At 72.2% G+C, this 56,753-nt stretch carries 56 protein-coding genes and 1 riboswitch (2 of these 57 cut by a window edge); of the genes, 46 read left to right on the plus strand and 10 right to left on the minus strand.

Annotation, left to right across the window (positions count from 1 at the left end; translation table 11 throughout):
* Both efp and nusB read left to right on the plus strand, forming a co-directional pair.
* Positions 1 to 188: the 3' end of an elongation factor P gene (gene efp, locus ABZU25_RS15910; protein ID WP_355030068.1), read on the plus strand. It extends 370 nt beyond the left edge of the window; the window shows 188 of its 558 coding nt (coding positions 371–558); the start codon falls outside the window, past its left edge; its stop codon occupies positions 186 to 188.
* Positions 189 to 211: 23 nt separating this feature from the next.
* On the plus strand, positions 212 to 622 hold the full coding sequence (nusB, locus tag ABZU25_RS15915; RefSeq protein WP_355030127.1) for a transcription antitermination factor NusB: 411 nt from the start codon (positions 212 to 214) through the stop codon (positions 620 to 622).
* A gap of 75 nt (positions 623 to 697) precedes the next feature.
* On the opposite strand, the gene ABZU25_RS15920 is transcribed toward nusB, so the two are convergent.
* On the minus strand, positions 698 to 1,186 hold the full coding sequence (locus ABZU25_RS15920) for a transcriptional regulator (RefSeq protein ID WP_007458348.1): 489 nt from the start codon (positions 1,184 to 1,186) through the stop codon (positions 698 to 700).
* A 288-nt stretch (positions 1,187 to 1,474) separates the two neighbouring features.
* On the opposite strand from ABZU25_RS15920, the gene pyrR reads away from it, so the two are divergent.
* From pyrR to ABZU25_RS15995, 15 genes are all read left to right on the plus strand, one after another.
* Positions 1,475 to 2,059 (plus strand): bifunctional pyr operon transcriptional regulator/uracil phosphoribosyltransferase PyrR, encoded by a 585-nt coding sequence (gene pyrR, locus ABZU25_RS15925; RefSeq protein ID WP_355030069.1) that lies wholly within the window; start codon positions 1,475 to 1,477, stop codon positions 2,057 to 2,059.
* Positions 2,056 to 2,982 carry an aspartate carbamoyltransferase catalytic subunit gene (locus tag ABZU25_RS15930; protein ID WP_204944570.1) on the plus strand — a complete coding sequence of 309 codons (927 nt, stop codon included), beginning with the start codon at positions 2,056 to 2,058 and terminating at the stop codon, positions 2,980 to 2,982. The genes pyrR and ABZU25_RS15930 overlap by 4 nt, the downstream gene beginning before the upstream one ends.
* Positions 2,979 to 4,256: a dihydroorotase gene (locus ABZU25_RS15935; RefSeq protein ID WP_355030070.1), complete on the plus strand. Its 1,278-nt coding sequence runs from the start codon at positions 2,979 to 2,981 to the stop codon at positions 4,254 to 4,256. The genes ABZU25_RS15930 and ABZU25_RS15935 overlap by 4 nt, the downstream gene beginning before the upstream one ends.
* Positions 4,253 to 5,416: a glutamine-hydrolyzing carbamoyl-phosphate synthase small subunit gene (gene carA, locus ABZU25_RS15940; RefSeq protein WP_355030071.1), complete on the plus strand. Its 1,164-nt coding sequence runs from the start codon at positions 4,253 to 4,255 to the stop codon at positions 5,414 to 5,416. The genes ABZU25_RS15935 and carA overlap by 4 nt, the downstream gene beginning before the upstream one ends.
* Positions 5,409 to 8,756: a carbamoyl-phosphate synthase large subunit gene (gene carB / locus ABZU25_RS15945; protein WP_355030072.1), complete on the plus strand. Its 3,348-nt coding sequence runs from the start codon at positions 5,409 to 5,411 to the stop codon at positions 8,754 to 8,756. Before carA ends, carB begins: the two co-directional genes overlap by 8 nt.
* Positions 8,753 to 9,799 carry a quinone-dependent dihydroorotate dehydrogenase gene (locus ABZU25_RS15950; RefSeq protein ID WP_355030073.1) on the plus strand — a complete coding sequence of 349 codons (1,047 nt, stop codon included), beginning with the start codon at positions 8,753 to 8,755 and terminating at the stop codon, positions 9,797 to 9,799. Before carB ends, ABZU25_RS15950 begins: the two co-directional genes overlap by 4 nt.
* Positions 9,800 to 10,078: 279 nt before the next feature.
* Complete coding sequence (locus ABZU25_RS15955; RefSeq protein ID WP_355030074.1) at positions 10,079 to 11,353, plus strand: adenosylmethionine--8-amino-7-oxononanoate transaminase; 1,275 nt, start codon at positions 10,079 to 10,081, stop codon at positions 11,351 to 11,353.
* A 64-nt stretch (positions 11,354 to 11,417) separates the two neighbouring features.
* The gene (gene pyrF, locus ABZU25_RS15960; RefSeq protein ID WP_355030075.1) at positions 11,418 to 12,254 is read left to right on the plus strand and encodes an orotidine-5'-phosphate decarboxylase; all 837 of its coding nucleotides are present in this window, start codon (positions 11,418 to 11,420) and stop codon (positions 12,252 to 12,254) included.
* Between the two features lie 178 nt (positions 12,255 to 12,432).
* Entirely contained in the window at positions 12,433 to 12,750 is a 318-nt protein-coding gene (mihF, locus tag ABZU25_RS15965) for an integration host factor, actinobacterial type (RefSeq protein ID WP_030335662.1), read from the plus strand.
* Between the two features lie 25 nt (positions 12,751 to 12,775).
* Complete coding sequence (locus tag ABZU25_RS15970; RefSeq protein WP_355030076.1) at positions 12,776 to 13,309, plus strand: guanylate kinase; 534 nt, start codon at positions 12,776 to 12,778, stop codon at positions 13,307 to 13,309.
* Between the two features lie 64 nt (positions 13,310 to 13,373).
* Positions 13,374 to 13,637, plus strand: coding sequence for a DNA-directed RNA polymerase subunit omega (rpoZ, locus tag ABZU25_RS15975; protein ID WP_030335666.1), 264 nt, complete (start codon positions 13,374 to 13,376; stop codon positions 13,635 to 13,637).
* Between the two features lie 14 nt (positions 13,638 to 13,651).
* A complete protein-coding gene (coaBC, locus tag ABZU25_RS15980) occupies positions 13,652 to 14,860 on the plus strand; it encodes a bifunctional phosphopantothenoylcysteine decarboxylase/phosphopantothenate--cysteine ligase CoaBC (protein ID WP_355030077.1) in 1,209 nt (402 codons plus the stop codon).
* Positions 14,861 to 14,947: 87 nt separating this feature from the next.
* Entirely contained in the window at positions 14,948 to 16,141 is a 1,194-nt protein-coding gene (gene metK / locus ABZU25_RS15985) for a methionine adenosyltransferase (RefSeq protein WP_355030078.1), read from the plus strand.
* A gap of 59 nt (positions 16,142 to 16,200) precedes the next feature.
* Entirely contained in the window at positions 16,201 to 18,144 is a 1,944-nt protein-coding gene (locus tag ABZU25_RS15990; RefSeq protein ID WP_355030079.1) for a primosomal protein N', read from the plus strand.
* Positions 18,145 to 18,400: 256 nt separating this feature from the next.
* Positions 18,401 to 19,384, plus strand: coding sequence for an AAA family ATPase (locus ABZU25_RS15995; RefSeq protein ID WP_355030080.1), 984 nt, complete (start codon positions 18,401 to 18,403; stop codon positions 19,382 to 19,384).
* Between the two features lie 79 nt (positions 19,385 to 19,463).
* On the opposite strand, the gene ABZU25_RS16000 is transcribed toward ABZU25_RS15995, so the two are convergent.
* Entirely contained in the window at positions 19,464 to 20,744 is a 1,281-nt protein-coding gene (locus ABZU25_RS16000) for a hypothetical protein (protein WP_355030081.1), read from the minus strand.
* A 240-nt stretch (positions 20,745 to 20,984) separates the two neighbouring features.
* Between ABZU25_RS16000 and ABZU25_RS16005 the strand changes: the two genes are divergently transcribed.
* From ABZU25_RS16005 to ABZU25_RS16020, 4 genes are all read left to right on the plus strand, one after another.
* The gene (locus ABZU25_RS16005) at positions 20,985 to 23,474 is read left to right on the plus strand and encodes a tetratricopeptide repeat protein (protein ID WP_355030082.1); all 2,490 of its coding nucleotides are present in this window, start codon (positions 20,985 to 20,987) and stop codon (positions 23,472 to 23,474) included.
* A gap of 191 nt (positions 23,475 to 23,665) precedes the next feature.
* Positions 23,666 to 24,223: a peptide deformylase gene (def, locus tag ABZU25_RS16010; RefSeq protein WP_355030083.1), complete on the plus strand. Its 558-nt coding sequence runs from the start codon at positions 23,666 to 23,668 to the stop codon at positions 24,221 to 24,223.
* Positions 24,224 to 24,227: 4 nt separating this feature from the next.
* The gene (gene fmt, locus ABZU25_RS16015) at positions 24,228 to 25,154 is read left to right on the plus strand and encodes a methionyl-tRNA formyltransferase (RefSeq protein ID WP_355030084.1); all 927 of its coding nucleotides are present in this window, start codon (positions 24,228 to 24,230) and stop codon (positions 25,152 to 25,154) included.
* Complete coding sequence (locus ABZU25_RS16020; protein ID WP_355030128.1) at positions 25,109 to 26,596, plus strand: transcription antitermination factor NusB; 1,488 nt, start codon at positions 25,109 to 25,111, stop codon at positions 26,594 to 26,596. The genes fmt and ABZU25_RS16020 overlap by 46 nt, the downstream gene beginning before the upstream one ends.
* A gap of 46 nt (positions 26,597 to 26,642) precedes the next feature.
* On the opposite strand, the gene ABZU25_RS16025 is transcribed toward ABZU25_RS16020, so the two are convergent.
* Positions 26,643 to 27,533 carry a septum formation family protein gene (locus ABZU25_RS16025; protein WP_355030085.1) on the minus strand — a complete coding sequence of 297 codons (891 nt, stop codon included), beginning with the start codon at positions 27,531 to 27,533 and terminating at the stop codon, positions 26,643 to 26,645.
* Positions 27,534 to 27,615: 82 nt separating this feature from the next.
* Entirely contained in the window at positions 27,616 to 28,506 is an 891-nt protein-coding gene (locus ABZU25_RS16030; RefSeq protein WP_355030086.1) for a septum formation family protein, read from the minus strand.
* Positions 28,507 to 28,760: 254 nt separating this feature from the next.
* Here ABZU25_RS16030 and rpe point away from each other — a divergent pair, with 254 nt between their 5' ends.
* From rpe to ribH, 7 genes are all read left to right on the plus strand, one after another.
* Entirely contained in the window at positions 28,761 to 29,441 is a 681-nt protein-coding gene (gene rpe / locus ABZU25_RS16035; protein WP_355030087.1) for a ribulose-phosphate 3-epimerase, read from the plus strand.
* Between the two features lies 1 nt (position 29,442).
* On the plus strand, positions 29,443 to 30,399 hold the full coding sequence (locus ABZU25_RS16040) for a response regulator (RefSeq protein ID WP_355030088.1): 957 nt from the start codon (positions 29,443 to 29,445) through the stop codon (positions 30,397 to 30,399).
* Positions 30,400 to 30,477: 78 nt separating this feature from the next.
* Positions 30,478 to 30,648, plus strand: a riboswitch (FMN riboswitch).
* Positions 30,649 to 30,812: 164 nt separating this feature from the next.
* Complete coding sequence (ribD, locus tag ABZU25_RS16045; RefSeq protein WP_355030089.1) at positions 30,813 to 31,874, plus strand: bifunctional diaminohydroxyphosphoribosylaminopyrimidine deaminase/5-amino-6-(5-phosphoribosylamino)uracil reductase RibD; 1,062 nt, start codon at positions 30,813 to 30,815, stop codon at positions 31,872 to 31,874.
* 1 nt (position 31,875) lies between these two features.
* Positions 31,876 to 32,520, plus strand: a complete 645-nt coding sequence (locus tag ABZU25_RS16050) for a riboflavin synthase (protein WP_355030090.1) — start codon at positions 31,876 to 31,878, stop codon at positions 32,518 to 32,520.
* Positions 32,520 to 33,206 carry a nicotinamide riboside transporter PnuC gene (gene pnuC, locus ABZU25_RS16055; RefSeq protein ID WP_355030091.1) on the plus strand — a complete coding sequence of 229 codons (687 nt, stop codon included), beginning with the start codon at positions 32,520 to 32,522 and terminating at the stop codon, positions 33,204 to 33,206. Before ABZU25_RS16050 ends, pnuC begins: the two co-directional genes overlap by 1 nt.
* Positions 33,203 to 34,468 carry a bifunctional 3,4-dihydroxy-2-butanone-4-phosphate synthase/GTP cyclohydrolase II gene (locus ABZU25_RS16060; protein WP_355030092.1) on the plus strand — a complete coding sequence of 422 codons (1,266 nt, stop codon included), beginning with the start codon at positions 33,203 to 33,205 and terminating at the stop codon, positions 34,466 to 34,468. Before pnuC ends, ABZU25_RS16060 begins: the two co-directional genes overlap by 4 nt.
* A 2-nt stretch (positions 34,469 to 34,470) precedes the next feature.
* The gene (ribH, locus tag ABZU25_RS16065; protein WP_238648758.1) at positions 34,471 to 34,971 is read left to right on the plus strand and encodes a 6,7-dimethyl-8-ribityllumazine synthase; all 501 of its coding nucleotides are present in this window, start codon (positions 34,471 to 34,473) and stop codon (positions 34,969 to 34,971) included.
* Between the two features lie 55 nt (positions 34,972 to 35,026).
* Here ribH and ABZU25_RS16070 read toward each other — a convergent pair whose 3' ends face one another.
* From ABZU25_RS16070 to ABZU25_RS16080, 3 genes are read right to left on the minus strand one after another with little or no spacing between them, the layout of a single operon-like run.
* The gene (locus tag ABZU25_RS16070) at positions 35,027 to 35,770 is read right to left on the minus strand and encodes an amino acid ABC transporter ATP-binding protein (RefSeq protein WP_355030093.1); all 744 of its coding nucleotides are present in this window, start codon (positions 35,768 to 35,770) and stop codon (positions 35,027 to 35,029) included.
* Between the two features lie 2 nt (positions 35,771 to 35,772).
* Positions 35,773 to 36,618, minus strand: a complete 846-nt coding sequence (locus ABZU25_RS16075; protein WP_355030094.1) for an amino acid ABC transporter permease — start codon at positions 36,616 to 36,618, stop codon at positions 35,773 to 35,775.
* Positions 36,615 to 37,475 carry an ABC transporter substrate-binding protein gene (locus tag ABZU25_RS16080; RefSeq protein WP_355030095.1) on the minus strand — a complete coding sequence of 287 codons (861 nt, stop codon included), beginning with the start codon at positions 37,473 to 37,475 and terminating at the stop codon, positions 36,615 to 36,617. Before ABZU25_RS16080 ends, ABZU25_RS16075 begins: the two co-directional genes overlap by 4 nt.
* 115 nt (positions 37,476 to 37,590) lie before the next feature.
* Between ABZU25_RS16080 and ABZU25_RS16085 the strand changes: the two genes are divergently transcribed.
* The 9 genes from ABZU25_RS16085 to pheT all read left to right on the plus strand — a co-directional run bounded on the left by ABZU25_RS16085 (position 37,591) and on the right by pheT (position 46,176).
* Positions 37,591 to 37,872: a phosphoribosyl-ATP diphosphatase gene (locus tag ABZU25_RS16085; protein ID WP_355030129.1), complete on the plus strand. Its 282-nt coding sequence runs from the start codon at positions 37,591 to 37,593 to the stop codon at positions 37,870 to 37,872.
* Between the two features lie 48 nt (positions 37,873 to 37,920).
* Positions 37,921 to 38,766 (plus strand): ATP phosphoribosyltransferase, encoded by an 846-nt coding sequence (gene hisG / locus ABZU25_RS16090; protein ID WP_355030096.1) that lies wholly within the window; start codon positions 37,921 to 37,923, stop codon positions 38,764 to 38,766.
* A 287-nt stretch (positions 38,767 to 39,053) separates the two neighbouring features.
* Positions 39,054 to 39,527 (plus strand): PH domain-containing protein, encoded by a 474-nt coding sequence (locus tag ABZU25_RS16095; RefSeq protein ID WP_355030097.1) that lies wholly within the window; start codon positions 39,054 to 39,056, stop codon positions 39,525 to 39,527.
* Positions 39,528 to 40,094: 567 nt separating this feature from the next.
* The gene (gene infC / locus ABZU25_RS16100) at positions 40,095 to 40,781 is read left to right on the plus strand and encodes a translation initiation factor IF-3 (RefSeq protein WP_355030098.1); all 687 of its coding nucleotides are present in this window, start codon (positions 40,095 to 40,097) and stop codon (positions 40,779 to 40,781) included.
* A 20-nt stretch (positions 40,782 to 40,801) separates the two neighbouring features.
* The gene (gene rpmI, locus ABZU25_RS16105; protein WP_110566082.1) at positions 40,802 to 40,996 is read left to right on the plus strand and encodes a 50S ribosomal protein L35; all 195 of its coding nucleotides are present in this window, start codon (positions 40,802 to 40,804) and stop codon (positions 40,994 to 40,996) included.
* Between the two features lie 32 nt (positions 40,997 to 41,028).
* Entirely contained in the window at positions 41,029 to 41,421 is a 393-nt protein-coding gene (gene rplT, locus ABZU25_RS16110) for a 50S ribosomal protein L20 (RefSeq protein WP_355030099.1), read from the plus strand.
* 29 nt (positions 41,422 to 41,450) lie between these two features.
* On the plus strand, positions 41,451 to 42,302 hold the full coding sequence (locus tag ABZU25_RS16115) for an RNA methyltransferase (RefSeq protein WP_355030100.1): 852 nt from the start codon (positions 41,451 to 41,453) through the stop codon (positions 42,300 to 42,302).
* A 219-nt stretch (positions 42,303 to 42,521) separates the two neighbouring features.
* Entirely contained in the window at positions 42,522 to 43,589 is a 1,068-nt protein-coding gene (gene pheS / locus ABZU25_RS16120; RefSeq protein WP_355030101.1) for a phenylalanine--tRNA ligase subunit alpha, read from the plus strand.
* 40 nt (positions 43,590 to 43,629) lie between these two features.
* A complete protein-coding gene (gene pheT, locus ABZU25_RS16125) occupies positions 43,630 to 46,176 on the plus strand; it encodes a phenylalanine--tRNA ligase subunit beta (protein ID WP_355030102.1) in 2,547 nt (848 codons plus the stop codon).
* Between the two features lie 179 nt (positions 46,177 to 46,355).
* Here pheT and ABZU25_RS16130 read toward each other — a convergent pair whose 3' ends face one another.
* Genes ABZU25_RS16130 through ABZU25_RS16140 form a run of 3 tightly spaced genes read right to left on the minus strand, consistent with a single transcriptional unit; the run spans position 46,356 to position 48,248 of the window.
* A complete protein-coding gene (locus ABZU25_RS16130) occupies positions 46,356 to 47,066 on the minus strand; it encodes a 5-formyltetrahydrofolate cyclo-ligase (RefSeq protein WP_355030103.1) in 711 nt (236 codons plus the stop codon).
* Positions 47,067 to 47,076: 10 nt separating this feature from the next.
* On the minus strand, positions 47,077 to 47,778 hold the full coding sequence (locus ABZU25_RS16135) for a hypothetical protein (RefSeq protein WP_355030104.1): 702 nt from the start codon (positions 47,776 to 47,778) through the stop codon (positions 47,077 to 47,079).
* Positions 47,778 to 48,248 (minus strand): helix-turn-helix transcriptional regulator, encoded by a 471-nt coding sequence (locus ABZU25_RS16140; protein WP_355030105.1) that lies wholly within the window; start codon positions 48,246 to 48,248, stop codon positions 47,778 to 47,780. Before ABZU25_RS16140 ends, ABZU25_RS16135 begins: the two co-directional genes overlap by 1 nt.
* A 312-nt stretch (positions 48,249 to 48,560) precedes the next feature.
* Between ABZU25_RS16140 and ABZU25_RS16145 the strand changes: the two genes are divergently transcribed.
* The 9 genes from ABZU25_RS16145 to argH form a co-directional block, all read left to right on the plus strand.
* The gene (locus ABZU25_RS16145; protein ID WP_355030130.1) at positions 48,561 to 48,842 is read left to right on the plus strand and encodes a hypothetical protein; all 282 of its coding nucleotides are present in this window, start codon (positions 48,561 to 48,563) and stop codon (positions 48,840 to 48,842) included.
* A gap of 137 nt (positions 48,843 to 48,979) precedes the next feature.
* Complete coding sequence (gene argC, locus ABZU25_RS16150) at positions 48,980 to 49,981, plus strand: N-acetyl-gamma-glutamyl-phosphate reductase (protein WP_355030106.1); 1,002 nt, start codon at positions 48,980 to 48,982, stop codon at positions 49,979 to 49,981.
* A complete protein-coding gene (gene argJ / locus ABZU25_RS16155; RefSeq protein WP_355030107.1) occupies positions 49,978 to 51,150 on the plus strand; it encodes a bifunctional glutamate N-acetyltransferase/amino-acid acetyltransferase ArgJ in 1,173 nt (390 codons plus the stop codon). Before argC ends, argJ begins: the two co-directional genes overlap by 4 nt.
* Complete coding sequence (gene argB, locus ABZU25_RS16160) at positions 51,147 to 52,052, plus strand: acetylglutamate kinase (protein WP_355030108.1); 906 nt, start codon at positions 51,147 to 51,149, stop codon at positions 52,050 to 52,052. Before argJ ends, argB begins: the two co-directional genes overlap by 4 nt.
* Complete coding sequence (locus ABZU25_RS16165) at positions 52,049 to 53,305, plus strand: acetylornithine transaminase (RefSeq protein WP_355030109.1); 1,257 nt, start codon at positions 52,049 to 52,051, stop codon at positions 53,303 to 53,305. The genes argB and ABZU25_RS16165 overlap by 4 nt, the downstream gene beginning before the upstream one ends.
* Positions 53,302 to 54,237: an ornithine carbamoyltransferase gene (argF, locus tag ABZU25_RS16170; RefSeq protein ID WP_355030110.1), complete on the plus strand. Its 936-nt coding sequence runs from the start codon at positions 53,302 to 53,304 to the stop codon at positions 54,235 to 54,237. The genes ABZU25_RS16165 and argF overlap by 4 nt, the downstream gene beginning before the upstream one ends.
* Positions 54,234 to 54,749: an arginine repressor gene (locus ABZU25_RS16175; protein WP_355030111.1), complete on the plus strand. Its 516-nt coding sequence runs from the start codon at positions 54,234 to 54,236 to the stop codon at positions 54,747 to 54,749. The genes argF and ABZU25_RS16175 overlap by 4 nt, the downstream gene beginning before the upstream one ends.
* Entirely contained in the window at positions 54,746 to 55,957 is a 1,212-nt protein-coding gene (locus ABZU25_RS16180; protein ID WP_355030112.1) for an argininosuccinate synthase, read from the plus strand. Before ABZU25_RS16175 ends, ABZU25_RS16180 begins: the two co-directional genes overlap by 4 nt.
* Before the next feature lie 8 nt (positions 55,958 to 55,965).
* Positions 55,966 to 56,753, plus strand: partial view of an argininosuccinate lyase gene (argH, locus tag ABZU25_RS16185; protein WP_355030131.1) — the 5' portion only. It continues 676 nt past the right edge of the window; the window shows 788 of its 1,464 coding nt (coding positions 1–788); the start codon lies at positions 55,966 to 55,968; its stop codon lies beyond the right edge, outside the window.

Consider the following 56,753-nt stretch of genomic DNA (forward strand, 5'->3'; position numbering starts at 1 on the left):
AGCTGCCCACCAGCGTCGTGCTGGAGGTCACCTACACCGAGCCGGGCCTGCAGGGCGACCGCTCGACCGGCGGCACCAAGCCGGCGACCGTGGAGACCGGCGCCACCGTGCCGGTGCCGCTGTTCATCACCACCGGCGAGAAGATCAAGGTCGACACCCGCGACGGCCGTTACCTCGGCCGCGCCTGATGGCTGAGGGTTCCAAGCAGCAGATGCCGGCGCGCCGCAAGGCGCGCAAGCGGGCGCTGGATGTCCTCTACGAGGCCGACCTGCGGGACAAGCCTCCGGTGGAGGTGCTGGCCGGCTACGTGCAGCGGATCGAGCAGCCCCGACCGGAGCACCTGGGCTACGCGGTGAGCCTGGTCGAGGGCATTGCCGAGCACCTCAACCGGATCGACGAGCTGATCGCCAGCTACGCCGAGGGTTGGACGCTGGAGCGGATGCCGGTCGTCGACCGCAACCTGGCCCGGATCGCCGTCTACGAGTTGCTCTACGTCGACGAGATCGACGACGCGGTGGCGATCAGTGAGGCTGTGGAGCTGGCCCGGCAGATGTCGACAGACGATTCGCCGCGCTTCCTCAACGGGGTGCTCGGCCGGATCGCCGAGTACGCCACCCGCTGAGCGTCGCACCAACGAACGCCGTAACCGGAAAGGGCCCGTGCCAGATGGCACGGGCCCTTTCGGTACAGCGACAGCTCAGGAGGCGAAGAACGCCCGCGGGTCGGCCACCAGCACACCGTGCTCGGTGAGCCGCTCGATCAGACCCGACGGCGAGGCGTCATAGACGATCGCGAGCGCCCGCAGGTCGTCAGCGCGGATCGAGAGCACCCGGCCGTTGTAGTCACCACGCTGCTGCTGGATGGCGCGGGCGTAGCGGGCGACGTAGGCCAGGTCCTCGGAGGCCTCGTCGTAGAGCCGCTCCAGGTCCAGGACGATCTTGCTGGTGGGCTCGTGCCGGACACCACTGCCATCAGGCAGCAGCTCCGAGACGGGAACACGGTAGAACTCGGCCAACTCGGCCAGACGGGACACCGTCACGGCCCGGTCGCCGCGCTCGTACGAGCCGACCACCACGGCCTTCCACCGCCCATTCGACTTCTCCTCCACACCCTGCAGGGAAAGACCCTGCTGCTGGCGGATGGAGCGCAGGCGGGCGCCCAGAGACTTGGCGTATTCAGAGGGCATTCGGACACTCCCAGTGCTGCTCGGGGTTCTCCCGTCGATCGCTACGGAGCGTGACGGTACGGGGAATGCGACACCTGGTCAAGTGGTCGTGACCCGACCGTTGGGGAGCGTCCGGGAAGTTATCCCCATTTCCTGGTCCTGATTCGGTGGTCAGCAGCCGCCGTCCATCGGCCCGGTGACCACTGGTAACGTGGCGTGAAGCCCCGGTCAGGTCCGCTCCGCGGTCCGGCCGGAGGTGCCCGACATCCTTTAACGACCCGTCCCGTGAGGCGGGGAAGGAGGTCCGCCGTGGCATACCCACCGGCTGCCCGCCCGTCACCACCGCGACAACCCTCGGTGAAGGTGATCCTCGCCAGCGCCGACGTGCAACGCGTGGTCGACCGCATCGCCCACCAGATCCTGGAGAAGACCCAGGGCGCCGCCAACACGGTGCTACTGGGGATTCCGACCCGGGGGACGCCCCTCGCCCGGCGGCTCGCCGCCCGGATCAGCACCTTCGAGGACGTCGCCGTCGGAGTCGGTGTGCTCGACATCACTCTGTACCGCGACGACCTGCGGCGGCACGCCACTCGCGCGGTCGGCCCGACCGAGTTGCCGTCCGGCGGGATCGACGGCAAGCGCGTCATCCTCGTCGACGACGTGCTCTTCTCCGGCCGAACCGTCCGGGCCGCGCTCGACGCGCTCAACGACGTGGGCCGCCCGGCCTCGGTGCAACTAGCCGTCCTGGTCGACCGTGGCCACCGGGAGTTGCCGATCCGCGCCGACTACGTCGGCAAGAACATCCCGACCTCGCTCGCCGAGAGCGTGAAGGTGACGTTCGCCGAGACCGACGGGACGGACGAGGTCAAGCTGTACGGGGGGACCACCTCATGATCAAGCACCTGCTCTCCGGTGCGGACCTGGACGCCGACACGGCCACCGAGATCCTGGACACCGCCGCCGAGATGGCCACCGTCGCCGGCCGGGAGATCAAGAAACTGCCCGCGCTGCGCGGCCGGACCGTGGTGAACCTCTTCTACGAGGACTCCACCCGCACCCGGATCTCCTTCGAGGCGGCGGCGAAGCGGCTCAGCGCCGACGTGATCAACTTTTCCGCGAAGGGCTCCAGCGTCACCAAGGGCGAGAGCCTGAAGGACACCGCGTTGACCCTGCAGGCCATGGGCGCCGACGCCGTCGTCGTGCGACACCCCGCCTCGGGCGCGCCGCACCGGCTGGCCAACTGGGTGGACGGGTCGGTCGTCAACGCCGGCGACGGCACCCACGAGCACCCCACCCAGGCGCTGCTTGACGCGTACACCATGCGGGCCCGGCTGGGCCGGCTCGCCGGGCTGTCCGTCGCGGTGGTCGGGGACGTGCTGCACTCCCGGGTCGCCCGCTCCAACGTGCTGCTGCTCTCCACCCTCGGCGCCAAGGTCACCCTGGTCGGCCCACCGACCCTCATCCCGGTCGACATCGCGGGAGCCCTCGCCCCCGCCACCGACGTCTCCTACGACCTCGACTCCGTGCTGCCCAACGTCGACGTGGTGATGATGTTGCGGGTGCAGCGGGAGCGGATGAACGACTCCTACTTCCCCTCCGCGCGCGAGTACGCCCGCCGCTACGGGCTGGACGGCCCGCGGATGCGCCGGCTGCCCGAGCACGCCATCGTGATGCACCCCGGCCCGATGAACCGGGGGATGGAGATCACCCCCGAGGTCGCCGACTCACCCCGCTCCACCATCGTCGAACAGGTCACCAACGGGGTCTCCGTGCGGATGGCTGTTCTTTACCTGCTGCTCGGAGGGAACAACCGGTGAGCGCGTACCTGATCACCAGCGTGAGTGTCGTCGGCGGCCCGCCGACCGACCTGCTGATCCGCGACGGCCTGGTCGCCGAGGTCGGCCCCGGCCTGTCCGCGCCGGACGCCACAGTCGTCGACGGCACCGGGCTGGTCGCCCTGCCCGGCCTCGTCGACCTGCACACCCACCTGCGCGAGCCCGGTCGGGAGGACGCCGAGACCGTCGAGTCCGGGTCCCGCGCGGCGGCGATGGGTGGCTACACGGCGGTCTGCGCGATGGCGAACACCTCCCCGGTCGCCGACACCGCCGGCGTTGTCGAGCAGGTCTGGCGGCTCGGCCGGGAGGCCGGTCTGGTCGACGTGCAACCGATCGGCGCGGTCACCGTCGGGCTGGCCGGCGAGCGCCTGGCCGAGCTGGGCGCGATGGCCGACTCCGCGGCCCGGGTGCGGATCTTCTCCGACGACGGGCACTGCGTCGCGGACCCCAAGCTGATGCGCCGGGCCCTGGAGTACGTGAAGGCGTTCGACGGGATCATCGCCCAGCACGCCGAGGAGCCCCGGCTCACCGAGGGCGCGCAGATGCACGAGGGTGAGGTCTCCACCCGACTCGGTCTGATCGGCTGGCCGGCGGTCGCCGAGGAGGCGATCATCGCCCGGGACGTGCTGCTCACCGAGCACGTGGGCAGCCGCCTGCACGTCTGCCACGTCTCCACCGCCGGCAGCGTCGAGGTGCTGCGCCAGGCCAAGGCGCGCGGGGTACGCGTCACCGCCGAGGTCACCCCGCACCACCTGCTGCTCACCGACGAGCGGGCGGAGACGTACGACCCGGTCTTCAAGGTCAACCCGCCGTTGCGGACGACCGCGGACATCGCCGCGCTGCGCGCCGCGCTCGCCGACGGTGTGATCGACGTGATCGCCACCGACCACGCCCCGCACGCCGTGGAGGACAAGGAGTGCGAGTGGGCGTACGCCCGGCCGGGCATGCTCGGCCTGGAGACGGCCCTGTCCATCGCGCTCGACGTGCTCGGCCCCGAGTGGGACCTGATCGCCGAGCGGATGTCGCGTACCCCCGCCCGGATCGCGGGGCTGACCGGGCACGGCGTCGACCCGGCACCCGGCGCGCCGGCCAACCTGACAGTGGTCGACCCGGCCGCCCGCCGCACCATCGAGCCGGCGGAGCTGGCCAGTCGCAGTCGCAACACCCCGTACGCCCGCATGACGCTGCCGGGTCGCATCGTGGCGACCTTCCTGCGCGGCGAGCCGACGGTCCTGGACGGAAAGGCCATCAAGTGACCAAGCGCAGGCCCGCGATCCTCGTGCTCGAGGACGGGCGCACGTTCCCCGGAGAGGCGTACGGCAGCGTCGGGGAGACCGTCGGCGAGGCGGTCTTCAACACCGGCATGACCGGTTACCAGGAGACGCTCACCGACCCGTCGTACCACCGGCAGGTGGTGGTGCAGACCGCCCCGCACATCGGCAACACCGGCGTCAACGGCGAGGACGACGAGTCCGGCCGGATCTGGGTGGCTGGCTACGTCGTGCGCGACCCGGCCCGGATCGGCTCGAACTGGCGGGCCACCGGCTCCCTGGAGGACCGCCTCGCCACCGAGGGCGTGGTGGGCATCAGTGGGGTCGACACCCGGGCGCTGACCCGGCACCTGCGCGAGCGGGGCGCCATGCGGGTGGGCATCTCCAGCGTCGACAACGACCCGCAGAGCCTGCTGGCCCGGGTCCGCCAGGCGCCGCAGATGGTGGGCGCGGACCTGTCCGCCGAGGTGAGCACCGCCGAGCCGTACGTCGTCGAGGCCCTCGGCGAGCACCGGTTCACCGTGGCGGCACTGGACCTGGGCATCAAGCGCAACGTGCCGCGCCGGCTCGCCACCCGCGGGGTGACCACCCACGTGCTGCCGGCCTCGTCGAGCATCGACCAGCTGCTCGCCACCGGCGCCGACGCGATCTTCCTGTCGCCCGGCCCCGGCGACCCGGCCACTGCCGACGGTCCGGTGGCGCTGGCCCGGGAGGCGCTGCGGCGGCAGGTGCCGCTGTTCGGCATCTGCTTCGGCAGCCAGATCCTCGGTCGGGCGCTCGGCTTCGGCACCTACAAGCTGGGCTACGGCCACCGGGGCATCAACCAGCCGGTGCTCGACCGGTCCACCGGCAAGGTCGAGGTGACCAGCCACAACCACGGCTTCGCGGTGCAGGTGCCCGGTGTGGGTGGCGGCGCGGTGGTCCCCGACCAGGTGATCGACACCGACTTCGGCGGCGTCCGCGTGTCGCACGTCTGCCTCAATGACAACGTCGTCGAAGGGCTGCGGGCCGTGGACGTGCCCGCCTTCACCGTCCAGTACCACCCGGAGGCGGCGGCCGGCCCGCACGACGCGGACTACCTCTTCGACCGATTCGCTGATCTCATCGAGGGCCGGAACCACAGCAGGGGGCGCAGCAATGCCTAAGCGGACCGATCTCAAGCACATCCTGGTGATCGGCTCCGGGCCGATCGTCATCGGGCAGGCCTGCGAGTTCGACTACTCCGGCACCCAGGCGTGCCGGGTGCTGCGCAGCGAGGGGATCCGGGTCAGCCTGGTCAACTCCAACCCGGCGACGATCATGACGGACCCGGAGTTCGCCGACGCGACCTACGTCGAGCCGATCACCCCGGAGTTCGTGGAGCTGGTCATCGCCAAGGAACGCCCGGACGCGATCCTGGCGACCCTCGGCGGGCAGACCGCGTTGAACACGGCCGTCGCGCTGCACGGGGCCGGCGTCCTGGAGAAGTACGGCGTCGAGTTGATCGGCGCGAACATCGACGCGATCAACCGGGGCGAGGACCGGCAGCTGTTCAAGGAGATCGTGGCGAAGGCCGGCGTACGCCTGGGCGTCGACGACCCGACCGCGTTGGTGCCCCGCTCGCGGGTCTGCCACTCGATGGACGAGGTCGAGGCGACCGTCGCCGAGCTGGGTCTGCCGGTGGTGATCCGGCCGTCGTTCACAATGGGTGGGTTGGGCTCCGGCATGGCGCACACCCCGGAGGACCTGGCCCGCATCGCCGGTGACGGCCTGTCCGCCAGCCCGGTGCACGAGGTGCTCATCGAGGAGAGCGTGCTCGGCTGGAAGGAGTACGAGCTTGAGCTGATGCGCGACCGGCACGACAACGTGGTGGTGGTCTGCTCGATCGAGAACATCGACCCGATGGGCGTGCACACCGGCGACAGCGTGACAGTGGCCCCGGCCATGACGCTCACCGACCGGGAGTACCAGCGCCTGCGTGACCTGGGCATCGCCGTGCTGCGCGAGGTCGGGGTGGACACCGGCGGCTGCAACATCCAGTTCGCGGTCAACCCGGTCGACGGCCGGATCGTCGTGATCGAGATGAATCCCCGGGTGTCGCGCTCCTCGGCGCTGGCCTCCAAGGCGACCGGCTTCCCGATCGCGAAGATCGCCGCCAAGCTGGCCATCGGCTACACCCTCGACGAGATCCCCAACGACATCACGTTGAAGACCCCGGCGGCGTTCGAGCCGACCCTGGACTACGTGGTGGTGAAGATCCCCCGGTTCGCGTTCGAGAAGTTCCCCGGCGCCGACCCGGAGCTGACCACCACGATGAAGTCGGTGGGCGAGGCGATGAGCCTCGGGCGTAACTTCACCGAGGCGCTGAACAAGGCGATGCGCTCGATGGAAACCAAGTCAGCCGGTTTCTGGAGTGTGCCGGACCCGGCGGGCGTCACCCTGGCGGACACTCTCGCCGCGCTGCGGATCCCGCACGACGGCCGGCTCTACACCGTCGAGCGGGCGCTGCGCCTCGGCGCGTCGATCGCCGAGGTCAACGAGGCGTCTGGCGGGATCGACCCGTGGTTCCTGGACCAGATCGCCGCGCTGATCGAGTTGCGCGCGGAGATCGTCGACGCGCCGGTGCTCGACGCCGAGCTGCTGCGCCGGGCCAAGCGGGCCGGTTTGTCCGATCGGCAGCTCGCCGCGCTGCGCCCGGAACTGGCCGCCGAGGACGGCGTACGGACCCTGCGGCACCGCCTCGACGTGCGCCCGGTCTACAAGACCGTGGACACCTGCGCTGCCGAGTTCGAGGCGACCACGCCGTACCACTACTCGACCTACGACCTGGAGACCGAGGTCGTGCCGTCGGACCGGCCGAAGGTGCTGATCCTGGGCTCCGGCCCGAACCGGATCGGGCAGGGCATCGAGTTCGACTACTCCTGCGTGCACGCGGTGCAGGCGTTGCGGTCGGCCGGCTACGAGACCGTCATGGTCAACTGCAACCCGGAGACGGTCTCCACCGACTACGACACCGCCGATCGGCTCTACTTCGAGCCGCTGACCTTCGAGGACGTCCTGGAGGTCTGGCACGCGGAGGACACGTCCGGCCGGGCGGCCGGCGGGCCGGGCGTGGTTGGCGTGGTCGTCCAGCTCGGCGGGCAGACCCCGCTGGGGCTGGCGCAGCGGCTCAAGAACGCCGGCGTGCCGATCGTCGGCACCTCCCCGGAGTCGATCCACCTGGCCGAGGAGCGGGGCGCGTTCGGCGCGGTGCTGGCCCGCGCCGGGCTGCGCGCCCCGGCGCACGGCATGGCCACGTCCTACGACGAGGCCAAGACGATCGCCGACGAGATCGGCTACCCGGTGCTGGTCCGGCCGTCGTACGTGCTGGGCGGGCGGGGCATGGAGATCGTCTACGACGACCCGACGCTGCGCGACTACATCGGTCGGGCCACCGACATCTCCCCGGATCACCCGGTGCTGGTGGACCGGTTCCTGGACGACGCCATCGAGATCGACGTCGACGCCCTCTGCGACGCCGACGGCGAGGTCTACATCGGTGGGGTGATGGAGCACATCGAGGAGGCGGGCATCCACTCGGGCGACTCGTCCTGCGCGCTGCCGCCGATCACCCTCGCCGGCTCGCACCTGGTCGAGGTCCGCCGCTACACCGAGGCCATCGCCCGTGGCGTCGGCGTCCGCGGCCTGCTCAACGTGCAGTACGCCCTCAAGGACGACGTGCTCTACGTGCTGGAGGCCAACCCGCGGGCGTCGCGGACCGTCCCGTTCGTCTCCAAGGCCACGGCGGTGCCGCTGGCCAAGGCGGCGGCCCGGATCGCGCTCGGGGCGAGCATCGCGGAGCTGCGCGCCGAGGGTCTGTTGCCCGCGACGGGGGACGGGGGCACGATGCCCGCCGACGCGCCGGTCGCGGTCAAGGAGGCGGTGCTGCCGTTCAAGCGCTTCCGCACCCGTGCCGGCAAGGGGATCGACTCGCTGCTCGGCCCGGAGATGAAGTCCACCGGCGAGGTGATGGGCATCGACACCAACTTCGGGCACGCCTTCGCCAAGAGCCAGTCGGCCGCGTACGGGTCGCTGCCGACCGGCGGGAAGATCTTCGTGTCGGTGGCGAACCGGGACAAGCGCGGCATGATCTTCCCGATCAAGCGGCTGGCCGATCTCGGCTTCGAGATCGTGGCGACCACCGGCACCGCCGAGGTGCTGCGTCGGCACGGCATCGCCTGCGAGCAGATCCGCAAGCACTACCAGGCTGGCGAGGGCGATGACGCGGTGTCGCTGATCAGCGGCGGCCAGGTGGCGCTGGTGATCAACACGCCGCAGGGTTCGGGGGCCAGCGCCCGCTCCGACGGCTACGAGATCCGCAGCGCGGCCGTCACCGCCGACATCCCCTGCATCACCACGGTCCCGGGCGCCGCCGCGGCCGTGATGGGCATCGAGGCCCGCATCCGTGGCGACATGCAGGTACGCCCCCTCCAGGATCTGCACGCCATCCTCCGGGCCGCCCAGTGACAGTGTTCGAGCAGGCGGTACGGCCCTGGTTGTTCCGGCTCGGGGGTGGGGACGCCGAGAAGGCGCACGAGTGGACACTGCGGCGGTTGAGCGCTCTGTCGCGCCGGCCGGCGGCGATGGCGGCGTTGCGAGCCCGGTACGCGGTCAGCGCGCCGCGCACGGTGTTCGGGGTGCGCTTCCCCAACCCGGTCGGGTTGGCCGCGGGAATGGACAAGGACGGCGCGGCGCTGCCGGCCTGGCCGGCCCTCGGCTTCGGTTTCGTCGAGGTCGGCACGGTCACGGCGCACGCCCAGCCGGGCAACCCACGGCCACGGCTGTTCCGCCTGCCGGCCAGCGAGGCCGTGGTCAACCGGATGGGCTTCAACAACGCCGGGGCCGCGGCGCTGGCCGCCCGGCTGGCGGCGCTGCCCCGCCCGCTCGGGGTGCCGCTGGGCATCTCGTTGGGCAAGTCCAAGGTGACGCCGCTCGACGAGGCGGTCGAGGACTACCTCGCGTCGTACCGGGCGCTTCGTGGCCACGGCGACTACTTCGCGGTGAACGTGTCCTCACCGAACACTCCGGGGCTGCGCTCCCTGCAGGACCGTGCCCACCTGGATGCGCTGCTCGGCGCGCTGGTGGGGGAGAAGCCGGTGCTGGTCAAGATCGCACCCGATCTGAGCGAGGCGGCGATCGCCGAACTGCTGGAGGTCTGCCTGGCCCGTGGTGCCGCCGGGGTGATCGCCACCAACACCACACTGTCCCGGGATGGGCTGGCCGGCGTCGACGTCGAGCGGGGCGCGCAGGCCGGTGGCCTCTCCGGTCGGCCGCTCACCGGGCGGGCCCGTGACGTGGTCGCCTTCGTGCACCGGGAGACCGACGGCCGACTGCCGATCATCGGCGTCGGCGGGGTGCTGGACCCGGACGACGCGGTGCGGATGTTCGATGCCGGCGCCGCCCTGGTGCAGCTCTACACCGGCTTCATCTACCGGGGACCGGCCCTGGTCCGCGCCGCCGCCCGCGCGACGGCCGCACCTGTGGCGCCGGATCCGGTCGCCGGCCGGTGACCGACCCCGGCGCGTTGCTGGCCCGGCCCAACCGGCGCCGAGCCAGCAACGCGCCGGGGAGCCCACCGCCACCGCCACCACCACTGCTGCCGCCTTTGCTCTGCACCCCCGGGCGCGCCACCCGGGTGCCCGGGTGGCGGACGCGGGGTGGCGCATCCATGGGTGCAGAGCAAAGGCGGGCGGAGGAGTGATTCGACCTGGCCGCAGGACGTCCGGGTCCAGGCCGGTCCAGGCCGGTCCGGTCCGGTCCGGACCGTTCGTGGCTGGAATGGAGTACGCGTGACACCCGAGGAAATTCTGGCCGCGGACCGTGCCCACGTCTGGCACCCGTACGCCGCGCTGCCGCCAACGAACCCGCCGTACGTGGTGGACAGCGCCGAGGGGGTGCGGCTGCGGTTGGTTGACGGGCGGGAGCTGGTGGACGGGATGTCATCCTGGTGGGCGGCGATCCACGGGTACCGGCACCCGGTGCTGGACGCGGCGGTGACCGACCAGCTCGGCCGGATGAGCCACGTGATGTTTGGCGGGCTCACCCACGAGCCCGCCGTACGGCTCGCCCGGACCCTGGTCGAGCTGACCCCGGATGGTCTGGAGCACGTTTTCCTGGCCGACTCCGGCTCGGTCAGCGTCGAGGTGGCGGTGAAGATGTGCCTGCAGTACCAGCGGGCCGTCGGTCGCCCGCAGCGGCGCAGGTTGGCGACCTGGCGGGGCGGGTACCACGGCGACACGTTCCACCCGATGAGCGTCTGTGACCCGGAGGGCGGGATGCACCACCTCTGGGGTGACGTGCTGCCCCGGCAGGTGTTCGCACCGGTCCCGCCCGGCGGCTTCACCGACCCGCCCGACGACGCGTACGTGGCGGCGTTGGTGGAGACCGTCGAGCGGCACGCCGACGAGCTGGCCGCGGTGATCGTCGAGCCCGTCGTCCAGGGCGCCGGCGGGATGCGGTTCCACCATCCGGGCTACCTGCGGGTGCTGCGCGAGGTGACCCGGGCGCACGGGGTGCTGCTGATCTTCGACGAGATCGCCACCGGGTTCGGCCGTACCGGCGCGATGTTCGCCGCCGAGCACGCCGGGGTGACGCCGGACGTGCTGTGCCTGGGCAAGGCACTCACCGGTGGCTACCTGACGCTCGCGGCGACGCTCTGCACCCCGGAGGTCGCCCGGGGCATCTCCGCCGCCGGCGTGCTGGCGCACGGACCCACGTTCATGGGCAACCCGTTGGCCTGCGCGGTGGCCAACGCCTCCATCGGGCTGCTGCGGGCCGGGGACTGGTCGGCCCAGGTGGCCAGGGTCGGTGCCGGCCTGCGCGCCGGCCTGGAGCCCCTGCGCGGTGCGCCCGGCGTGGCCGACGTGCGGGTGCTCGGCGCGATCGGGGTGGTCCAGCTCGATCACGAGGTCGACCTCGGCGCGGCCACCGTGGCCGCGGCGGAGCAGGGGGTGTGGCTGCGCCCGTTCCGCGACCTGGTCTACACGATGCCGCCGTACGTCACCGACGACGCCGACCTGGCCCGGATCACGGCCGGGGTGGCGGCGGCGGTGGCGGCCGGCTGAACCGCCTTCGTCAACGGACACCCGGGAGGCGGTCCGCCGCCCGGCAGGAGAGAGGGAGTACCGGATGGAGAGCTTCGGAACCCGGCTGCACCGGGCGATCAGCGAGCGGGGGCCGCTCTGTGTGGGCATCGACCCGCATCCCGGTCTGCTGGCCCGTTGGGGCCTCCCGGACGACGTTCAGGGGCTGGGCCGGTTCGCGCGAACGGTCGCGGAGGCACTCGGTGACCGGGTTGCGGTGGTGAAGCCTCAGTCAGCCTTTTTCGAGCGATTCGGATCCCGCGGAGTGGGGATTCTTGAGTCAACTATCCGACAGTTACGGGATGCCGGCTCGCTCGTTCTCCTCGACGTCAAACGCGGCGACATCGGCTCGACGATGAGCGCGTACGCCTCCGCGTACCTCGATCCATCCAGCTCCATGTATGTCGACGCGGTCACCGCGAGCCCCTACCTCGGAGTAGGTTCGCTGGCGCCGATGTTCGAGTTGGCCGCCGAACACGGCGGCGGCGTCTTCGTGCTGGCCCTCACCTCCAACCCCGAGGGCGCGGCCGTGCAGCGGGCCCGCACGGCCGACGGTCGCACCGTGGCGCAAACCGTGATCGACGAGATTTCCCAGCTCAACAGGGGTGCGACTCCGCTCGGGAGCTTCGGCCTGGTGGTCGGTGCGACCATCGGCGACACCGGTCACGACCTCTCCGGCGTGGGGGGTCCGCTGCTCGCCCCAGGGCTCGGCGCGCAGGGTGCGGGTGCCGCCGATCTGCGTACCGTCTTCGGTTCGAGCCTCGCCTCGGTGCTCCCGTCGTACTCCCGCGAGGTGCTCTCGGCCGGTCCCGATGTCGACGCCCTGCGAGCCGCCGCGGACCGCGTGTTGGCCGACTGTCGGGCCGTATTGCCTGCCCGGTGACTGACTGACGGGTCGGTCACCTTACGGTGATCATGCGGCCCCCACGTTGCCGAAAGCTCCGTTGGCCGCTAGTTTTCCCCGCGCTGGGAACCATGGACCCCTTGGTTCACAGCGACACCACGTTTCACAGATGCGGCGGTGCGCCCCGCCCGCCGCGATAGGGACCTGAGGAGAACTGGTGCCGCTCCCGTCACTGACCCCCGAACAACGCGCTGCCGCGCTCGAGAAGGCCGCGGAGATCCGCAAGGCCCGTGCTCAGCTGAAGGAGCAGCTCAAGCAGGGCAAGACCACTCTTGGTGCCGTCCTCGAGCGCGCCGAGAGCGACGACGTCGTCGGTAAGCTCAAGGTTTCGGCCGTCCTGCAGGCCATGCCGGGTATCGGCAAGATCCGGGCTACCCAGATCATGGAGAAGCTCAAGATCGCCGACAGCCGTCGCCTGCGTGGCCTCGGCGAGCAGCAGCGCAAGGCACTGCTTGGAGAGTTCGCCGCCAACTGAACCTGGCAGCGTGTAGAAACAAGCAGTGAGCACGGATGACGAGGCGCGCCCGGCTGCTCGGCTCACTGTCCTGGCTGGACCTTCGGGTTCCGGCAGGGAGAGTGTCGTCGAGCTGGTCCGGGCGCGTTCTCCGTCCGTGTGGATCCCGGTGCCGGCAACCACCCGGCCGCGCCGGGAGTCGGAGATCGACGGGGACGACCGTGTTTTCCTCGCCCCCGCCGAGTTCGATCGCCGGCTCGCCGCGGGCGAGCTGCTCGAGTGGTCCCGGATCGGCAGCTACCGCCGGGGCACGCCGTACCCACCGCTGCGCGCCCGGCTCGACGCCGGGCAGCCGGTGCTGCTTTCGCTCGACCTGCCCGGCGCTTCGCTGGTGCGGGCGCGCCTGCCCGATGCGCGGCTGGTGCTGCTGAGCCCACCCGGGTACGAACCCGACCCCACCCTGACGGTCGCCTTCGCGCACACGCTGACCCACGACCGCACCGAGCGGGTGGTCGACGAGCTGGTAGGCTTACTCGGTTCTTCTTATCCGGCCCCGGCCCGGTCGCGCGTGCGCGGCTGAGCGCCGGCGCCGTTGAGACTCAGCACCGCGTGCGCGCGGCTCGAAAAGACGCAGAGGTTATTTCGTGGGATCCATCGCCAACCCCGAAGGCATCACCAACCCGCCGATCGACGAGCTCCTCGAGAAGACGACGTCGAAGTACGCGCTTGTCATCTTCGCCGCCAAGCGCGCGCGCCAGGTCAACGCCTACTACAGCCAGCTCGGCGAGGGCCTGCTGGAGTACGTCGGCCCGCTCGTCGAGACCACCCCGCAGGAGAAGCCCCTCTCCATCGCCATGCGCGAGATCAACTCGGGCCTGCTCACCGCCGAGCCGACCGACCAGCCGTAAGCTCCCGCCGGCCGATGTCCGCCTCGATCGTCCTCGGGGTCGGCGGTGGCATCGCCGCCTACAAGGCGTGCGAGCTGCTGCGACTCTTCACCGAATCGGGCCACCGGGTTCGGGTCGTGCCGACCGCGTCGGCGCTCCGGTTCGTCGGGGCGCCGACCTGGGCGGCGCTCTCCGGCCAGCCGGTCGCCGACGACGTCTGGACCGACGTCCACGAGGTGCCGCACGTCCGGCTCGGTCAGCAGGCCGACCTGGTGGTGGTCGCCCCGACCACCACCGACCTGCTCGCCAAGGCCGCGCACGGGCTCGCCGACGACCTGCTGACCAACACCCTGCTGACCGCCCGCTGTCCGGTGCTGCTGGCCCCGGCCATGCACACCGAGATGTGGGAGCACCCGGCCACCGTGGCCAACGTCGCCACGCTGCGCGCCCGGGGGGTCCGGGTCATCGACCCGGCCGTCGGGCGACTCACCGGCGTCGACACCGGCAAGGGTCGGCTGCCCGACCCGGCGGAGATCTTCGCCGTCGCCCGTCGGGTCCTGGCCCGGGGCGCCGCCGCCCCCGCCGACCTGGCCGGCCGCCGGGTGGTCGTCACCGCCGGTGGCACCCGGGAGCCACTGGACCCGGTCCGCTTCCTGGGCAACCGCTCCTCCGGCAAGCAGGGGTACGCGTTCGCCCGCGCGGCGGTCGCCCGAGGCGCCCGGGTCACAGTGATCGCGGCAAACGTCTCCCTCGCCGACCCCGCCGGCGTCGACCTGATCCGGGTCGGCACCACCGCCGAGTTGCGGGAGGCGACGCTCAAGGCCGCCGTCGAGGCCGACGTGGTGGTGATGGCGGCGGCTCCGGCCGATTTCCGGCCGGCGGCCTACGCGCCTGGCAAAATCAAGAAGTCGGACGACGGCGTCGCGCCCACCATCGAGCTCGTCACGAACCCGGACATCGCGGCGGAGCTCGGCCAGCGCAAACGACCGGAGCAGTTGCTTGTGGTGTTCGCCGCCGAGACCGGCGATGCCGAGGCCAACGGCCGGGCGAAACTCGCCCGGAAGCGGGCCGACCTGATCGTCATCAACGAGGTCGGTCCCGACCTGGTCTTCGGCGCCGACACCAACACGGTGACGGTCATCGGCGCGGACGGCTCGGTCAGCCGGCTGCCCGAGCAGGCCAAGGAAGCCGTCGCCGACACCGTCTGGGATCTCGTCGTGGCGCGGTTGCCCGTTCGCTCCTGACGGGTGGAACAGAGCGCGACCGGTCCCTACACCGGCCGCAGTGGTGACTAGACTGCCGCGGAACGACCTCACACGCTTAGGAGTGCCGTGACACGCCGCCTCTTCACGTCCGAATCGGTCACGGAAGGCCACCCGGACAAGATCGCCGACCAGATCAGCGATGGCATCCTCGACGCGTTGCTGACCGAGGATCCGCACAGCCGGGTTGCGGTGGAAACCATGATCACCACCGGCCAGGTGCACATCGCCGGTGAGGTGACCACCAAGGCGTACGCCGACATCCCGACGATCGTCCGCCGGACCATCCTCGACATCGGCTACGACTCGTCGAAGAAGGGCTTCGACGGCGCGTCCTGCGGCGTCAGCGTCTCCATCGGCGCGCAGTCCGAGGACATCGCGCAGGGCGTTGACAACGCCTTCGAGCTGCGTACCGGGGCGTCGGAGAGCGCGCTGGACGCGCAGGGCGCCGGCGACCAGGGCATGATGTTCGGCTTCGCCTGCTCGGAGACGCCCGAGCTGATGCCGTTGCCGATCGCCCTCGCCCACCGGCTCGCCCGCCGCCTGGCCGCCGTGCGCAAGGACGGCACGATTCCCTACCTTCGGCCGGACGGCAAGACCCAGGTGACAATCGAGTACGAGGGGCTGCGCCCGGTCCGGCTGAACACCGTGGTCGTGTCCAGCCAGCACGCCGCGGACATCTCGCTGGACTCGCTGCTCACTCCCGACGTGCGCGACCACGTGATCGCCCCGGAGCTGGAGAGCCTCGGTCTGGACACCGACGGCTACCGGCTGCTGGTCAACCCGACCGGCCGGTTCGAGATCGGTGGCCCGATGGGTGACGCCGGGCTGACCGGTCGCAAGATCATCGTCGACACCTACGGCGGGTACGCCCGCCACGGCGGCGGCGCGTTCTCCGGCAAGGATCCGTCCAAGGTGGACCGCTCCGCCGCGTACGCGATGCGGTGGGTCGCCAAGAACGTGGTGGCCGCCGGTCTGGCCGAGCGGTGCGAGGCGCAGGTCGCCTACGCCATCGGCAAGGCCCACCCGGTGAGCCTGTTCATCGAGACGTTCGGCACCGAGACAGTGCCGGTCTCCTCGATCGAGAAGGCCGTCACCGAGGTGTTCGACCTGCGTCCGGCCGCGATCATCCGGGACCTCAACCTGCTCCGCCCGATCTACCAGCAGACCGCCGCGTACGGCCACTTCGGCCGGGAGTTGCCGGACCTCACCTGGGAGAGCACCGACCGGGCCGCCGACCTCAAGTCGGCCGCGGGAGCCTGACCGCCACCACGCGTAGCGACCGGCGACCCGCGGACGGGTCGCCGGTCGCGCGCGTCTGCGTGGACGTCCCGCTGGCGCATCTGGACCGGCCGTTCGACTACCTGGTGCCGGCCGAGCTGGACGCGGTGGCGGTGCCCGGCACCCGGGTGAAGGTGCGCTTCGCCGGGCAGCTCGTCGACGGGTGGCTGCTGTCCCGCGCCGACGACTCCGGGCACACCGGCCGGCTCGCGTACCTGGAGAAGGTCGTCTCGCCGGAGCCGGTGCTGGCGCCCGAGATCGCCCGGCTGGCCCGGGCGGTCGCCGACCGGTACGCGGGCAGCCTCGCCGACGTGCTCCGGCTCGCCGTCCCACCCCGGCACGCCCGGGTCGAGAAGGAGCCCCGCGACGACCAGCCGGCCCCCGACGACGCGGCGCACGCCGAGCGGGTTGAGGACGGCCCAGCCGTGCCTATTGTCGACCCGCGCGGGTGGCGGGACTACCCGACGGGCCCGGCGCTGCTGCGGGCGCTCACCGACGGCCGGGCGCCCCGCGCGGTCTGGTCGGCGTTGCCCGGCGAGGACTGGGCGGCCCGCTACGCCGACGCGGTGGCGGCCACCGTCGCCGGCGGGCGCGGCGCGGTGGTCGTGGTGCCCGACGCCCGCGACCTGGACCGGCTGGACGCGGCGCTCACCGGCGTGCTCGGCCCGGGGCGGCACGTCAGCCTCTCCGCCGCCCTCGGGCCGGCCCGGCGCTACCGGGCGTTCCTCGCCGCCCGCCGTGGGCAGGTGCCGGTGGTGATCGGCACCCGGGCGGCGATGTTCGCCCCGGTGGACCGGCTCGGCCTCGTCGCCATCTGGGACGACGGCGACGACCTGCACTCCGAACCCCGGTCGCCCTACCCGCACGCCCGCGATGTGCTGCTCACCCGCGTCCAGCTCGCCGAGGCCGGCGCGCTGGTCGGCGGGTACGCCCGCACCGCCGAGGCGCAGCTGCTTGTGGAGACCGGCTGGGCGCGCGAGGTGGTCGCCGAACGGGCCACCGTGCGGGCCCGGATCCCGGCCATCGCGCCGACCGGCGACGACCCGCAACTGGCCCGCGACCCGGGGGCCGCCACCGCCCGGCTGCCCAGCCTGGCCTGGACGGCCGCTCGCGACGCCCTCCGGCAGGACCTGCCGGTGCTGGTGCAGGTGCCCCGCCGCGGCTATCTGCCGTCGATCTCCTGCGCCGAGTGCCGCACCCCGGCCCGCTGCGCGCACTGCTCCGGTCCGCTCGCGCTGCCCTCGGCCGGCGGCACCCCGGCCTGCCGGTGGTGCGCTCGGCTGGCCGCCGCGTACGCCTGCCCGGAGTGCGGTGGGCGGCGGCTGCGGGCCGCGGTGACAGGTGCCCGGCGGACCGCCGAGGAGTTGGGTCGGGCGTTTCCCGGCGTGCCGGTCCGCACCTCGGGGCGCGAGGAGGTGCTTACCGACGTGCCCGGCGGCGCGGCCCTGGTGGTGACCACGCCCGGCGCCGAGCCGGTCGCCGAGGGTGGCTACGGCGCGGTGCTGCTGCTCGACTCGTGGGCCCTGTTGACCCGGGCCGACCTGCGGGCCGGTGAGGAGGCGTTGCGCCGCTGGCTGGCGGCGGCGGCCCTGGCCCGTCCGGCGCCGGCGGGTCGGGTGGTGGTGGTCGCCGACGGTGCGCTCGCCCCGGTGCAGGCGCTGCTGCGCTGGGACGCCGCCTGGTTCGCCGGCCGGGAGTTGGCCGAGCGTCGGGAGTTGGGCTTCCCGCCGGCCGTCCGGATGGCGAGCGTCACCGGCCCGGCGGAGGCGGTGGCCGACCTGCTCGCCGCGGCCCGGCTGCCCGACGACGCCGAGGTGCTCGGGCCGGTGCCGGCCGAGGAGGGCCGGGAACGGATGCTGGTCCGGGTGCCCCGGGCCCGGGCTGCCGCGCTCGCCGAGGCGCTGCACTCGGCCGCCGGTGCTCGCGCCGCCCGCAAGGCCGCCGATCCGGTTCGTCTCCAGGTCGACCCGCTGAGCCTGTTCTGAGCGGTTTCGGTCGGTGCCGGCGAGCGGCGGCCCCGGCCCGCGTGGCTGGTCCTCGCACACCGCGTCCGACAAAGCGGTGGCGGTGGAGTGGTAGCATCGCCCGTCATATCAAGGCGTACGACGGCTCCAGGTCGCGACGGAGCGTCACAGGCGCCGTGCTGGGGCCGCCGCAGGATGGCGCGACGATGGCGGGAACGCGTCGGTCGGACGCGATGTCGATGATGTCTTTGAGCCGGTGAGCAGGGGTGGACCAGTCGTGACCGTTGGACAATCGATCGTCTTCAACGGCGACCTCGGCAGCGGCAAGAGCACCGTGTCGGTCGAGATCGCCAAGCGGCTCGGCATGCGCCGGGTCAGTGTGGGAGACCTCTACCGGGAGATGGCGCAACAGCGGCAGATGACCGCTCTGCAGCTCAATCTGCACGCCGAGCTCGACCAGGCCGTCGACGGCTACGTCGACCAGCTCCAGCGGGACATCGCCGCCTCCGGTGAGCGCCTCGTCATGGATTCCCGGCTGGCCTGGCACTTCTTCACCGACGCGCTCAAGGTCCACATGATCACCGAGCCGGGTGAGGCGGCCCGCCGGGTGCTCGCCCGGCCGTCCGGGCCGGCGGAGAGCTACGCCTCCCTGGAGGAGGCCGAGGCCAAGCTCCGGGAACGCAGCGCGAGCGAGCGCAGCCGGTTCATCGTCCGTTACGGGGTGGACAAGGCCCGACTGCGCAACTACGACCTGATCTGCGACACCACCCGTGCCTCGCCGGCCGAGGTGATCGAGCACATCATCGCCGCGTACGAGGGGACGCTCGGAGCTGAGGTGCTGCGTGACGGGCCGCCGCTGCTGCTGCTGGACCCGGCCCGCGTCTACCCGACCGAGGACATCGCCACCCTGCGGGGTCTGTGGGACACCGACTTCGTCGGCGACGTGGCCGAGGCCGGTGACGAGGCACTCGAGCCGCTGAAGATCGGGTTCACCGGCGAGTACTTCTTCGTCGTCGACGGCCACCGCCGGCTCAGCGCCGCCCTGCAGAACAATTTCTCCCTGGTCCCCGCCCAACTGGTCGCCGAGGTCGACGAGCCGGTAGTGGGTGGGATGACGGCCATCGACTACTTCGCCGCCCAGGTGCGCCCCGGCCTGGTCTACGACTGGGAGGCGGCGCACAAGATCCAGCTGCCGCTGCCCGAGCCCGCGCTGCTCCGCGGTGACGCGGTGCTCGCCGGGGATCCGGCCGCCGGCGCCTGAGCCGACCGTTGGGCCGGACCGGCACGCGGGGTGCGCGCCGGCCCGGCCATCTTGTGCAAACGTCGCGTCGAGGGATGCCTCAGCCGAGGACCACGCCGGAGGCGCCGACGCCGGCCATGCCCGAGAAGATGTCCTCGTAGTAGAACCGCCAGGCGCAGACCCGGCCGGCGGTGACGTAGCCGGTACAGGCCGTCGTCGTGTTGGTGTCGTCGATGGCGGTGTTGGTGCCGGTGGCCCAGACCTGCAGGGTGTTCGCCGCGTTCACGATCTCGACCGGGCCGCCGCTGTCACCCTGACCGACGGCGTTGGTGAAGGTGGTGCTCTCGGCCTGCACCTGACCGCAGACCGTGCCGAAGTTGCGCACGTTGATGCAGAGGTTGCGGGCCCTCACCTGGATCGAGCAGCGGGTGCCGGAGTACGCCCCGGAGGTGCACACGAAGTTGCCGACCTGACTGGCCGACGCGCCGATCACCTGGTTGCTGAACTCGCTGACCACCCCGCCGGCCGCGTTGGTGCTGTTGTTGAAGACCCGGCCGCCCGAGCTGCCGGCGAGGAGCAGGGTGTCCGAGCTGGTGTTGCGGGCGCTGACGGTGCCGATCGTCTGCCCGGTCGGGTCGGTCGCGAGGACGTTGAGGTTGGCGCAGTGCGCGGCGGAGAGCACCCGCGACACCCCGCCCTGCCACACGCCGAAGCCGGTCGAGCAGCCACCGCCGGTGGCGGTGTTGCGCCACGCGGCGCCACCCCACCAGGGCGGCGAGTCGTCCCATCGGGTCGCCGGCGAGGCGGCGACCCCGGTCTGCACTGTCACCGGGACGCCGGCGAGTGCCGTCGCGCCGAGCAGCCCGTCCTGGGTGCCGACGAGCAGGCCGGCGCCGTCGGCGCGCGGCCCGACCGTGGTGATCTCGTTGCCGGCCTTGGCCCGCAGCCGGTCGGCCGCGGCGAGGAGTTCCCGCTGTGAGTACGGGGCGGACAGCACCCGGGTCGCGACGGTGGCGCGGGCGGTGGCCACCAGGTTGGCCGGCGGCTCCCCCTTCCAGTAGACCTGGAGCTGGCGGGTGGTGGGGTCGGCGATGACACCGGCGAAGCCGGAACTAGCACTGCGCTCGGCGGCGTTCGTGATCCGCGCGGCGGCGGTGTTCATGCGCTGCTGCAGCCGGAGCAGCTCCGACCAGGAGGCGAAGCCACCGGGCACGGGTGTGCTGTCGACGAACAATCCGGTGCTGGCAGCCTTGCCTGCGGGTGCGGCGGTGGCCGGCGCGGCGGTCACGCCCGCGGCGAGCAGCGTGAGGCCGAACGCGGCGACGGCGGCGCGGCGCAGCAGCGACGGGGACCGCCGGACGGTCAGATGTGGACGGATCATCAGTACCTCTTCCCCCAGGGTTTGTGGAGCGGGTCGAACCCGCACCAGGACGGTGGCATGGGACGTCGGCTCCACGCGGCGCATCCTGGACGGGGCTGGACACGGCCGGACAGCGTCGGACGGTCCACCCTCCGACAGGGAACTGTCAGACATCGGCGCTCGCCTATCGAATGGCGCTGGGGCGGAATTAGCCTGCCCGTGCGCATCCGGGGCGGCCGGGTGACCGGGGGGTGGAGCCGCATGTCCGACCAACGGGTACCTCTCGTTCGACCGGCGGCACCGGGATCGCCCGCGGCGTTCGAGGTGGCCCGCGGCGGCGCCGAGGCGCAGACACTGCAGGAGCTGGCCGGGTTGCTGCGCCAGTTGCGCCGCCGGGAAGCCCGGCAGCAGGGCGAGACGCAGCTGACGTACCGGCAGCTGGCCGCGAAGACCGGCTGGTCGCGCGGGATCATCGGGGAGTACTTCGCCGGCAACATCCTGCCTCCGCCGGAGCGCTTCGACGCTCTCATCAGGCTGCTCGGGGCAACCCCCGCCGAGCAGGGAGTGCTCGCCACGGCACGGGACCGGGTCGAGGAGCGCCGTCGAAGCCCGAACCGGGACCACGCGACCACCGGACGGGCGAGCGCCGGGGCCGGACGGGCCAGGGCCGGCGGCCCGCGCACCGGTACGTTGTCGGCCCGGTTCCCGGTGCCCCGCCAACTGCCCCCGGCGCTGCCGGGTTTCGTCGGGCGTGCCGCCCAGCTCGCCGAGCTCGACGCCGCCTGCGCCGGGCCCGACGGGTCCGGGGACGGCGGCCTGGCGGCGGTCACCGTCATGACGTTGTCCGGCACGGCCGGGGTCGGCAAGACGACGCTCGCGGTGTACTGGGCGCACCGGGTCGCCGACCGTTTCCCGGACGGCCAGCTCTACGTCGACCTGCGCGGGTTCGACTCCTCCGGAGCGGTGGTGACGGCCGTCGAGGCGGTCCGGGGTTTCCTGGAGGCCCTTGAGGTGCCGCCCGAACGAATCCCCACCCACCTGCCCGCGCAGGTGGGCCTCTATCGCAGCCTGCTCGCCGGCCGCCGGATGCTGGTGCTGCTCGACAACGCCCGCGACATCGACCAGGTCCGTCCCCTGCTGGTCGGCAGCCCGAGCTGCCTGGTCCTGGTCACCAGCCGCAACCGGCTCGCCGGTCTGATCGCCGCCGAGGGCGCCCGGCCGATCGGCGTGGGCCTGCTCAGCACCGTCGAGGCCTGGCAACTGCTGGCCCGGCGGCTCGGCGCGGACCGGTTGGCGGCCGAACCGCAGGCGGTGGACGAGATAATCGAGCGGTGTGCGCGGCTGCCGCTGGCGCTGGCGGTGCTCGCCGCCAGAGGCGCGGCGAATCCCGCCTTCGGCCTGGCCACCCTCGCCGCCGAGCTGCGCGAGGCGCCGCACCCGCTGGACTCGTTCGACGGTGGCGACGCAGGCACCGACGTGCAGGCGGTCTTCTCCTGGTCGTACCGGAGCCTGACGCCTGCGGCAGCGCGCCTGTTCCGGCTGTTCGGCTGCCATCCGGGGCCGGAGATCGGGGTCGCCGCGGCGGCCAGCCTGGCCGGGCTGCCCCGCGGTCAGGTGCCTCGACTGCTGGCGGAGCTGGCCCACGCCCACCTGGTCACCGAGCAGGCCCCCGGCCGGTTCGGCGCGCACGACCTCCTCCGGGCGTACGCGGCGGAGCTGGCGGAACGTCTCGAGCCGGCGGAAGCCCGGCGGGCCGCGATCCGGCGTGGGCTGGACCACTACCTGCACACCGCCCACGCGGCCGCGCTGCTGCTGCAACCGGGCCGGGATCCGGTCACCCTGGCCGCCGCTCCACCGGGCGTGCTGCCCGAGGAGATCACCAACCACGGTCAGGCGCTGGCCTGGTTCACCATCGAGTACCCGGTGCTGCTGGCGGCGGTCGCACACGCCAGACGGGCCGGGTTCGACGGCCATGCCTGGCAGTTGGCCTGGACACTTGTGGACTTCCTGCAACGTCGGGGGCGTTGGACGGACCTGGCCGTCGCCCAGCGGACCGCCCTGGCCGGGGCGCGGCGGGCGGGCGACCGGCTCGGGCAGGCGAACGCCCACCGCGACCTGGCCCGGGTGCTCTCCCGGCTGGGCCGGGTGGACGAGGCAGCCCGGAACTACCGCCAGGCCCTTGTCATCTTCGAGGCGTTGGGTGATCACACCGGGCAGGCGCGTACCCACCGGGCGTTCGGCGCGATGCTCGACGGGCTCGGCCGGTACGCCGAGGCCCTGGACCACGGACAGCGGGCCCTGGCGCTGTACCGGGCCGCCGGCCATCCGGACGGGGAGGCCAGCGCCCGTAACGCGGTGGGTTGGGCCCACGCCCAGCTCGGCCAGTACGGGCCCGCGCTCGCGCACTGCGAGCAGGCGTTGGCGCTGCTGCGCCCGACCGGCGACCGGCACGGTGAGGCGAACACCTGGGACAGCCTCGGCTTCATCCACGCCCGGCTGGGTGACCACCGCGCGGCGGTGCGCTGTTACCAGCGGGCGCTCGGTTTGTACCGGCGGGTCAGCGACCGCTACGACGAGGCGGACACCCTGTCCCGGCTCGGCGAGAGCCGACACGCGGCGGGGGACACGCCAGGTGCCGTCCGCACCTGGCGGCGGGCCCTGGGCATCCTCGACGACCTCGGCCACCCCGACGTCGAGCGGGTGCGTGACCTGCTGAGCCGGGCGACGGCCAGCTGCTCGACGCCGGGCTGACCCTCGCCCACGAGCTGGTCGGAGGTCGGCGAGGGGTCGCCGCCGGGCGCGCTCGGCCGGCGCCCGGAGGTCGGCCGGTGACGCTTGGCACACCGGCGGTGGCCGATTGAGGTACGCCGGCCAGCGTGCGGCCGGGCACTCCGTAGACTGGTACGGCACCGCCCGTCCACCTGTCGAAGGAGCCATCCCGCGTGACCGTTCAGCCCATCCGTCTGTTTGGGGATCCGGTGCTGCGCACGCCGGCCGATCCGGTGGTCAACTTCGACGCCGAGCTGCGTCGGCTCGTCGCCGACCTCACCGACACGATGCGTGAGCAGAACGGCGCCGGCCTGGCCGCGCCGCAGCTCGGCGTGAGTCTGCGGGTGTTCACCTTCGACGTCGACGACGTGCTCGGGCACCTGATCAATCCGGTGCTCGAGTTTCCCGACGAGGAGGAGCAGGATGGCCCGGAGGGCTGCCTGTCGATCCCCGGGCTCTACTTCGACACCAAGCGTCGGCAGAATGTCGTCGCCAAGGGCTTCAGCTCCTTCGGCGACCCGGTGCAGATCGTCGGTAGCGGCCTGATGTCGCGTTGCGTCCAGCACGAGACCGACCACCTCGACGGGGTGCTCTTCCTGGACCGACTGGACCAGGAGGGGCGCAAGGAAGCCATGAAGGCGATCCGTGCGGCCGACTGGTACGACGGGGCGGCCCCACCCACGATCAAGCTGAGCCCGCACATCAGCGACCCCTTCGGTCTGGGTCGGTGACCCGATGCGTGTGATCTTCGCCGGTACGCCGGCCGTCGCCGTTCCCGCCCTGGCCGCCGTCGCCGCCTCCCGGCACGACCTGCTCGCCGTTGTCACCCGGCCGGACGCGCCCGCCGGGCGGGGGCGTGGCCTGTCCCGCTCCCCGGTCGGCGAGTGGGCCGACGCGCAGGGCGTCGAGGTGCTCAGGCCGGCCCGCCCCCGTGACCCCGAGTTCCTCGACCGGCTGCGCGAGCTCGCGCCGGACTGCGTGCCGGTGGTCGCCTACGGCGCGCTGGTGCCGCCGGCCGCCCTGGAGATCCCCCGGCACGGCTGGATCAACCTGCACTTCTCGGTGCTGCCCGCGTGGCGTGGCGCCGCTCCCGTGCAGCACGCCGTGCTGCACGGTGACGAGCTGACCGGGGCCAGCGTCTTCCAGTTGGAGGAGGGTCTGGACACCGGCCCGGTCTACGGCACCCTCACCGACGAGATCCGCGCCGCCGACACCTCCGGTGACCTGCTGGAACGGCTCGCCGACACCGGTGCCGGGCTGCTGGTGGCGGTGCTCGACGCGATCGCCGACGGCACCGCCCGAGCCGAGCCGCAGCCCGCCGACGGGGTGTCGCTGGCGCCGAAGCTGACGGTGGACGACGCCCGGGTGCGCTGGGGCGACCCGGCCTTCGCCGTGGACCGCCGGATCCGGGCCTGCACCCCGGCCCCGGGCGGCTGGACCATGTTCCGGGGCGAGCGGGTGAAGCTCGGCCCGGTCGTGCCGGTGCCCGACGGCCCCGACCTGAAGCCGGGGGAGTTGCTTGTGGAGAAGTCCCGGGTGTTGGCCGGCACGGCGACCGTGCCGGTGCGCCTCGGTGAGGTCCGCGCCGCGGGCAAGCGGGCCATGGGCGCGACCGACTGGGCGCGCGGCGTCCGGGTCGGCGCCGGAGAGGACTTCGCGTGACAGCCCCGGAGGGCACCCGCCCCACCCGCCCCACCCGTTCCGGCCCGCCCGCGGATCGTGGCGGGGACCGCCGGCCGGTCCGGCCACCACTGGACCGCCCGCGCCGTGCGGCGTACGAGGCGGTGGCCGCGGTGCACCGCGACGACGCGTTCGCCAACCTGGTGCTGCCCATCATCCTGCGGGATGAGGGGCTGTTCGGCCGGGACGCGGCCTTCGCCACCGAGCTGACCTACGGCACCCTGCGCAACCTGGGCACGTTGGACGCGATCCTGACCGACGCCGCCGGCCGGGACGTGGCCCGGATCGACCCACCGGTCCGCGACGCGCTGCGGCTCGGGGCGTACCAACTCCTGCACACCCGAGTGCCCGCGCACGCCGCGGTGTCGTCGACGGTGGACCTGGTCCGTTCGGTGGCACCGGGCGCGACCGGCTTCGCCAACGCGGTGCTGCGCGAGGTGTCCAGCCGGGACGCGGACGCCTGGGTGGCGAAACTCGCCCCGCCGATGGAGACCGACCCGGTCGGGCACCTGTCGTTGGCGTACAGCCATCCGCAGTGGATCGTGCGGGCCTTCTCCGAAGCGCTCGGCGGCGATCTCGGTGAGACGGCCCGGCTCCTGATCGAGGACAACGAGCGCCCCCCGGTGCACCTGTGCGCCCGGCCCGGCCTGATCGACCCGATCGAGCTGGCCGACCAGGTCGGCGGGGCGCCCGGCGCGTTCTCGCCGTACACCGTCTATCTGCCCGGCGGCGCGCCGGGCGACATCCCGGCGGTGGTCGACGGCCGTGCCCACGTCCAGGACGAGGGCTCCCAGCTGGTCGCCGCGGCACTCGCCGACGCGCCCCTGGACGGCCCGGACGGGCGCTGGCTGGACCTGTGTGCCGGCCCGGGCGGCAAGGCCGGCCTGCTCGGCGCGCTGGCCGCGCAGCGTGGCGCGCGGGTGACAGCGGTGGAGGTGGCCGAGCACCGCGCCCGGCTGGTCTCCCTGACGACCCGCGACCTGCCGGTGACAGTGCTGGCCATGGACGGTCGTGACGTCGGCGCCGACCCGAAGCTGCCGGAGCAGCACTTCGACCGGGTGCTTGTGGACGCCCCCTGCACGGGGCTGGGCTCGCTGCGGCGCCGGCCGGAGTCGCGGTGGCGCCGCCAACCGTCCGACCTGCCGCCGCTGACCCGGCTGCAACGGGAGTTGCTGGGAGCGGCGTTGCGGGCGGTCCGCCCGGGTGGTCTGGTCGCCTATGTGACCTGCTCGCCGCACACCGTCGAGACGCACGTGACAGTGACCGAGGCGGCCCGCCGCAGTGGGGTTGCGGTGGACTTCGTCGACGCCCGGTCGCTGCTGCCGGCCGGTATGCCCGGTCTGGGTGACGGGCCGACGGTGCAGCTCTGGCCGCACCGCCACGGCACCGACGCGATGTTCCTCGCCGTCCTGCGGCGAGGCTGACGGGCTCACGTCCGGCCGGTCACCCGACCGGCCGGACGCCAGACGCTCAGGTGACCGGGAGTCCCTTGGTGCCGGCGTTGCGCATCGAGCGGGTCAGGTTCCGGTCGGAGATCCAGAGGAAGCACTGCACGCCGCGGTTGCCGTTCTTCCACTCCTCCTCGTACGGCTGGTAGTAGATCGTGCCGGCGCGGAAGTCGAGTTGGGAGTTGTCCGGCACCTTGGCGTACCTGGCGATCATCGTCTGGCAGGCCCGGTGGGTCTTCTTGACGGTGCGGGAAAACTCGGCGTAGCTGATCTCCGGTGCCTGCCAGACCCCGACGAACTCGGCGTGGTGTCTGGCCGTGCAGGAGACCGGCACCATCTCGTCGATGTCGTCCTTGACCAGCTTCGGGTTGAAGCAGCGGTACGCCAGGGGCGCCGCGCCGGACAGCGCACCCCGGAGGCTGCCGGTGCGCGGGCCGACTGTGGTGTCGTCGATGCTGGCGATCTCGCTGACGTCGCAGCGGTACCAGCGGGCACCGCCCGCCCAGGCCTGTGGCGACGGCAGCACCACGGTCAGGCCGAGCCGCCCGGAACGCCAGTCGGCGCCCACCGCCTTGTTGACAGCCGTGTCGCACCCGGCCTGTGCGGCCCGCATGCCGACCGAGCCGGGCTGCGGGGGCGTGCCCGGCGCGGCGTTCGAGCCGGTGAGCGTGCCGACGTGCATGGTCTCCACCAGGTGCGAGTCGGTGCACGCCGTCGGGTTGTAGCCGCTCAGGAAGCCGACCTGCTGGGAGGTCGGGTGGCAGACGTCGGCGGCGGGCACGAACTGCTGCGCCGCGACGGGCGCCGGCCAGTCGTCGACGAGGTCGCTGTCGACTCCGGCGGGTGCGCTGCACCCGGCCAGCACCAGGGCCACTGCCGCACCCCCGGCGTACGCCGCCCACCACCGTCGCATCCCTGACCTCCCGCCACTGTGGCCTCCAGCCGGACCCCGCCGGTCGGTAGCGCCACGGCGCAGCAGCATACGGCACCGGTGCTCAGATGGCGGGCAGTCCCTCGGGGCCGGCGCCGCGCATCGAGCGGGTGAGTTTGCGGTCGTCGCTCCACAGGAAGCAGCGCACCCCACGGTCGCCCTCCTCCCACTCCCGTTGCGAGGGCGGGTAGTAGATGGACCCGGCCCGGTACGGCAGGTCCTTGTTGTTCGGCACGGCGGCGTACTCGGCGATCAACGCCATGCAGCGTTTGTGTGACTGCGCGGCGGAGCCGGTGAACTCGGCCCAGCTGGCGTCCCGTTCCTGGTAGACGCCCACGAACTCGGCGCGGTGCGGCTCGGTGCAGAGCACCGGCGCCATGTAGTTGAGGTTGTCGCCGATCAGCTTGGGGTCGAAGCAGCGGTGGGTCAGCGGGCTGTCGCCGATCAACGCGCCGCGCAGGCTGCCGGTGCGGTTCACCGGGCGGGTGTTGTCGATGCTGCCGGTCTCGCTGAGGTCGCAGCGGAACCAGCGCGCGCCGCCGGCCCAGGCCGGCCCCGAGGGCAGCGCCAGGGACAGCGCGAGTCGGGCCGTGTGCCAGTCGCCACCGAGCACCTCCCGGGCCCGTTGGTCGCACTCGGCGCGGGCCGTGCGCAGCGCCGGCGATCCGGGCTCCGGCCGGGTCTCGGTCAGCGCGTCGGGCCCGACGAAGGTGCCGACGTGGATGGCCTCGGCCAGGTGGTTGCGCGCGCAGTCCACTGTCTCGTAGGTGCTGGCCTGCACGACCGCGGTGATCCGGGGCAGGCAGGTGTCGGTGGCGGGGGCGAACGGCGTCGGGGCCCGCAGCGCCGGCCAGTCGTCGGTGAGATCACCGTCCGCGCCCCGCGCCGGCGCGCAGCCGGCCAGCAGCATCGTCGTGACGCCGGCCAGCACCAGCGCTGGAAGCCACCGTCGCATCGTCCGCCCTTCCGGGAGCTGGCGGCCGGTCACCGCGCCCCGCGGCGAAACCCCGGCGGGCGTGCGCCCTTCGGCACCGTCCCGGTTGGAGTGTCGTCGCGTTTCCGTCGATCGGCCAGCCACTCATGTCTGTTCGTCCGGATTCGGCAGTCCGGAGCGACTAATTCTGCACCACTGGTCACTGTCGCATCACAGCGCGTCGGAGTTGGTGCCGCGATGCGGGTGACGGGTGACCGCGTTCGTACACTGGCCCCGTGACCGTACCGCCGCCGATCGTCGCGCCGAGCATTCTGGCCGCCGATTTTGCCCACCTCGCCGAAGAGGTCCGTGCCGTCGAGGACGCCGCGGACTGGTTGCACGTCGACGTGATGGACAACCATTTCGTGCCGAACCTGACCATCGGGTTGCCGGTGGTGCAGAGCCTGCGGGCGGTCACCGCGATGCCGTTCGACGTGCACCTGATGATCGAGGATCCGCGCCGGTGGGCCCCCGGTTACGCCGACGCGGGGGCGTACAACGTCACCTTCCACGCGGAGGCGGCCGACGACCCGGTGGCGCTGGCCAAGGACCTGCGCTCGGCGGGCGCGAAGGCCGGTCTGGCCATCGACCGGGACACCCCGATCGAGCCGTACCTGGACCTGCTGCCCAGCTTCGACACGCTGCTGATCATGACGATCAAGGCTGGTTTCGGTGGGCAGCGGTTCATCCCGCAGTTGCTGGATAAGGTGCGGGCCGCCCGCCGGCACGTCTCGGCCGGGCACCTGGAGCTGCGCATCGAGGTGGACGGCGGGATCGCCGCGGACACCATCGAGCAGGCCGCCGCCGCCGGCGCCGACGCGTTCGTGGCCGGCACCGCGGTGTACGGCGCCGCCGACCCGGCGGAGGCGGTGCGCCACCTGCGGGCACTGGCGCAACGCGCGGCTCCCGGGGCCTGAGGTGGAGCCCGAGGTCGACCGCAAGGACATCATCCTCGTCGTCGACGACGACGAGGACATCGCTCGTTTCGTCGAGTTCAACCTGCGGCTGCACGGCTTCGAGGTGATCCACGCCAGCGACGGCCAGGAGGCCCTGGAGGTCATCGAGCGCCAGCGGCCGGACCTGGCGGTGGTCGACCTCATGATGCCCCGCGTCGACGGGTTGGAGCTGACCCGGCGGCTGCGCGCCGACCCGATGACCTCCGCCCTGCCGGTGATCATGCTGACGGCCAAGGGGATGACCGTCGACAAGGTGCACGGGCTCAGTGCCGGCGCCGACGACTACCTGGTCAAGCCGTTCGACACCGCCGAGCTGGTGGCCCGGGTCTCGTCCACGCTGCGCCGCAACAAGGAGTTCCGGGAGGTCTCCCCGTTGACCGGGCTGCCCGGCAACAGTCGGATCCGTCGGGAGATCACCGACCGGGTGCGACAGGGGGTGGACTACGCCGTCGGCTACGTCGACATCGACCGGTTCAAGAGCGTGAACGACCGGTACGGTTTCGTCCGTGGCGACGACTTCATCTCCGCGTTGGCCCGCAGCCTGCACCGGGCGGTGGTGGGTGTCGGTCTGCCGCCGGCCTTCCTCGGACACGTCGGCGGTGACGACTTCGTCATCGTCTGCGCCCCGGACCAGGTCCGCCCGCTGACCTCCCGGGCGGTGGTGGACTTCGAGAACGCCGCCGACACGCTCTACGACCCGACCGACCGGGAGCGCGGCTTCGTCGAGCTGAAGGACCGGCGCGGCAACATCCGTCGCGCCGCCCTGGTCACGCTGTCCATCGGGGTGTCCCTCTCCGACGCCGTCAAGCGGTTCACCGACCCCCTTGAGGTGATCGCGGTGGCCTCGGAGATGAAGACGGTCGCCAAGAGCCAACCCGGGTCGTACGTGGCAGTGGACCGGCGTCGCGGCGTCACCTGACGCGTGATCCCGCTGTGAAGTAGCTCGCGTGGGTGGCGACGCACCCCCGTCGGCGTGTAAGACTGCCCTGTACCCACCACGCGCTGGCGGGACTCGGTGAAATTCCGAACCGGCGGTGATCCACGGTCCAACCGTGGTCAGCCCGCGACCCGGACGGCTCTGCCGCCCGGTGGACCTGGTGAAAATCCGGGGCCGACGGTTGGGAGCGGTTCGTCCGCACCCAGACAGTCCGGATGGGAGACAGCGCGCGGGACGGACGGGTCCGAGCCGGCCGCTGGCTTCAGCGTGCCGTGCCGACCCTCCGGGGGCGGCTGTGCCGTTCCCGGAATCCGCCACCGCCTGCCCGTGGCCCCATGGCCGCCGCCTCCCTGACCGCCCGCGCGGATCGGCGAGTGAGAGGGCAGGGCAGGGCGATGGCCAGCGTCTCCGTCGACGAGGCGATGCGGCGTGCGATCGAGTTGGCGGCACGCGGGCTCGGCACCACCAGTCCCAATCCGGTGGTCGGCTGCGTGCTGCTCGACGAGGACGGCCAGGTCGTGGGCGAGGGCTTCCACGCGTACGCCGGCGGGCCGCACGCCGAGATCGTCGCGCTGGCGCAGGCCGGGCAGCGCGCCAAGGGCGGCACCGCGGTCGTCACTCTGGAACCCTGCGACCACACCGGCCGCACCGGCCCCTGCAGTTCCGCGCTCGTCCAGGCCGGAATCTCCCGGGTGGCCATCGCCGTACCCGACCCCAACCCTGTCGCGTCCGGGGGTGCCGCCACCCTGCGCGCCGCCGGGGTCCGTGTCGATCTGGGGGTACGCGGCGAGGAGGCCGAGGCCGGCAACGTCGCCTGGCTGACCTCGATGCGCCGCGGCTGGCCGTACGTCATCTGGAAGTACGCCGCCACGCTCGACGGGCGCTCCGCCGCGGCGGACGGCACCAGCATGTGGATCACCTCGGAGGCGGCCCGGATCGACGTGCACGCGCTGCGCGGCACTGTCGACGCGGTGCTCGCCGGGGTGGGCACCGTGCTCGCCGACGACCCCCGGTTGACCGCCCGCAACCTGCGCGACGGCAGCCTGGCCATCCGGCAGCCGCTGCGGGTGGTCGTGGACAGCTCGGGGCGTACCCCGGTTGACGCCCGGGTCCGCGACGGCGCCGCGCGGACGTGGATCGCGACCGCCGACGAGGTCGGCGCCGGCCCGGACGGCCGGGTCGACCTGTCGGCGCTGCTCGCGGCGCTGCACCAGCGTGGAATCCGCGCGGTGCTGTTGGAGGGTGGCCCCCGACTGGCCGGCGCGTTCCTGCGGGCCGGCCTGGTCGACAAGATCGTCTCCTACGTCGCGCCCCGGTTGCTCGGCGCCGGCCCGACCGCCCTGGTCGACGCGGGAGTGACCACCATCGCTGAGGCCATCGATCTGGAGTTCGTCGACGTTACGCAGATCGGTCCGGATCTTCGGATCACCGCTTTGCCCCGCAAAAGGGAGGGCTGACATGTTCACCGGCATTATCGAGGAGTTGGGCGAGATCGTCCGGGTTACGGCGACGGCGGGCGATTCGGCGCTTGTCGCCGTGCGCGGTCCGTTTGTCACGTCCGACGCCCGACACGGCGACTCCATCGCGGTCAACGGCGTCTGCCTGACCGTCGTGGAGGTCAGCGACGGGGTCTTCACCGCCGACGTGATGGGGGAGACGCTGCGCCGCTCCGCGCTCGGCGCGCTGAGCGTCGGCGACCCGGTCAACCTGGAGCGGGCCGCCGCCCTCGGCAGCCGGCTCGGCGGGCACCTGGTGCAGGGCCACGTCGACGGCGTCGGTGAGCTGATCTCCCGGGAGCCGGCCGAGCAGTGGGAGACCGTCCGGTTCCGACTGCCCGCCGCGCTGTCCCGGTACGTGGTGGAGAAGGGCTCGATCACCATCGACGGGATCTCGCTGACCGTGGCCGAGGTGGGCGCGGACGAGTTCGCCGTCGGGTTGATCCCGACCACGCTCAAGCTGACCACGCTCGGTGCCAAGGGTGTTGGCGACCCGGTCAACCTGGAGGTCGACGTGCTGGCCAAGTACGTGGAGCGGCTGCTCGGCAACCGGCTCACCGACACCGACGGTCACGGCGTGGCCGCCGGCACCGGGCCGGTGGCGTGATGGGTCCGCTCAGCTGGCTGTTGGACGCCCAGGTGCAGGTGGCCGGCTCGCCGGTGCTGGCCCGGGAGGTCGTCGGCAACGCCTTCGGGCTGATCTCCGCGCTGCTCGGGCTGCGCCGGCTGGTCTGGGCGTGGCCGGTCGGGATGATCGGTAACGCGCTGCTGCTCACCGTCTTCCTCGGCGGGGTGTTCGTCACCCCGCAGGAGCACGACCTGTACGGGCAGGCCGGCCGGCAGGTGTTCTTCTTCGCGGTCAGCGTCTACGGCTGGTGGCGCTGGCAGCGCAACCGTCGCGCCGACGCCGGTCAGGCGGCGGTCGTCCCGCGCTGGGCCACCGGGCGGGAGCGGCTGATGCTGCTGCTGGCCGCCGCGGTCGGCACCGCCGCGGCGTACCCGGTGCTCAAGGCACTGGGCTCGTGGGGTCCGCTGCCCGACGCCTGGATCCTCACCGGCAGCCTGCTGGCCACCTACGGCATGGCCCGTGGCTGGGTGGAGTTCTGGCTGCTCTGGATCGCTGTCGACGCGGTCGGCGTGCCGCTGCTGCTGCGCGGCGGCTTCTATCCGTCGGCGGTCATGTACCTGATCTACGGCGCCATCTGCGCCTGGGGCTTCGCCGCCTGGTGGCGCACCTCGCGCGCCACCCGGCCAGCCCCCGCCCGTCCCATCTACACGGAGGCCGTCGCGTGACCAGCTTCGGGGATATCGAGCAGGCGATCGCGGAGATCGCCGCCGGCCGGCCGGTCGTCGTGGTCGACGACGCCGACCGGGAGAACGAGGGCGACCTGATCTTCGCGGCCGAGCTGGCCACGCCGGAGCTGATGGCGTTCATGGTGCGCTACACCTCCGGGTACGTCTGCGTGGCGTTGACCGAGCGCGAGGCCGACCGTCTCGACCTGCCGCCGATGCACCACACCAACCAGGATCGGCGCGGCACCGCGTACACGGTGACCGTGGACGCCCGGGAGGGGATCAGCACCGGCATCTCGGCGGCCGACCGCGCCCACACCAGCCGGCTGCTCGCCGCCGCGGCGACCGATCCGACCGACCTGGCCCGGCCCGGGCACGTGGTGCCGCTGCGCGCCCGCGAGGGCGGGGTGCTGCGTCGATCCGGGCACACCGAGGCGGCGATCGACCTGACCCGGCTGGCCGGGCTGCGTCCGGCGGGCGTGCTCTGCGAGCTGGTCAACGACGACGGCACCATGATGCGGGTGCCGGACCTGGAGAAGTTCTGCGCCGAGCACGGCCTCACGCTGATCACCATCGCCGACCTGATCGCCTACCGGCGGCGTACCGAGAAGCAGGTCGAACTGGTCGCGGACGCCCGGATGCCCACCCGGCACGGGGTGTTCCGGGCGCTCGGCTACCGCGCCGAGCACGATCCGGCCGAACACGTCGCCATGGTGCTGGGTGACCTCGGCGACGGCCAGGACGTGCTGGTCCGGGTGCACTCGGAGTGCCTCACCGGGGACGTGTTCGGCTCGCTGCGCTGCGACTGCGGGCCGCAGTTGGACGCCGCGCTGGCCCGGGTCGCCCACGAGGGCCGGGGCGTGGTCCTCTACGTCCGCGGACACGAGGGGCGCGGCATCGGGCTGTTGCACAAGCTTCAGGCGTACCAGTTGCAGGACTCCGGACGCGACACCGTCGACGCCAACCTCGACCTGGGCCTGCCGGCCGACGCCCGCGACTACGGCACCGGCGCGCAGATCCTCTACGACCTGGGCGTGCGCTCGATGCGACTGCTGACAAACAACCCGGCCAAGCGGGCCGGGCTGGAGGGGTACGGGTTGACCATCACCGGCCGGGAGGGGTTGCCGGCCGGGGCGCACCCGGAGAACCTGCGGTACCTGCGCACCAAGCGGGACCGGATGGGTCACCTGCTGGACGAGTTGGACGAAGTGTCCGAGGCGCCGCTGGGGCGTCCGGTCGCCAACGACGAGATCGGAGCATGACGATGGCGGGTTTCGGTGAGCCGGGAGTCGACGCGGTGGACGCAGCGGGGCTGACCGTCGGGATCGTGGCCGCCCGGTGGCATGGTGACCTGACCGACCACATGCTGGAGCGGGCCGTGGCGGCCGCCGAGGCGTGCGGGGCGCGTTCCGTCGTCGCCCGGGTCGCCGGCTCGGTCGAGCTGCCGGTGGTGGCCCAGGCCCTGGCACGCCGCTGTGACGTGGTGGTCGCTCTCGGCGTGGTGGTGCGCGGTTCCACAGCGCACTTCGACTACGTCTGCCGCTCGGTGACCGACGGGCTGACCCGGGTGGCGCTGGACGAGGGCAAGCCGGTGGCGCACGGGGTGCTGACCGTGGAGACCATCGAGCAGGCCCGCGACCGGGCCGGTCTGCCCGGCTCGGCCGAGGACAAGGGCTGGGCCGCCACGGTGGCCGCGCTCGACGCGGCGCTCGCCGTGCGAACGGTGGCGGCGGGCAACGCCCAGCGGGTCGGCTTCGGCGGCTGACGCAGCTCCACCGGCGGCCGGGCTCAGCGGCGGCCAGGTTCGGCGGCGACCAGGTTCAGAGGCGACCGGCCTCGATGATCCGGTGCAGGAACTGCCGGGTCCGGGGCTGGGTCGGCTCGCCGAGCACCTGCTCCGGCGGTCCGCTCTCGACGACCCGCCCGCCGTCGAGGAAGCAGACCTGGTCGGCGACCTCACGGGCGAAGCCCATCTCGTGGGTGGCCAGCACCATGGTCATGCCGTCGGCCTTCAGGTCCCGGATCATCGCCAGCACCTCACCGACGAGTTCCGGGTCCAGCGCGGAGGTGATCTCGTCGAGCAGCATCAGTCGAGGTGAGTTCGCCAGTGCCCGGACGATCGCCACCCGCTGCTGCTGCCCGCCGGAGAGCCGGTCCGGGTAGGCGTCCGCCCGGGCGCCGAGACCCACCCGGTCGAGCAGCTCCCGGGCCTGCGCCTCCGCCTCCGCCCGGGCCCGCCGGTGTACGCGCCGCGGCGCGAGGGTGATGTTGTCCAACACGCTCAGGTGCGGGAAGAGGTTGTACGCCTGGAACACCATCCCGATCCGCCGGCGGACCCGGTCCGGGTCCACCCGGGGATCGGAGATGTCCTCCCCGTCCAGCTCGATGGTGCCGTCGTCCAGCTCCTCCAGCAGGTTCACGCAGCGCAGCAGGGTGGACTTGCCCGAACCGGAGGCGCCGATCAGCGCGACCACCTGATGCTCGGCGACCGTCAGGTCGAGGTGGTCGAGCACGACGGTGCCGGCGAACTCCTTGCGCAGACCCCGGCAGCGCAGCAGCGCCATGGTCAGCCTCCCGACTGTCGGCGGGCCGCGCGCAGCGTCACCCAGTCGGTGACCGCGATGAGCGGGATCGCGAGCAGCACGAAGAGCACCCCCGCCACGACGTACGGCGTGTAGTTGAACGACTGGGCGGTGGCGATCTGGGCGGCGCGGACCGCGTCGATCGGCCCGGCGAGCGAGACCAGCCCGACGTCCTTCTGCAACGCCACCACGTCGTTGAGCAGCGGTGGCGCCACCCGGCGGACGGCCTGCGGCAGGACCACGTGCCGCATCGTCTGCCGGTAGGTCAGGCCCAGCGAACGGGCCGCCGCGAGCTGGCTGGGATGCACCGACTCGATGCCGGCCCGGAACACCTCGGCAAGATAACCGCCGTAGGTGAGGATCAACGCGAGCCCGCCGAGCACCAGCACCGGTGGCATGCCCTGCAGACGCAGGCCCGGCACGCCGAGGGTGAGCAGGTAGAGCACGATGATCAGCGGCAGACCGCGGAAGGTGTAGGTGTAGCCGGCGGCCAGCGCCCGGACCGGAAAGAAGATCGGGCCGCGCAGCGTCCGCAGCACCGCGATCACCAGCCCGAGCACCAGCGCGCCGATCGCACAGCAGACCAGCAGTCGGACGTTGAGCCAGAGCCCGCCCAGCACCGCCGGCAGCGCGTCCCGGGCGATCGCCGGGTCCAGGAACGACTGCCGGACCCGGTCCCAGCCGGGCGCACCCGTCACCGCGACGACCAGCAGCGTGCCGAGCGCCGCCGTGGAGCAGGCCGCGACAAGCACGCTGTAGATGGTCTGCCGGTTCCGGTACGCCGACCGCCGCCGCTGCGCCTCGGAGGGAACGTGATCGAGCAGGGTCACCGCAGCTCGGCCGCCCCCGCCACCTGCGCGAGCCACTTCTGCTCCAACTGCTTCAGCGTGCCCGCCTCGGTGAGCTGACCGACCGCGCCGGTGACGCAGGAGGTCAGCGGCGAGTTCTTGTCCAGCAGCAACCCGAAGGCCTCGGGCGTGCCGACCTGCGGCACCTGCCCGACGATCGTCGCGTCGGTGATCTCCGCGCCGGTGATGTAGAAGGCGGTCGGCAGGTCCACCACCAGACCGTCGATCTGCCCGTTCTGCAGGGCCTTCTTGGCGTCGTCGTTGCTGTTGTAGACCTGAGGCTTTCTGGTCGGCTTGAGCACGTCGGTGATCGCCTGGTAGCTGGTGGTGCCGACCTGGGCGCCGAGCCGGGCGTCACGGAGGTCCGCCAACGACTTCCGGCCGGCGAACTTGGAAGACTTCAACGCGATCACGGTCTGCCGAACCAGGTAGTACGGCGCGGAGAAGTCGACAGCCCGCTTGCGCTCCTCGGTGATGGAGAACTGGTTGATGTCGAAGTCGAAGTCCTTCGGCCCGGGTGCGATGGCGGTGTCGAACTTGACCCGGGTCCAGGCGACATCCGCGCGGGCGTAGCCGAGCTTCTCGGCCACCGCGTACGCGACGGCGGATTCGAAGCCCTCGCCGTTGTCCGGCTTGTCCTTGGCGAACCACGGCTCGTACGCGGGCTGGTCGGTGGCGATGGTGAGCTTGCCCGGTGTACGCGTGGGCAGGCTGTCCCTGGCACAGGAGGGTGCCGCGGTGACAGTCGGGTTCGGTTTCTCCTGTGGCGCGCACCCGCCGGTGGCGACGACGACCGCACCGGCGAGGGTGAGCGCGAAAAGACGTGAGCTGCTGGCCATGGCCGACAGCGTAGAGCTCCACGCGCATCGATCGAAGATATTCCCACCGTGGTGGTAGGGAATTGTCCGCTTGCTGGATTCCGGCGGACCCGGACGCGGGGCGCCGCCCCGGCGGCTGGAAGAATCGTCCACCGTGAAGACGTTCGAGGAGTTGTTCGCCGAGCTGCAGGCCAAGGCCGCCGCCGGCACCCCGGGCTCGGGCACCGTCGCCGCCCTGGAAAAGGGCGTGCACTTCATCGGCAAGAAGGTCGTCGAGGAGGCGGCCGAGTCGTGGATGGCCGCCGAGCACGAGGGGCCGGAGCGCACCGCCGAGGAGATCTCCCAGCTGCTCTACCAGGTCCAGGTGCTCATGCTCGCCAGTGGTCTCGACCTCAAGGACGTCTACCGACATCTGTGAGTGCCCCCACCCGTTGATCGCCATCCGGATCGAAGGAGCACTCCCGTCATGTTGCGTGTCGCCATTCCCAACAAGGGCACCCTGGCCGAGCCGGCCGCCCAGATGCTGCGCGAGGCGGGCTACCGCCAGCGCACCGACCCCAAGGACCTCGTCTGCCGCGACGAGGCCAACGACGTCGAATTCTTCTACCTGCGCCCCAAGGACATCGCCACCTACGTCGGGTCCGGTGACCTCGACCTCGGGATCACCGGCCGGGACCTGCTGATCGACTCGGCCGCGCCGGCGGAGGAGGTCGTCGACCTCGCCTTCGGTCAGGCCACCTTCCGCTTCGCCGCACGCCCCGACGACATCGCCTCCGTGCGGGACCTGGGCGGGCACCGGATCGCCACCGCGTACCCCGGGCTGGTCGAGCGGCACCTCGGCGAGGCGGGCGTCCAGGCCGACGTGATCCGCCTCGACGGCGCGGTGGAGAACGCCGTACGCCTCGGCGTCGCCGACGTGATCGCGGACGTCGTGGAGACCGGCGCCACCCTGCGTCAGGCGGGCCTCGTGGTGTTCGGCGAGCCGCTGCTGCGCTCCTCGGCGGTGCTGGTCCGCCGCGCCGCCGCGCCGCCGCACCCGCAGTCCGCGCAGCTGCTGCGCCGCCTGCACGGTGTGCTGGTCGCGCGCCGCTACGTGATGCTCGCCTACGACGTGCCGGCCGGTCTGCTGGAACGGGCCAGCGGGCTCACCCCCGGCATCGAGTCGCCGACCGTGTCGCCGCTGCACCGCGAGGGGTGGGTGGCGGTGCAGGCGATGGTGCTCCGTGACGACGTCCACCGCATCATGGACGAGCTGTACGAGCTGGGCGCCCGCGCCATCCTGGTCACCAACATCCACGCCTGCCGGCTCTGACCGATCACCTCGATCTCCTTGAAACGGGGGTGTCCGGCCCGCCGCGACACCCCCGTTTCCCTGATCCGGAGTGGATCTATCGCCCAGCGACGACGTCAGGCGCGAGGAGCGCGCGACAACCGCACCCGAAGCTGGCGGGTTGCCGGGGGGGCCTGGCCTGGCCTGGCCTGGCCTGGCCTGGCCTGGCCTGGCCTGGGGCTTTGGCCGGACGCCTGAGAATGAGGTTTGAGGCATTGCCCAGCGGGTGGTGCGTTTGAGGGGCTGGGTGCGAATGGCAGACTGGTCGGGTGAGTGAAACCGAGCTGGTCCGCCTGAAGCCCCGCCGCATCCGCGTGGTCTGTTGGTCGGCGGCGGTCGCGCTGGTGGTGGTGTTCGGTCTGGTGGCCACCTCGCTGAGTGGGCCGACCGGCGACGGTTACGGCAGCTTTCAGCGCGGCGACCAGATCGCCATGATCGGCCTGGGCGTCTTCGGCGCGCTGGGCTTCCTGCTGTTCACCCGTCCGCGGGTGGAGGCGGACGCTCGGGGCATTCGGGTCCGCAACGTCATCAGCTCCTACGAGCTGCCCTGGGAGGTCGTGCGGGGAGTCCGGTTCGACCGGGGCGCGCCGTGGGCCAGCCTGGAGCTGCATGACGACGACCTGCTGCCGATGGTCGCCCTGCAGGCTGCCGACAAGGAGCTGGCCGTCAACGGGGTCCGCGCGCTGCGGCGGCTGCACCAGGCGCACCAGGCCCGTCTCGCCGAGCGCGCCAGCGGCCGCTGACCCGCACCCACGCCCTACCTGTCCCACCGTCCGCGCTGGCATCGGCCCGCACCCGCGCGTCGCCACCGCCCCCTGCACCCCGCCCGCGCTCGCGCGCTCGCGAGCCTGCCCGCGCTCCCACGGCAAGATCCGGACAACTTCTCTGAAACTGCTGCCTCCGGCCACGCTGAGACAGCAGTTTCAGGGTAGTTGTCCGGATCTTGGCAGTGCCGGCACGACCGGGGTGACCGGAGCTTTCGATCCGAGGTCGTGCCCGGTTTGGGGGCGGCCGGGGCGCGGGTGTAGTGTAATCGAGTCGACCAGGCTGTCTCCGCATGCGAGCAGGCAGCCTTGAAAGCGGAGCGCCTGCTCCCACCCGAGTCGCCGCTACGGTGGCCGGGTCCGGTCACCGGTTCCGGGCACGTCCCGGCGCCGGACGTGTGATCCTGTGATCGCGCCGACCGGTCGAGCGGGCCCTGGCATGCGCCGGGGCCTTCTGCTTTCCAGGTCGGTTCCCACCTGGGAGCCGCCGGGGTCGGTACCTGAGCAGAAACGACTCGAGGAGGCCCCATCAGCGTCGAACCACGCGTGAACGAGCAGATCCGGGCACGTGAGGTCCGACTGGTCGGCCCCGAGGGTGAGCAGGTGGGCATCGTCCCGCTGGAGCGCGCCCTTCAGCTGGCCGCGGACGTCGATCTGGACCTGGTCGAGGTTGCGCCGATGGCGCGCCCGCCGGTGTGCAAGCTCATGGACTTCGGCAAGTTCAAGTATGAGAGCGCACTGAAGGCGCGCGAAGCGCGGCGTAATCAGCAGCAGACCGTCATCAAGGAAATGAAGCTTCGGCCGAAGATCGACCCGCACGACTACGAGACCAAGAAGGGTCACGTGGTGCGGTTCCTCAAGGCGGGCGACAAGGTCAAGGTGACGATCATGTTCCGCGGTCGCGAGCAGAGCCGCCCGGAGCTGGGTTACCGGCTCCTGCGTCGGCTCGAATCCGAGATCACGGACCTGGGATACGTCGAGGCCGCCCCCAAGCAGGACGGCCGAAACATGATCATGGTTCTCGCTCCGCTTCGGGCCGTCAAGGCCTCCGCGGTCGCCGCTACGGCGTCCCGCGGTGCACCTCGGGACCGGGCAGGGGACGAGTCGGCCGCTCCGGAAGCCGATGAGACCGCAGCGGTCGGCGAGACCGCAACAGCCAGCGAGACCGCAACAGCCGGCGAGACCGCAACAGCTGGTGACACCGGCACCGCCGCCGATACCAGCGGCGAGTAACAGGGGAGAAGACGTTCCACATGCCGAAGATGAAGAGCCACACGGGTATGGGCAAGCGGGTCAAGGTGACCGGCCGTGGCAAGATCGTGGCCGAGCAGGCTGGCAAGCGCCACCTGTTGGAGGGCAAGTCTTCCACCCGTACCCGCCGGTTGACCGGCACGGTCGAGGTGGCCAAGGCTGACGTCAAGCGCATCAAGAAGCTGCTCGGCCGCTGACGCGCGCCACCCTTACGTTTTAAGGAGTTGAGATGGCACGCGTCAAGCGGGCTGTGAACGCCCAGAAGAAGCGTCGTACCCTGCTGGAGTCTGCGAGTGGTTACCGCGGTCAGCGCTCCCGGCTGTACCGCAAGGCCAAGGAGCAGGTGCTGCACTCGATGCAGTACGCCTACCGGGACCGTCGCGACCGCAAGGGCGACTTCCGGCAGCTGTGGATCCAGCGGATCAACGCGGGCGCCCGGGCGAACGGGATGACCTACAACCGCATGATCCAGGGCATGCGTCTGGCTGGCATCGAGGTCGACCGCAAGATCCTGGCCGACATGGCTGTCAACGACGCCGCTTCGTTCGCGGCGATCGTCGAGCTGGCCCGGGCCGCGGTCACGGCCGAGGGCACCGGCGGCGCGGCGGCTCAGGCCGCCTGATCCCCACGCACCAGAGCGAGGCGTCTCCCGTGTCGGCACCGCCGTCCGGGAGGCGCCTCAATCGTGCCGAAGGAGCGCACACCATGGCCTTCACCCCGCGTACCCCCAGGGTTGTCGCCGCCCGGCGGTTGCAGCGCCGGCGCGACCGCGACGCCGCCGGCCGATTCCTGGCCGAGGGACCGCAGGCGGTCCGCGAGGCCCTGGCACGGCCGGGGGTGGTCACCGAGCTGTTCGGTACGCCCGCCGCGCTCGACCGGCACCCCGAGTTGGCCGCCACGGCGGCCCGCGCCGACGTGCCGGTGTCCGAGGTGACCGACGACGCCCTCGCGGCGTTGGCCGAGACCGTCGCCCCGCAGGGGCTGGTCGCCGTCTGCCGGCACCTGGACGTGTCGTTGGAGCAGGCTCTCGCGAACGCCCCCCGGCTGGTGGCGGTGCTCGCCGAGATCCGTGACCCGGGCAACGCCGGCACGGTGCTGCGCACCGCCGACGCGGCCGGTGCGGGTGCGGTGGTCTTCGCCGGCGACGCCGTCGACCCGTACAACGGCAAGTGTGTGCGGGCGTCGGCCGGCAGCCTCTTCCACGTCGACGTGGTCCGCGCGGCCGACCCGGCCGGAGTGGTCGACGCGCTGCGGGCCGCCGGGCTGTCGATCTTCGCCACCACGGGGTACGGCGACAGCGACCTGGACGACCTGACCGACTACGGCCGGCTCGTCGGGCCCACCGCCTGGCTGTTCGGCTCGGAGGCGCACGGCCTGCCCGAGGAGTTGACCTCCGCCGCCGACGCCCGGGTGCGGGTGCCGTTGTACGGGCGCGCGGAGAGCCTCAACCTGGCTGCCGCGGCGGCGGTGTGCCTGTACGCTTCAGCGAGAGCGCAGCGCTGAGGGTGATCACGCCCGGCGCGACTGACAGCAGGGGAGAGCGTCCGTCCATGAACGCGCCACGGCGTTCGTTTAGCCAGCCCGCCGGTGTCGGCGGGCGGCGGGCCTGACCTGCTCCCTGCACAACTCCTACCGGCGGGCTGCGGCACAGCCGCGCGTCCGTAGACTCGCCTAGCCGCCCCGCTGAGGGCTGGCGCCGCCGTGAGGGAGTGCCCGTACGCCATGAGCTACCGCAACGATCCGTACGACCCGAAGCAGGTCGCCCTGCTCGACCCCGCCGCCCTGGACGAGGCCGTCGCGGACGCCACGAAGGCGTTCACGGCCGCCGCCGACCCGGACGCGTTGGCCGCGCTGCGCTCGGTGCACCTGGGGGACCGGTCGCCGGTCTCGCTGGCCCGCCGGGAGATCGGCGCGCTGCCGCCGGCCGCGAAGTCCGACGCCGGCAAGCGGGTGAACGAGGCCCGCCGGGCGATCGAGACCGCGTACGCCGACCGCGCCGAGGTGCTGGAGCGCGCGCAGGCCGAGCGGGTGCTGGTCGAGGAGCGGGTGGACGTCACCCTGCCCTACGACCGGCGTCCACGGGGGGCCCGGCACCCGCTGAGCACCCTGATGGAGTCGATAAGTGATCTCTTCGTCGGGATGGGCTACGAGGTGGCCGAGGGCCCCGAGGTCGACCTGGAGTGGGTCAACTTCGACGCGTTGAACATCCCCGCCGACCACCCGGCGCGCGGGTTGATGGACACGTTCCACATCGCGCCGGAGGGCTCCGGCCTGGTGCTGCGGACGCACACCTCCACGGTGCAGACCCGCACCATGCTCAGCCGCAAGCCGCCGATCTACGTGATCGTGCCCGGTCGCGTCTACCGCACCGACGAGATCGACGCCACCCACAGCCCGGTGTTCCACCAGGCCGAGGGCCTGGTGGTCGACAAGGGCATCACGATGGCGCACCTGCGGGGGACGCTCGACCACTTCGCTCGGGCGATGTTCGGCCCGGAGGCGAAGACCCGGTGGCGGCCGCACTACTTCCCGTTCACCGAGCCGTCGGCGGAGTTCGACGTGTGGTTCCCGGAGCACCGCGACGGCCCGCAGTGGGTCGAGTGGGGTGGCTGCGGCATGGTCAACCCGCGGGTGCTGCGCGCCTGCGGCGTCGACCCGGAGGTCTACTCCGGCTTCGCGTTCGGGATGGGCATCGACCGGACCCTGATGGTCCGGCACGGAGTCAGCGACATCCGCCATCTCTTCGAGGGCGACGTGCGGTTCAGCCGCGCGCTCGGGACCGGGGCGTAGGCGATGCGGGTACGAGACATGGGAACGGTGGTCTGACGTCATGCGAGTTTCAGTCAGTTGGCTTCGGGAGTACGTCGACCTCCCCGCCGACCTGCCCACCGGTGACCTGGAGCAGGCCCTTGTCGACCTCGGCATCGAGGTCGAGTCCGCAGTGGACCTGGCCGAGACCGTCACCGGTCAGCTCGTCGTCGGTGAGGTGCGCGAGATCGAGGAGCTCACCGGCTTCAAGAAGCCGATTCGCTTCTGCCGGGTCGATGTGGGTGCCGCCAACGGCACCGGCGAGCCGCAGGAGATCGTCTGCGGGGCGCGCAACTTCGCGGTGGGTGACCGGGTGGTGGTGATCCTGCCCGGCGGGGTGCTGCCCGGCGGCTTCGCCATCGGCGCCCGCAAGACGTACGGGCACAACTCGGCGGGCATGATCTGCTCGGCGAAGGAGCTGGGCCTGGGCGACGACCACTCCGGCATCATCGTGCTCGGGCCGGACGTGACGGCCAAGCCGGGCGACGACGCGCGCCCGGTCGTCGGCCTCGACGACGTCGTGCTCGACCTGGAGATCACCCCCGACCGGGGGTACGCGCTGAGCCTGCGCGGTCTGGCCCGGGAGCTGTCGCACGCGTTCGACGTGCCGTTGCGCGACCCGGCCCTGGTGCCCGCACCCAGCGGCACAGCGACGGCGGTGTACCCGGTGGAGGTCCGCGACACGGTCGGCTGCGACCGGTTCGCCGCCCGCCTGGTCCGCGGCGTCGACCCCAACGCGCCCACGCCGCCGTGGATGCGGCAGCGGCTCGTCACCGCCGGCGTCCGCAGCATCTCGCTGCCTGTCGACATCACCAACTACGTGATGCTGGAGTTGGGCCAGCCGATGCACGCCTTCGACGCCGACCGGATCGTCGGGTCGCTGGTGGTCCGCCGCGCCGAGGCGGGAGAGAAGCTGACCACCCTGGACGGCGTCAACCGGGTGCTGGCCGCCGACGACATGGTCATCTGCGATGACACCGGTCCGATCTCCCTCGCGGCGGTGATGGGCGGCGAGACCAGTGAGGTCGTCGCCGACACCACAAACGTGCTCTTCGAGGCCGCGCACTGGGACCCGGCGATGGTCGGGCGGACGGCCCGACGACACAAGCTGTTCAGCGAGGCCGCGAAGCGCTGGGAGCGGGGCGTCGACCCGGCCGTGGCGCTGGTCGCGCTGGAACGTGCCGTGCGGCTGCTCACCGAGCACGGCGGTGGCAGCCCGAGCGCGGAGGTCCTCGACATCAACCACGTCCGGCCGCGTACCCCGATCAGCCTTCCGGCGGACCTGCCGACCCGGCGGGTCGGGGTCGAGTACCCGCCGGCCCGGGTGGTCGCCCTGCTGGAGCGGGTCGGCTGCACTGTCGCCCAGGGCGCGGACCGGTTGTCCGAGGACCCGGGCGCGGTCGGTGTGGCCAGTGGCGCCGGGGCGGCGCTGAGCGTCACCCCGCCGACCTGGCGGCCCGACCTGACCGACCCGGCCGACCTGGTCGAGGAGGTGGTCCGCCTCGACGGGTACGACCGGGTGCCGTCGGTGCTGCCGACCGCACCCCCCGGCCGCGGGTTGACCCCGCGGCAGCGTCGGCGCCGGGCGGTCGCGGGGTCCCTGGCGGAGCGGGGGTACGTGGAGGTGCTCGCGCACCCGTTCGTGTCGCCGGGGCTGGCCGACCAGCTCGGCCTGCCGGCCGACGACCCGCGCCGACCCGCGGTGCGGCTGGCCAACCCGTTGTCCGAGGAGGAGCCGCTGCTGCGCACCACGCTGCTCGGCCCGTTGCTCGGCATCCTCAAGCGCAACCTCGGCCGAGGTCACCGCGACCTCGCCCTCTACGAGATCGGCGCGGTCTTCCACCCGCGCGTCGGCGCCGGCAGCCCGCCGGCGATGGGCGTGGACCGTCGTCCCACCGACGCGGAGTTCGCCGCCGCCGACGCGGTGGTTCCGGCGCAGCCGGTGCACGTCGCGGCGGTGCTCGCCGGCGACCTCGACCCGGCCGGCTGGTGGGGTCCGGGTCGCCCGGCCGGCTGGGCGGACGCGATCGAGGCGGCGCGGGACGTGCTGGACGCCGCCGGTGTCACCGGCGAACGGGTGGAGGTGCGGGCGGCCGAGTACGCGCCGTGGCACCCCGGTCGCTGTGCCGAGCTGCGGGTCGACGGCGCGGTCGTCGGGCATGCCGGTGAGCTGCACCCGCTGGTGGCGGCGGCGTTGGAGCTGCCGCGCCGTACCTGCGCGATGGAACTGGACCTGGACGCGCTGCCGGCGGCTCCGGTGACGCCCGCGCCGACGGTGTCCGGCTTCCCGCCGGCGCTGATCGACGTGGCCCTGGTGGTGGACGACTCGGTGCCGGCGGAGCAGGTGCGCCGGGCGCTGGAGGCGGGCGCCGGTGCGCTGCTGGAGGACGTGCGGCTGTTCGACGTGTACTCCGGGGCGCAGCTCGGCGCCGGCCGTCGGTCGCTGGCGTACAAGCTGACCTTCCGGGCACCGGACCGGACGCTCACCGTCGAGGAGGCGGTTGCGGCACGGGACGCGGCGGTCGCCGTCGCGGCGGAGCGCCTCGGCGCGACCCTGCGCGGCGCCTGACGGGTGCCGCCGCCCCAACCCGCGATCTTCTGATCCGCGGGTTCGGGGTCCGAGTCTCCGGTGGCGCACCTGTAATCAAGGCTCTGGCCTGGTGATTTATCCCCAGGCCAGAGCCTTCTTCGTGTCCGTGGCGACGGCGGGTGCCCGGTGGGTGCTCGGGCGCAGGCATGGGCTGACGTTCAGGCGCGCAGGATGGGAATATTGTCGAGCTGATCTTGACGAAGGTTTGATCCGATGATGCCGGACGGCCGTCCTCGGTCGGGTCTGCAAGCCACTACCTCGTTCGGCGTGATCGCGAAGTCGACGCTGAAGTCATGGTCCGCGTTGGGCAGTTCATCCTCGAGTAGCTGGATCTGGTGGATCGTGGTGGCGATGGCGGTCTCGGTGGTGACGAGTCCGGCCTCGGTGAGGAGAGCGATCTCCAGGTCGGAGTAGCCGGCGCCCTTGCCGACCCGCACGCCGCTGTGGCGGCTGACGGCGACGCTGCCACAGACGATGAGGTCCACCGGGCGCATTTCGGCGGGTCCCACCGTGGGAGCGACCTGCGGCGCACCGCTACTTGTGACTGCGGTCTCGATTGGTGCGGTGAGGCTGGCGGGGTCGAGCAGGTAGAAGGGCTTGGGGGTAGCGAGTCTCGGGACCGCCATGTAGAGCAGTTTGCCTTCCTGCAGGGCTCGTACCCGGACGGGAAGTTGTGCCCGGTCGGGGTTGCACTTGATCACTCGGGCCTTCTTCCATACGTCCAGTTCCGCGAGGCGGGCTGCTGCCACTTCCTTGCCGACGAAGTCGGGGATGTGACCGTGCACGCCAAGTGGGGCGGCGCCATCACGTTCAAGGAGGTCCCATACGTGTTGTCGAACGGCGTGTTTGGCGCGGTCGATGTCGGTCACGTTGGTGCTCCTATGGGCTCATGAGTGCGAGGAGTCGGTCGTTGACGTCCTGGACCGAGGGCTCGTTGCGCCAGGGGCGTAGCTGTCGGGCGGCGGCGAAGGCGAGGTTGAGTCCACCGCCGGCACGGGTCCGCTCGATGACGTCGATGGCCTGATGCAGGTAGGACGTTGCGGCGTTGACGTCGCGTTGGAGGATGCTGGCGAGGGCGAGGTTGCCGAGGATGACGGCCGTGGATTTGCGGCGTGCGGCGATCAGTTGTCGGGCGTCTTCTAACGCTGGCACTGCTTGGTCTGGTTTGTTGAGGGAGAGCCAGCAGGAGCCCGCGAGCCTCGTGTAGTGGCTGGGGCAGAAGATGTCGGAGGCTGGATCTCGGGCGTCGACGGCGGCGAAGTGAGCCTCGGCGGTACCGAGAGCGTTGGAGCAGTCCCCGGCCTGACCGAGCATCGCGTGTGCCTCAGCCCGATGCAGTTGGGCGAGGCCGGCGATGACGTGACTGTCGCTGTGGCTGACGGCGGCGGCGCGGGTCGTCAGGACAAGGCCTGCGTTGGGTTGCTTGGTGCCGTAGAGGGCGAGGTAGCTCTTTCGGAGCAACGCGTTAGCCTCGGTGACCGCGTCTCGCGTTTCCTGGGCCGCGCTGATCGCTTGGTCGAAGTAGACGGCGCTGGCGACATGGTCGCGCCGCTGCGAGGCGTCCCAGACGAGTTGACCCATCAACGTCGCGGACTCGGCGACTGCTGCCGCCAGTTCGCGCTGAACCGGCCCGTTGCTGGCGTGCTGGCGAAGGAAGATTGCCTGACCGTGTAGTTGCCCGGCGCATCGGCGAGCAGGAGCGTCGAGGGCGTCTGGTCGTAGCGCTCGTCGAGGCGCCGCACGCGCTCCCGCAGGTGCGCCACAGCGATCAGGTCGACGCGGCCGGGGTTGCGCAGCACGTAGCCGAGACGCTCGTCGGGCGGTGACGGTGCCTGGCCGACGTCGGCCAGGAGGTCGGCCAGTTCCTCGATCGACAGCTTGAGGGCCGCGGCGAGACGCGGCCGGTGCCAGGGCTGTGGGTCAGTCTCGGCCCGTTCCCACCGCACGATGGTGGAGCGGTCGACGCCGAGGGCTTCGGCGAGGCGTTCCTGGCTCAGCCCGATCGCCTTGCGGCGCTGGGCCAGCCGGTGCCGCCGACGCTTTCCCGCCACGTACCGCCTCCCCTCGCCCCCATCCGTCACGGTCCATTCACCCAGCTCACGCCGTCCGACGCAATGGGGATGCGTCAGTTCTGCGCCGTTGCCGCGCTGGGCACCAGCGACCGCCGGGGCTTGTGTAGACGCATGGCCGGAACGGGTGAGAGCAGAAGCCGCTGTGCAAGGCGTGGCGACTACCTGAGCTCCCGCCCGTTCCGCTGCCATTCCAAGCCCGACCTACTGAGTGGGGAAGAAGTGAGCGCCGAGGAGCCCCCGCCCCTTACCCAAGCCCAACGCCTCGGCTCCGGGCCCAGAGAGCACACCCCGCTGCGCCCGATCTGGCTCTGCCGTGCCTGCGGCCAACCCTGGCCCTGTGGCCGGGCGAAGCTCGCTCTCGTCACCGAGTACGACGGCAACCCGGTCAGCCTGTTCCTCTACCTGGCCAGTCTGCTGCATGACGCCATCGACGACCTGCACAAGCTCAACCCCACCACCACCGGATGCGCCAGTGACATGTTCGACCGGTTCCTCGGCGGGCCCGCCCGACACACCCGCTCCTACCGGATGACTGATTTCGGCTCTGCGCGGCCCGAGGAGCCAGAAGCATGAAAGGCTTCCCCGCTGGCCGGGCTTGGGGATGCAGCACCGTGCAGTCCATCTGTTCATTAGCATGCACTACGCTGCATGAACTTGCACTCGCGAGTCGTACTTGTTAATCTTCGCTGCATAGTCATGCGGAGGTAAGTATGGGGATCCGAGTAGCGGTCGCCGGTGCGAGCGGCTACGCCGGCGGCGAGCTGTTGCGCCTGATCGCCGGGCACCCGGAGTTCGACCTGGTGGCCGCCACCGCCCACAGCCAGGCCGGTCACCGTGTCGACGTGGTGCATCCGCAGCTCACCGGGCTGGACCTGGTGCTCGGCGCGACCGACCCGGCGACCCTGGCCGACGCGGACCTGGTCTTCCTGGCCCTGCCGCACGGTGAGTCGGCGGCTCTCGCGGCCCGACTGCCGGACGAGGTGCGGATCGTCGACCTGGGCGCGGATCACCGGCTCGCCGACCCGTACGCCTGGGCGCGGTACTACGGCGGCACGCACGCCGGGCAGTGGACCTACGGCCTGCCCGAGCTGCCCGGCCAGCGGGAGCTGATCGCCGGTTCCACCCGGGTGGCGAACACCGGCTGCTACGCCGCCGCGATCACCCTGGCGCTCGCGCCGCTGATCGCCGACGGCGCGGCCAGCCCCGCCGACGTGGTGGTGGTCGCCGCCTCCGGCACCTCCGGCGCCGGCCGGGCGGCCAAGCCGCATCTGCTGGCCAGCGAGGTGCTGGGCGACCTGTCGCCGTACCGGGTGGGCACCCACCAGCACGTGCCGGAGATCAAGCAGGCCAGCGGCGCTATCGGCCTGTCGTTCACCCCGGTCCTGGCGCCGATGCCGCGCGGCATCCTGGCCACGGTCACGGCGGTGCCGGCGCGCGGCGTCGACCCGCAGCAGGTGCTGGCGCGGGCGTACGCCGACGCGCCGTTCGTGCACGTGCTGGCGGAGGGCCGCTGGCCGCACACCGCCGCCACAGTGGGCTCCAACTCCTGTCACCTGCAGGCCACAGTGGACGTCGACTCGGGTCGGCTGATCGTGCTCAGCGCCCTGGACAACCTGGGTAAGGGCGCCGCCGGCCAGGCCGTGCAGAACGCCAATCTGATGCTCGGCCTGCCGGAGACGACGGGCCTGTCTGTCTGGGGAGTCAGCCCGTGACTGTCACCACCCCGCGGGGGTTCCGGGCGGCCGGGGTGGCCGCCGGGCTCAAGGCCAGCGGTGGCGCGGACGTCGCCCTGGTGGTCAACGACGGCCCGGACGCCGGTGTCGCCGGTGTCTTCACCACCAATCGGGTCAAGGCCGCGCCGGTGCGCTGGACCCAGCAGGTCGTGCGCGGCGGTGTGGTCCGCGCCGTGGTGCTCAACTCCGGTGGCGCCAACGCCTGCACCGGGCCGGCCGGTTTCCAGGACACCCATGCCACCGCCGAGCACACGGCTGCCGCGCTGACCTCGGTGAGTCCACGGCTGATCGTCGGTGCCGGTGATGTCGCGGTCTGCTCCACGGGGTTGATCGGTGAGCGGCTGCCGATGCCGAAGCTGCTGCCGGGCGTCCGCTCGGCGATCCGCGGGCTGTCCCGGGCCGGCGGCCAGGCCGCCGCCGAGGCGATCATGACCACGGACACCCGGCCGAAGACCACTGTGGCCCCGGGTGGCGGTTGGTCGGTCGGTGGCATGGCCAAGGGCGCCGGGATGCTCGCGCCGGGCATGGCAACGATGCTCTGCGTGCTGACCACCGACGCGGTGGCCGGGCCGGCGACGCTCGACGAGGCGTTGCGCGCGGCGACCCGGGTCACCTTCGACCGGGTCGACTCCGACGGCTGCATGTCCACAAACGACACGGTGTTGCTGCTGTCCAGCGGTGCGAGCGGCATCGAGCCGACTCCGGCCGAGCTGGCCGCCGCCGTGACCCAGGCCTGTCACGACCTGGCCCAGCAGTTGGTGGCCGACGCCGAGGGCGCCACCAAGCAGGTCGCCATCGACGTGGTCGGCGCCGCCGACGAGGACGACGCGGTCGAGGTCGGTCGTTCGGTGGCCCGCAACAACCTGGTGAAGACCGCGCTGTTCGGCAACGACCCGAACTGGGGTCGGATCCTCGCCGCGGTCGGCACCACCGCCGCCGCCTTCGACCCGGACGAGGTGGACGTGGCGGTCAACGGGGTGTGGGTGTGCCGGGGCGGCGCTGCCGCCGAGGACCGCTCGACTGTCGACCTGACCGGGCGGGACGTGACCATCCGGATCGACCTGCACGCCGGCTCGTCCGCCGCGACGATCTGGACCAACGACCTGTCCCACGGGTACGTGCACGAGAACTCGGCGTACTCCTCATGAGTCTCAGCACCGACCTCGCCCGCGCCCAGGTCAAGGCGGAGACGCTGATCGAGGCGCTGCCCTGGCTGGCGCGCTTCTCCGGCTCCACTGTCGTGGTCAAGTACGGCGGCAACGCGATGACCGACCCCGAGTTGCAGCGGGCGTTCGCCGCCGACATGGTCTTCCTGCGCTACGCCGGTCTCAAGCCCGTGGTGGTGCACGGCGGCGGCCCGCAGATCTCCGCCATGCTGGGCCGGCTCGGCATTGCCAGCGAGTTCCGGGGCGGCCTGCGGGTGACCACCGCCGAGGCGATGGACGTGGTCCGAATGGTGCTGGTCGGGCAGGTGGGCCGCGAGCTGGTCGGGCTGATCAACTCGCACGGCCCGTACGCGGTCGGCCTCTCCGGCGAGGACGCGCGGCTGTTCACGGCGGTGCGCCGCCAGGCGTACGTGGACGGGTTGCCGGTCGACGTCGGCCAGGTCGGAGACGTCGAGTCGGTCGACGTGTCGGCGGTGACCGATCTGATCGACGCCGGCCGGATTCCGGTGATCTCCACGGTGGCGCCGGACGCGGACGGGGTGCTGCACAACCTCAACGCGGACACCGCCGCCGCGGCGCTGGCCATCGCGTTGCGGGCCCGCAAGCTGGTCGTGCTCACCGATGTGGCCGGCCTGTACGCCGACTGGCCGGACACCGCCAGCCTGGTGTCCGAGATCGTCGCTGACGATCTGGCCAAGCTGCTGCCCAGCCTGGAGTCGGGGATGGTGCCGAAGATGGAGGCCTGCCTGCGGGCGGTGCGTGGGGGAGTGCCCGCCGCGCACGTCGTCGACGGTCGGGTGGCGCACTCCACGTTGCTGGAGGTGTTCACCTCGGAAGGGTTCGGAACGATGGTGGTGCCAGGAGACGGGATGATCGCATCATGAGCACGTTGGCGCAGCGCTGGACGCAGTCCATGATGGGCAACTACGGCACACCGCCCGTGGCGCTGGTCTCCGGCGCCGGCGCGGTGGTGGTGGACGACGCCGGCCGGGAATACCTGGACCTGGTCGGCGGCATCGCGGTGAACGCCCTCGGGCACGCCCACCCGGCCGTGGTGGCGGCGGTGTCCAAGCAGGTCGCGACCCTCGGGCACGTCTCCAACCTCTACGTCGCCGAGCCGCCGGTCGCCCTGGCCGAGCTGCTGTTGGCGCTCGCCGGCCGCCCCGGCCGGGTCTTCTTCGCCAACTCGGGCGCGGAGGCGAACGAGGCGGCGTTCAAGCTTTCCCGGCGTACCGGCCGCGGTCACGTGGTGGCCACCAACGGCGGCTTCCACGGTCGCACCATGGGCGCGCTCGCGCTGACCGGTCAGCCGGCGAAGGCCGACCCGTTCCGGCCGCTGCCCGGCGACGTGACCCACGTGGACTACGGCGACGTCGCGGCCCTCGAAGCGGCTGTCACGGACGCCACCGCCATGGTGATCCTGGAGCCCATCCAGGGCGAGAGCGGTGTGGTCGTCCCGCCGGCCGGCTACCTCGCCGCGGCCCGGCGGATCACCGCCCGGCACGGCGCGCTGCTGGTCCTCGACGAGGTGCAGACCGGCATCGGCCGCACCGGGCACTGGTTCGCGCACCAGGCCGAGGGCGTGGAGCCGGACGTGGTCACCCTGGCCAAAGGGCTGGGCGGCGGGCTCCCCATCGGCGCGATGCTGGCCTTCGGCCCCGCCGCCGACCTGCTCACCCCCGGCTCGCACGGCACGACCTTCGGCGGCAACCCGGTCAGCTGCGCGGCGGCGCTCGCCGTGGTGGCGACCATCGCCAACGAGGGTCTGCTGGACAACGTCAAGCGGGTCGGCGAGCGGCTGCGTCGCGGCATCGAGGCGCTGGGCCATCCGCTGATCGCCGGCGTACGCGGCGCCGGGCTGCTGCTCGGCGTGGCGCTCACCGCGCCGGTGGCGTCGGTGCTCGCCGAGGCGCTGCGCGAGGCCGGCTTCCTGGTCAACCCGGTCCAGCCGGGTGTGCTCCGGCTGGCCCCACCCCTGATCCTCACCGCCGCGCAGGCGGACGCCTTCCTCGCCGCCCTGCCCGCCGCGCTGGACGTGACGGCCCCGGCCGCCGCGCTGGACGTGACGGCCCCGGCCGCCGCCGGCCCACAGCTCGACGCACCCACGCTGACCACCACGACGGGGACGACTCCATGACCCGGCACTTCCTCCGCGACGACGACCTCTCCCCGGCCGAGCAGTCCTCGGTCCTCGACCTGGCCGCGCACCTGAAGGCGGACCGCTTCGGCCACCAGCCGCTGGCCGGCCCTCGTTCGGTGGCGGTGCTCTTCGACAAGCAGAGTCTGCGGACCAGGATCTCGTTCGACGTCGGGATCGCCGAGTTGGGCGGGCACCCGCTGGTCGTGGACACGCAGGTCACCCACTTCGGCCGGGGTGAGTCCCTCGCGGACGCGGGACGTGTGCTGTCCCGCTACGTCGCGGCGATCGTGCTGCGTACCCACGGTGACGAGCGGATCGCCGAGGTGGCGGCGGGCGCCACCGTGCCGGTGGTCAACGCGCTCACCGACGGTTTCCACCCGTGCCAGCTGCTGGCCGACCTGCTGACCGTCCGGGAGCGGTGCGGCGGCACGGCCGGGCGCACCCTGGCGTACGTGGGGGACAGCGCGAACAACATGGCGCGGTCGTACCTGCTGGCCGGGGCGCTGGCCGGCATGCACGTCCGGATCGCCGGGCCGGCTGGTTTCGCGCCTGATCCGGCCATCGTGGACCGGGCGGCCCGGATCGCCGCCGACACCGGCGGGTCGGTGCGGGTGCTGACCGACCCGGCCCAGGCGGTACGCGACGCCGACGTGCTGGCCACCGACACCTGGACGTCGATGGGGCAGGAGTCCGACGGGCTGGACCGGATCACCCCGTTCCTGCCGTACCAGGTCAACAAGGAGCTGCTCGGTCAGGCCGCACCGGACGCGATAGTGCTGCACTGCCTGCCGGCGCACCGTGGTGAGGAGATCACCGACGAGGTGCTCGACGGGCCGCAGAGCGCGGTCTTCGACCAGGCGGAGAACCGGCTGCACGCGCAGAAGGCGTTGCTGGCGTTCCTGCTGGGCGCGACCGGAGAGCGGCGATGACCGGGCCGCTGACCCGCGCGGCCCGGCACGCCCGGATCGGGGAGCTGATCCGCGACAGGGCGATCCGGTCGCAGACCGAGCTGGCCGACCTGCTCGCCGCCGACGGTGTCGTCGTCACCCAGGCCACCCTCTCGCGGGACCTGGAGGAGTTGGGCGCGGTCAAGGTGCGCGGCGGTGACGGCCCGGCCGTCTACCTGATCCCCGAGGACGGGCAGCGACCGCTGCGCGACGCCGAGGCCGCGCCCGCGCGGCTGGTGCGGTTGCTGCGCGAGCTGCTCAACGGGGTCGACTCCAGCGGCAACATCGCGGTGCTGCGTACCCCGCCGGGCGCAGCCCAGTACCTGGCCAGCGCGTTGGACCGAGCGGGGCTGCCCGAGATCGTCGGCACCACCGCCGGCGACGACACCATCCTCGTGGTGGCCCGCACGGCCGACGGCGGGGCCGCGCTCGGTGACAAGCTCGCCGGTTGGGCCCGCGGGGAAGACAACGCTGAAGGGAGCGTGACGCCATGACCGAGCGGGTGGTCCTCGCGTACTCCGGAGGGTTGGACACCTCCGTCGCCATTCCGTACCTGGCCGAGCAGACCGGCGCCGAGGTGATCGCGGTGGCGGTCGACGTCGGGCAGGGCGGCGAGGACCTCGACGCCATCCGGCAGCGCGCCCTGGACTGCGGCGCCGCCGAGTCCGAGGTGGTCGACGCGCGCGACGAGTTCGCCGCCGACTACTGCCTGCCGGCGATCCGGGCCAACGCCCTCTACATGGACCGCTACCCGCTGGTGTCGGCGCTGTCCCGCCCCCTGATCGTCAAGCATCTGGTGGCGGCGGCGCGCACGCACGGCGGCACGATCGTGTCGCACGGCTGCACCGGCAAGGGCAACGACCAGGTCCGGTTCGAGGTGGGGCTGAACGCGCTCGCCCCCGACCTGAAGATCATCGCGCCGGCCCGGGACTTCGCCTGGACGCGGGACAAGGCGATCGCCTTCGCCGAGGAGAAGGGCCTGCCGATCGACGTGTCGGCGAAGTCTCCCTACTCGATCGACCAGAACCTGTGGGGTCGCGCTGTGGAGACCGGCTTCCTGGAGGACATCTGGAACGCCCCGGTCGAGGGCCTGTACTCGTACACCGCCGACCCGGCGCAGGACCGCGACCCCGACGAGGTCGTGATCACCTTCGACGGCGGCGTGCCGGTGGCGATCGACGGTGAGACGGTCACCCCGTACCAGGCGATCCTGGAGCTGAACCGGCGCGCCGGCGCCCAGGGCGTGGGTCGGCTCGACATGGTCGAGGACCGCCTCGTGGGCATCAAGAGCCGCGAGGTCTACGAGGCTCCCGGCGCGATCGCGCTGATCACCGCCCATCAGGAGCTGGAGGCGGTGACAGTGGAACGGGACCTGGCCCGGTTCAAGAAGAGCGTGGACCAGCGCTGGGGCGAGCTGGTGTACGACGGCCTGTGGTTCTCGCCGTTGAAGGACGCGCTGGACGCGTTCATCGACGACGCGCAGCGGCAGGTGAGCGGCGAGGTGCGGATGACCCTGCACGGCGGTCGGGCCACCGTCACCGGCCGGCGCTCGGAGGCGAGCCTCTACGACTTCGGGATGGCCACGTACGACACCGGCGACACCTTCGACCAGTCCCTGGCCAAGGGCTTTGTGCAGCTGTGGGGCCTTCCGAGTCGGATGGCCGCCGCGCGGGACGCCCGGGTCGGCGGTGCCGGACAGTGACCGACACAATGGGCGACGTGGACGACAAGAGCCTGACCGAGAACAGCGCAGCCACCAACCGGACGAGCCTGTGGGGTGGCCGCTTCGCCGGCGGCCCCGCCGAGGCGCTGGCCCGACTGTCGGTCAGCGTGCAGTTCGACTGGCGCCTGGCCCCGTACGACATCGCCGGTTCCCGGGCGCACGCCCGGGTCCTGGCCGGCGCCGGCCTGCTCGACCCGGAGGAGCTGGGTCGCATGCTGGCCGCGTTGGACGACCTGGAGGCTGCCTGCGCCTCCGGGGCGTTCCGCCCCACCATCGACGACGAGGACGTGCACACCGCGCTGGAGCGCGGCCTGCTGGAGCGCCTCGGCAGCCTCGGTGGCAAGCTGCGCGCGGGCCGGTCCCGCAACGACCAGGTCGCCACGGACCTGCGGCTCTACCTGCGTGACCACGCCCGGGGCGTGGCCAGCCGGCTCGTCGAGCTGGCCGAGGCGTTGGTGGAGCAGGCCGAGCGGCACGTCGACACTGCCGCACCCGGCATGACGCATCTTCAGCACGCCCAGCCGGTGACGTTCGGGCACTGGTTGCTCGCCCACGTGCAGCCGCTGCTGCGGGACCTGGAGCGGTTGCGCGACTGGGACCACCGGGCGGCGGTCAGCCCGCTCGGCGCGGGCGCGCTGGCCGGTTCGGGGCTTCCGCTGGATCCGGTGGCAGTGGCAAAGGAGTTGGGCTTCCGGACGTCGTTCGCCAACTCGATGGACGCCGTCGCCGACCGGGACTTCGTCGCCGAGTTCCTGTTCACCACCGCCATGATCGG

Origin of the sequence: Micromonospora sp. NPDC005215, from assembly GCF_040607915.1 — a bacterium.
Classification (GTDB): Bacteria; Actinomycetota; Actinomycetes; order Mycobacteriales; family Micromonosporaceae; genus Micromonospora.

Bases quoted from the DNA above. Each gene is read 5' to 3' on its own strand.
- nusB (WP_355030127.1), top strand. From the start codon at position 212: ATGCCGGCGCGCCGCAAGGCGCGCAAGCGGGCGCTGGATGTCCTCTAC.
- ABZU25_RS16175 (WP_355030111.1), top strand. From the start codon at position 54,234: ATGACCGGGCCGCTGACCCGCGCGGCCCGGCACGCCCGGATCGGGGAG.
- ABZU25_RS16025 (WP_355030085.1), bottom strand. From the start codon at position 27,533: ATGCGACGGTGGTGGGCGGCGTACGCCGGGGGTGCGGCAGTGGCCCTG.
- ABZU25_RS16180 (WP_355030112.1), top strand. From the start codon at position 54,746: ATGACCGAGCGGGTGGTCCTCGCGTACTCCGGAGGGTTGGACACCTCC.
- ribD (WP_355030089.1), top strand. From the start codon at position 30,813: ATGGCCAGCGTCTCCGTCGACGAGGCGATGCGGCGTGCGATCGAGTTG.
- ribH (WP_238648758.1), top strand. From the start codon at position 34,471: ATGGCGGGTTTCGGTGAGCCGGGAGTCGACGCGGTGGACGCAGCGGGG.
- rpmI (WP_110566082.1), top strand. From the start codon at position 40,802: ATGCCGAAGATGAAGAGCCACACGGGTATGGGCAAGCGGGTCAAGGTG.
- rplT (WP_355030099.1), top strand. From the start codon at position 41,029: ATGGCACGCGTCAAGCGGGCTGTGAACGCCCAGAAGAAGCGTCGTACC.
- ABZU25_RS16030 (WP_355030086.1), bottom strand. From the start codon at position 28,506: ATGCGACGGTGGCTTCCAGCGCTGGTGCTGGCCGGCGTCACGACGATG.
- ABZU25_RS16070 (WP_355030093.1), bottom strand. From the start codon at position 35,770: ATGGCGCTGCTGCGCTGCCGGGGTCTGCGCAAGGAGTTCGCCGGCACC.
- ABZU25_RS16080 (WP_355030095.1), bottom strand. From the start codon at position 37,475: ATGGCCAGCAGCTCACGTCTTTTCGCGCTCACCCTCGCCGGTGCGGTC.
- pyrF (WP_355030075.1), top strand. From the start codon at position 11,418: ATGGAGAGCTTCGGAACCCGGCTGCACCGGGCGATCAGCGAGCGGGGG.
- argF (WP_355030110.1), top strand. From the start codon at position 53,302: ATGACCCGGCACTTCCTCCGCGACGACGACCTCTCCCCGGCCGAGCAG.
- ABZU25_RS16000 (WP_355030081.1), bottom strand. From the start codon at position 20,744: ATGATCCGTCCACATCTGACCGTCCGGCGGTCCCCGTCGCTGCTGCGC.
- pnuC (WP_355030091.1), top strand. From the start codon at position 32,520: ATGGGTCCGCTCAGCTGGCTGTTGGACGCCCAGGTGCAGGTGGCCGGC.
- ABZU25_RS15930 (WP_204944570.1), top strand. From the start codon at position 2,056: ATGATCAAGCACCTGCTCTCCGGTGCGGACCTGGACGCCGACACGGCC.
- coaBC (WP_355030077.1), top strand. From the start codon at position 13,652: ATGTCCGCCTCGATCGTCCTCGGGGTCGGCGGTGGCATCGCCGCCTAC.
- ABZU25_RS15920 (WP_007458348.1), bottom strand. From the start codon at position 1,186: ATGCCCTCTGAATACGCCAAGTCTCTGGGCGCCCGCCTGCGCTCCATC.
- hisG (WP_355030096.1), top strand. From the start codon at position 37,921: ATGTTGCGTGTCGCCATTCCCAACAAGGGCACCCTGGCCGAGCCGGCC.
- argC (WP_355030106.1), top strand. From the start codon at position 48,980: ATGGGGATCCGAGTAGCGGTCGCCGGTGCGAGCGGCTACGCCGGCGGC.
- carB (WP_355030072.1), top strand. From the start codon at position 5,409: ATGCCTAAGCGGACCGATCTCAAGCACATCCTGGTGATCGGCTCCGGG.
- ABZU25_RS16005 (WP_355030082.1), top strand. From the start codon at position 20,985: ATGTCCGACCAACGGGTACCTCTCGTTCGACCGGCGGCACCGGGATCG.
- pheS (WP_355030101.1), top strand. From the start codon at position 42,522: ATGAGCTACCGCAACGATCCGTACGACCCGAAGCAGGTCGCCCTGCTC.
- pheT (WP_355030102.1), top strand. From the start codon at position 43,630: ATGCGAGTTTCAGTCAGTTGGCTTCGGGAGTACGTCGACCTCCCCGCC.
- ABZU25_RS16050 (WP_355030090.1), top strand. From the start codon at position 31,876: ATGTTCACCGGCATTATCGAGGAGTTGGGCGAGATCGTCCGGGTTACG.
- fmt (WP_355030084.1), top strand. From the start codon at position 24,228: ATGCGTGTGATCTTCGCCGGTACGCCGGCCGTCGCCGTTCCCGCCCTG.
- ABZU25_RS16135 (WP_355030104.1), bottom strand. From the start codon at position 47,778: ATGGGTCAACTCGTCTGGGACGCCTCGCAGCGGCGCGACCATGTCGCC.
- argB (WP_355030108.1), top strand. From the start codon at position 51,147: ATGAGTCTCAGCACCGACCTCGCCCGCGCCCAGGTCAAGGCGGAGACG.
- ABZU25_RS16165 (WP_355030109.1), top strand. From the start codon at position 52,049: ATGAGCACGTTGGCGCAGCGCTGGACGCAGTCCATGATGGGCAACTAC.